The following is a 56,732-nucleotide window of genomic DNA, read 5'->3' as shown; positions in this document are numbered from 1 at the left end:
GAGAAGCAATAGCGAGGGGTCCGGACGGGCTTCCCCGAGGGAAGTCGAGCGAAAGCTCGTGCTGCACTACCTCCATGCGGACGGCAGTGGGGGCGCTGGGCCACTGGCGTACCTCGATGCGTCCCGCGAGGAACTCGGCGAGGCTCTCGAAACAAGTGCGGATGCGGCCATCCCCACCTTGCTTGAGGGCTGCGTCGGCGAAAGTCGGGTGGCTAGTGTGCTCGCTGACGGTTGGCACGAGCCCTGGCCCTACCCTGAGTCTCCCGGCTTCTTCCGTTTTCTGGTGCTGACTTGTGCGGTAGTCGCGTGCGCGGACGAGAACGAACAAACACAGGAGTTCGGGGCCAATTTACAACGCCTGTACGGAACGACCCGGACCTTCGGCCGACGCGGTGGTTTGCCCACCCTTTGGGAGAAGTTGGTCGATTGGTCGCGGAAGCAGCGGGAGGCCGGGCTGCCGGTGCGCGCCGTCATTCTTCCGGCGAAGGGGCCCGGGGAGCACATCGGCATGACCAACGCCGTCAGCTTTCCGAGTTGGCGGGACATCCGGCAATTGCGCATCGAGTTCGAGGGGAATCGCACTCTGCGCGGGCGGATCCGGACACCTGACGACGCGGCGCGCGCCCTGCAGGGGAGGATCTCCGAGACTGCGGGATACCGCGCGCAAATGGTGGTGGCTTGGGACGAATACAGCCAGCTGTATTACCGAGAGGCTTCTCTGCTGCAGTTCCACAGGTTCTGGGCGGTGGTGTGCGGCGCCTTGGGCAAAGCCGTGAAACCCAAGCCGGTCGCAGTGTTGTCCCGGGCAGAGCTGGTCCTCGGGACATCTCTCTCGGAGAGCTCGATACGCGCGAGTCTTTACGAACGGGACGGCACCGAGCGCAGCGGGCCGGATGACAGCCTACAGTGCCGGCTGGACGAAGCCACATCGCGGATCACGGCATGGGCCGGATCGCGTGGGGTTCTGCAGCGGCTGGTGAGCTGTCTGGCTTCCGGTGCGGCGCCCTTCGTCGAAGAGCGCTACGGAATCTGGAGCTTCGAAACTAGAAAACCAGCCGACCAACGGCGGGTGCTCTTCCTCGCGACGACGGTTCGGCTGACCAGACTCGCCCGGCTGGGGACCCTCGCGACCAAGAAGGCGACGGAACACTGGTGGATCATCGGTCCCTTGAGCGGTGTCCAGGCTGCCGACGCGATGCACGCCTTGGGCATCGGCACCGACGACAGTCTTCCCGACCCCCTCCGCGTCGAAGGCGGCATCCACACTCGAGCGGGATGGCTTGGACGTCCTCCCGCCTTGCCTTGGCTGATCCGACAGGGGAAGGGAAGTGTCGGGCTCAGCTCGACGCCGCTCGCATCGGAAATCCCGGCTCTTCACGACTCGCGGGATGGTCGCGTCCGCCTGGAGTCGAAGCAACCCCTGGAGGGTACCTATCGCTTCAGGCTGGAGGAGAGTGTCGGTCGTGCTCCAGCCCTCGCCTACGAGAAGTCTCTCAAGTTCACCGCGGACGCGCCCGAGCAGCTTGATACGACGCGCCCCGGTCCGGACTGGCTAGAGATACCGGAATGTCGCGAAGAGGCTTGGGGACCGCTGACTGCCCGTTGCGGGACGATCGAGTCGGAAATTGATGTGCGCCCGGATAGCCAAGCATTCGACGACTTCCTTGAAATCGTCTACGCACGCGGCCGCTCCGGGTGGGCCGAGTCCGATCTGGTCGAACTCGTGCGCGAGCTCCTGCCAGGTCCCTCGCCATGGGACATCCTGCGTGCGCTGGAAGAGGCGGAATGGCTGCTGTGCACCGGCTCGGTCCGCTGGAAAGCCAGAAGATGGTGGCTCAGGCCGCCGCGCCTCCTCTCGATGGGCAGCGGCTGGAACCACGCCATGGCACTCACCGGTAGCGCGAGCGCTACCATCCGGCGTCGATTTCGGGAAACCGCGCTTTCGCTCGGCGGGAAATTCCAAAGCATCGCAGGCATGGGCCCGTTCTCTCCGACGACCTCCCTCGCGCTGGATGTCGAGCCCACCCGATTCTGCTCGGAGCTCGGTTGGTCCTGCGAGCTGCCGCGGCAGGCCATCGCTGTCGCGGCTCCACGCTGCTGGCCGGTGACCGACGACGATCCAGCGCGACACGAACTTGCTGCCCGATGGGACTGGCGCCTGGGCACCTTCACCCACGCGACACGCGATGCCGGCCGCGTAACGCTGGACCGGTACCGACGCCCGCAATCCGATCGCGCCGACATCTATGTCGTGGGATACAGGGGTCGCGCGCTCGTCAGGACCCGCTCTCGGACGGTCGCACTCGCGGAGGCGTATCGGCTGAGTGGGGAAGCCATGTTCACGAGCGGCGATCGGCAGCTGCTTCGGTGCATCTCCGAGGGTCATCTGCCGATTCACCTGGCCCGCACGTCGTACCTGACCACCTTGGAGGCTCCCGGGCCGGTAATGAGCGAGAACGGCTGGACATATGCCTACCGGTCCACAAACGAGTCCCTGCTGGCGATCGCGAATTGCCTTGGCCCTCGGTATATCGGCGACATGCACGCACCCATGGCCCAATCACGGTCATCCGATCGAATAGGGATCGCCCGACACCGGGGGAACACGGGAAGACACCTCGCAACGGGTACTGGAAGATGAACGACGAAACGCAAGGGATGGCCGGAGAGGGCCTCTGGCTGGGGCGCCTGGAGAAGGTTAACCACCTCTATGGCCTCATGGAGCCACTCGCCGAGTGGGTCGACGGTGGCTGGGTCAAGGTCGATCGTAGCAACGCAGTGAACACGCGAATCCGAGTCAAGCCGTCGGACCTGGGCAACACCAGGATGATCGAGAGCTTCTGGGTGTTCGGCATCCACGTGCAGGGCAACTCGTCGGAGAAGCACGCGACGAAGCCGGCCCGAGCCATCCCGATCGTGGATGTTTCGCACCTGCCGCTGCCGGAGGCGAGGCACCGCCTCATGAACGAAGGCATCCACTTGCCACCGCACCAGGCCCGTCAGGTGCTGGCACTCTTCACCGGTGGCCGCTGCAGCGTGCTTCGGTTCGAAGCGCATCACCGAGGGCTCTGGATTGCCAAGCCCGGGGATGGCATTGTGGCCCTGCAGGTCTCCGACCCGGCTTGGGCCGATGTCGGGCTGGTGAGGGGTTTCCAGTACCTGCCATCTGGCGAATACCCGCAGGGACCGATCGTGGCGACCCTCGACTGGTCCTCCGACGCGGAGGTCCTATCCAGGGTGATTAACCGGTATCGTCAAGCGCTGACGAGTCATTCGATGCTGCGGGCCCCCAGCGACGAATCGCTGTTTCGCCGCATCGAACGCGCGCTGACCGAACTGCGCACGTCCGCGGGGGAGGGTCACGAATTCACCGCGCTCGTCGATCGGCTACGCGAGGACTGGCCACGCCTTGCCCGAGAGCTCGGAGCGATCGAAGAGTTCCGCAAACTACTTCTTGAGACGGAGGAAGGCAAAGCCCTGCTTGCCGAGGCGGTGAGTCAACGCGAGGAGGAGCTCCGGCCCGAGCTGGAAACCCGCGCGCGCGAACGGCTCGACGCGGACCTCGCATCTTTGCGCGAGCAACTCGCGTCGCATCGATCCGATGCGGAACGGGAACGTGCCACGATCACCGAGCTGAGGACGCAGATCGAGAGCGCAAGAGCGGACCTTGCGCGACAGACACAAGATGCCGAGGCGGCGCGCATTCGCTGCGCAAATCAGCAGGCGCTCTTGGCGGAAGCCGAACAGGCACTTGCCCACGCACAGACGGAAAGGGCCCAGGAAACCGAGCGGATTCGGCAGGCCGCCGAAGAGGAGAAGAGCCTTCGCGACGCCCGAGACACCCTCAGGGCGGAAGTCCGCTCCTTCGCGGAAGGTCTGCGCGACCGGATCGAAACGACCGGTTCAGACGAAATCGAGGGAGTTGCCGCTTTCGCAAACCGACTGGAGTCTTTGCTGCATGGGGCGGGAGAATCCAGTGCAGCCCTGCTGCCATCCCCGATTCCGCCGTGGTGGGGCGGCGCTTGCGCCCCTCAGGTCTCGGAAATCACAGTCCCCCAGCTTCACGAGAGCCTCGCTACCGCAGCGCGCCTCCATGGTCTTCTCGTGGCTGATCTGACCCTCCTGGACGCGTTCGCGCGCGCCGGTGAACCAGTCTTGCTTCTGGGGCCCAGCGCGGACGTTTCCCTGGACGCCTATGCGCGAGCCATTTCCGGCGGCCGCGTGCGGCGGCAGGTGCTGGACCCGAGTGTGATCGGGTTGGACGACATCTGGCGCATTCCGGCCACAGGAAGGTGCACCGCCTTCGCTCTGGCGTGGCAACGTGCCGTCGCCCATCCGCAGGAAACCGTGCTCGTGTGCCTGTCGATGCTGGACGCATCGCCTTTCCATCTGTGGGCGAGCTCGCTGGGCGACGTGTTACGCGGCCCGGACCGCCCCCCGAATCTGCTAATGGTCGCGACCGCCTGCGGCGGATCGGCTGTCGACGAGCAGTATCCGGGTGCCGCCGGTCTGAGCCGGATCTTTGTGCCGTTGCGGCCCCGTGCGGATCCGAAAGCTAGTGTTCCGGCAGCGGCCCTGGTTACACCTGTCGACGCCCGGAGACTACGCTGGACGACCCTGGAACGTCCCGCCGTGGACCCGGCGCAGATGATGACGCTCGCCGAAACGGGCAAGACGTTCTCCACGATCGGCCGGGCCGTGCGACTGCGCTTGCGCCTAGAAGAAGTCGGTAGTGCAGATGCCCAAGCCATCTCGCTTGCGTGGACCCGCTATCTCGCCGAGAACGTCGACAAGGAATTGCCCCACGCCATTGTGCTCGGCCTCGAAGCGACGGAGTCGCTGCATTTCCGGGCTTGACGATCCACCCATAAGGAAGCACACATGCTCGACCCTATCGGAGGCTTCGAACGCATCCGCGAGTTCTGGCTCAGTTACCTCGATACCGCTTTTCGGATCCGGAATCAAGAACTGTCCGATGCCCGTCGGGCACTGCTTCGCCGTCCGGGCGTGCTCGCCACGGACCTCATGCTCGAACCGGTGCCCCGCTACCGCGAGAACGACCAGCCGCTTGAAGCACTGGTCACCGTGCCGCGGGACGGCGATCCGCTCGGCGATATGTCCGTGGATGCCCGCCGCGCTTTCGTCGAGTTGACGTTGTCTGGGTTGTTTCCCGGACAGGACGCCGAAGAAGGCCCTTGCAGGCGTCGCAGTCTCTTCAAGCCCTACACGCACCAATGGGAGATGCTCCGGCGTGGTGCAAAGCCGGGACACCCCGGCATCGTGACGTCCGGCACGGGCTCGGGCAAGACCGAGTCCTTCATGCTCCCGATCCTGGCCACGCTCGCCGCCGAGGCAGTCACGTGGCCGGCGCCCAAACGCAAACCCGATCTGGAAACGTGGTTCGAACGCGGAGGGGAGTTCCGCGCGAGGCGCAGCTTCGAACACGAGGGAAGACCCAAGGGGGTGCGAGCGCTCCTTCTATATCCCATGAATGCGCTGGTCGAAGACCAGATGGCGCGCCTGCGCCGCACCTTCGATTCGCCGGGCGCGCACGCAGTCATGGACGAGCGATTCGCCGGCAACCGGATCTTCTTCGGCCGATATACGAGTGACGCCCCGGTCACCGGGCATTTGTCGCATCCTCGGCTTGCCGACGATCCCGGCGAGCGCAAGAGGCTGGCGAACGCGATGGAGACCCTCGCCGAGCGCATGCGCGCAATACAGGCCGACCAGGACACTGCGCGAGCGCATGACGAGCGGGAGCGCAGGAAGGCGGAGCAGGCGCGCCGCGAAGGCGCCGCCGTTCCGGATCCCGAGGAAACCCGGTACATGTTCCCGTCAGTAGACGGTGGTGAACTGGTGTCCCGATGGGACATGCAATTGTCGCCGCCCGACGTCCTAGTCACGAATACGTCGATGCTTGCCACGATGCTCGTTCGGGAGGTCGAAGCTCCCATCTGGGAAGCGACGGCGAAGTGGCTCAGGGACGATCCGCGCGCCTCCTTCTTCCTTGTGCTCGACGAACTGCATCTAATCCGCGGCTCTGCGGGCAGCGAGGTCGTGGGGCTCCTACGCACACTGCTCGCGCGCCTGGGCCTGTCAGAACCCGGCATGCGACACAAGCTCCGCATCCTGGGATCAAGTGCATCCCTGCCCACCGATGGGGACCAAGCAGACGAGACCGCAACTTACCTCAGGCAGTTTTTTGGGACCTTCGGCACCTCCGCGTCGGAAGACGACCCCGGCGACGACTCCGCGACCACTTGGCTCAGTAGCGTCGTGCGTGGCCAACCCGTTAGGCAATCGGGCGAGGCCAAGCGACCCTTCGATCCGCGACAGTTCGCGGCAGTGGTCGACACGCTCTCCGAAGGTGCGGATCGCTTCGTTCCCCGGATCGAGCAGCGCAATGACCGGCTGGACCGGCTCGTCACCGACGCGGCCTCTGCCATGGGCCTTCCGGTGGACGGCGACATGGACCGTATCGCCGCTCGGCTGGTCACCGAAATATCGGCCGCTTTGGTCGATGCCTGTTGCACCTCGGGCGACGAAGCCCCCAAGGCAACCGGCGCATGCGAGCTGGCGCAATCCCTCTTCGGTGGACGGAGCGAACTCCACATGCGGGCCCTCCAGGGATTCTGCATCCTGCGCGGGCTAGGCGACCGCACGGGGCCGGGCGGCGTGTACGGCGAGAAGGTGCCCGGGACACTTCCCAGCGTGCGGGTGCATGCGTTTTTCAGGAGCCTTGAGGGACTGTTCGCCACGCTCCGACAGGACGGCGCCGCCGTTCACTTCGACGCACCGACTGTCGAGCGCGGCCTGACGCATTCCGAGGGCAGCGACAACCGAGTTCGACGGCTGTTCGAGCTCGTGTACTGCGAAGCCTGCGGGGAGATCTATGCCGGCGGACACCGCAGCCGCGAGAATCTCGGCGGCGCCTCGGAGATGCTCACGACGGCCCCCGACCTAGAGGATATGCCGGAACGCTCGTCCGAGTCGCTCTATGAGAACATGGCGCACGAGGAGTTCGCGCTGTTCTGGCCGAGCACGCGCGACCCGAAGAAAGGCGACACCGAGGAGAGCTGGCCGGAGCGCTTCCTGGACACTCGCAACAGCGTGCTCCTGCAGCGAGGCACCGCCGGCAGCCACGCGGTCGCAGGACGGCTGTTTGTGTCGCATGCGAATCGGCGGGTGGCCGGATCGGCCCTCCCCAGGGTCTGCCCCTGCTGCGGCACCGACTACACGCACCGCAGGCGAGGCGCAGGCTCCCTCTCGCCGCTGCGCAGCTTCCGCACTGGCTTTTCGAAAGCCTCGCAGCTGCTGGCAACCGAGGTCTTCTCGCTGCTGCATGCGAGCGGCACCGCGTCCAAGTCCATCGTGTTTTCGGACAGCCGCCAGGATGCGGCCCGGGCCGCCCTCGACATCGAGCGTCGGCATCACCAGGACATGCGTCGCCAGCTACTGGTGTCCGAGATCGCGCGGATTCAGGCGGAGCGTGAGAGCGTAGACATCGACATGCTTGAACGGGACTTCCAGGCCGCCTACGCGGCCATGGATTTCCAGAAGGCGATCGAACTGCACAAGCGCCTGGAGATGGCCAAGCATACCGGGAAGGACTCCCGGGTGCCTCTGGCCGCGATCCTGGAACCCGATGCTTTCCAGGACACTACGGTTCGTTCGCTGATGCGCCGCCACGTCGAACTGGGTGTCCATCCGACAGACCCCGCAGGCATCCAGATGCTCCGTGGGAGACCGTGGTACCAGTGGCTCGAACAATCGCCGGACGGTGAAATCCGCTGGCTTTCGAACGACGCGTTCGGCGACGCCGGCAAGGCGCGTGCCGAGATGGTGAACGAACAGCGTCCACTCACGTACGAGGTGCTGTTCTCGAAGACGTACTTCGCACTGGAGGAGACGGGTCTCGGGTATCCGTCCGTCACGCCGACGCAATTACCGGAGTCGGACCGTCTGGACGCCTTCTTGCGCGTGCTCGGGGACAGCTACGCCGTCGAAGGCAACCGGTGGAAGGACCCTGCCTACATCGAGAACTGGCGGCAATGGCCGGCCCGTGTGAGAAATCTGGCGGATGCCTATGCAGGCGACCGCAAACAGGAGCTGCTCGAAGGGCTCCTGAACGAGCTTGATCGATACGGTCATTCGAAAGGCGTCGTGCGCCTGACCGGTCTCTACGTGAAACTCGTCGACGACGATGCTCGTTACTATCGCTGCGAGAACTGCGGCCGCGTCCACCTGCACCACGGCGTAGGCTTCTGCACGCGATGTTTCGTGCCGCTCCCGACGGAAGCGCGGCCAGTCTCCGAACTGCGTCTGGCCAATTTCCTGTCCCGCCGCATGGTGCGTGGGGAACGCGCGGAGGCCGCGGTGTTTCGCCTGAACTGTGCCGAGCTCACCGGCCAGACGGATGCACCGGCCGAACGCCTGCGGGCCTTCAAGGGCATCTTCGTCGCGAGGGACGGAGCTCCGGTCAAACCGCTTGAGCGACGAGCCCGCGAGCTTGACCTACTGTCCGTCACGACCACGATGGAGGTGGGCATCGACATCGGTCCGTTGCAGGCGGTGTACCAGGCGAACATGCCGCCACAGCGTTTCAACTACCAGCAGCGAGTCGGGCGAGCCGGGCGCCGTGGCCAGGCGTTCTCGTTCATCGCGACACTCTGCCGCAGCCGAAGCCACGATCTGCACTACTTCCGCTCCCCCGCCGCCATCACGGGCGATCCACCGCCCCCACCCTTTCTCAGCTCCGACCACCGGGATATCGCGCTCAGAATTTTGCGCAAGGCATGGCTGGTGGCTGCCTTCGACCTGCTCAGGCGGGAGGATGGGGATCGGTACCCTGGTGATGCGCTGCGCGACACGCACGGCGAATTCCCGCCCGCGGCCGAACTGTTCCGCGTCAACTCCAATTGGCAAGAGCGCCTGCGCGACGCTCTCGGGAAGAGTGTTGCGACACGCGACCGGAACATCGCCGCGCTCGCGGATCGTGACCGCGAGCTCGCGGCCGAACTGCGAGACCTTCTGGCCGTGGACGCCACGATCCATGCCCTCTGGGAGGTGTCCGAAGAAGGTAAGGGATCCGACAAACCGCTGGGCGAGTACCTGGCGGAACACGGCATCCTGCCCATGTACGGCATGCCCACGCGCGTGCGCCCGCTGTACCTCGGCCTGCGCAATCCCGGCTCCAGACAGCCCGAGTTCTCCGTGGTCGACCGGGAACTAGACCTTGCCGTTTTCGAGTTCGCTCCGGGCAAGTCGCTAGTCAAGGACAAGCAGCGCTTCGAATCCATCGGGCTATCCGGCACGCTGATCGCGCCGCGCGGCGACGGCTCGACCGTGAGATCCCACGACCATTGGTGCGACGAGAGCCGCTGGATCGCCCGGTGCGAAGTGTGCGGAGCCGTGGCGAGTTACCCGCAAACACCATCGGAGGATGGCGCGTGCGTGGACTGCGGCTCCGTAGTACCAGCCGCAAGCTACCAGAAGCACGTGAGCCCGACCGCGTTCACGACGGCATTCGAGCCGCGGCCGGGTGACGAGAGCGAGACCCTGACCAGCTTCAGGCGCGTCGTCACCATCGAGTCCAATCGGATCGAAGTCTCAGGAAAAGGAGCCAACCTGGAGGTCGGAACCTCCAACAAGGCGCGCATCCTGCGGCTCAACGAGGGCCTGTCGGACGGAGCTTCCGACCCCGTGCGCTTCGCGCTCGTGCCCGTAAAACGCCACAAGGTGTGGGCGGAACGCCGACCCGTGGCGTTGCCGAACCAGGCGCTATTGGAAAGCAAGATCGGGGAACTGGAGCAGCGGCGACTCGTAGAAGGCCGCGAGCCGGTGGAGTCGGTGATGCTGATGTCCCGCAAGTCGACAGATGCCCTGTTCCTCACGCCCACTACGATCCCGGCCGGCCTCGACCTGTCGCGGGTGGGACGACGAACGTCTGATACGGGCGTCCGTGCCGCGCTCGCGAGCGCCACGCAATTGCTGGTGCAGCGAGCGGCACTTGAGATGGATATCGACCCCGAGGAGTTCGACCCGCTCGAACCCCGCGTGCGCGCCGGCCGCCCCGTGATCCAGATCGCCGACTATCTGGCCAATGGCGCAGGTTTTTGCCGAAGGCTGTCCGAGGGCGCTCGGCCGCTCGTGTTACGACTCATGGAAAGCATGGTTCACGATGCCGGAAATGACAGGCTCGTCTCGCGCTACCTCGACGAAGAGCATCGCAGCAAATGCAAAGGCTCGTGCTACGTGTGCCTGCAACGATACGGGAACCGTGCTTATCACGGCTTGCTGGACTGGAGATTGAGCCTGTCCGCGCTACGCCTCTTCGTCGACGCGACCTGGCGCGCCGGTCTCGACGGGAACTGGCAATCCGCGCCCGAGCTCGAAGACTGGCATGTCGACGCGGCCGATCTCGCGCGCGACATTGCCGGCCTCAGTCCCGACCTGTTCGAGACGACGACGGCCGGCAGGCTCGATTTGCCCACGGTCCTGTGCAACCAGCGCCGACAGGAACGCTTCGTGTTGATCCACCCCTTCTGGTCGAGGGAGGCGGTACAGGAAACCCTGCACGACGGCTTCCAAGGCCAGACCTGGTTGGTCGACAGTTTCAATGCGTCCCGGAGGCCGCAACGGGTGATCGACATGGCCCGTAGTGGAGAATTCAATTGAGCTCACACCGCTGCAGTTACATCAAACGGGTCGCTGGCTGCGCGACTTAGGGCCCGTCTATCCCGGGCGAGAGACGGGCATGCACGACTACCTGCTTGATTCCGGGTCCTTTCGCCCGCTTTCTACGCGCTCGTGCCTGCCTTGCAGAACACCTTCATGCGCGCCCCCTTGCGGCTCTGGGGCGCCCGACTACCGATGTCGCGCGCCTATCGATTCTGATGCCGATGCCCTCGCCCTGCGACACGCGGGCGCTGCCAGTCAAGAGAAATGCGGCGGGGGCTGCACCCGGCAAGAAGTCAGTGCCTGGTGACGAGACTACGTGCCGTCTTTGCAACCTCTTGGACGGCCTTTGCGTTTTCATCGCTCATTGGAGCTCCCTTGCATGCGATCGGAGCGGGGCGATTCTCATCCTTTGACTGGCAGATTCTCAGCTTGCGTCCGCACCTACAACGTTGCTCAAACGTCGATATTCGCCGCCCGCAAAGCATTCGTCTCAATGAAGTCCCTACGCGGCTCGACTTCATCCCCCATCAGCATCGTGAACACCCGATCTGCCTCGATCGCGTCGTCGATCTGCACGCGCAGCAGGCGGCGCACGTTCGGGTCCATGGTCGTTTCCCACAGCTGCTCGGGGTTCATCTCGCCCAGGCCCTTGTAGCGCTGGCGGGCGGTGGAACGCTCGGCCTCTGCGATCAGCCAGCGCATGGCTTCGCGGAAGTCGTTCACCTTTTCTTCCTTCTGGCGGTCGCCCTCGCCGCGCATCACCTTCGCGCCTTCGTGCAACAGGCCGCGGAAGGTGTTGGCGGCTTCGGCCAGGGCGGCGTAGTCGGCGCCGTGCACGAAGTCTTGCGTGATCACGCTCGACTTGATGTTGCCGTGGTGACGGCGGCTGATGCGCAGCACCGGCTTGTCGGTGCGCGCGTCGAACTCGCCCGCCACTTCGGCCGGCACCTGGTTGTGCAGGCGATCGAGCTCCTGCAGCTTGACCTGCAGCGCGACGGCCGACGCTTCCGCGTCCTGCACCGTATCCAGGTTCAGGCGCACGCCGTCGGCGATGGCGCGCAGCGCCTCCTGGTCCATGAAGTTCGACAGGCGCTCGATCACGCTCTCGGCCACCTGGTGCTTGCGCGCCAGTTCGGCCAGCGTGTCGCCGGCGATCACCGTGGCATTGGCGCCGCCGGTGTGCACCTGCGCGCCATTGAGCGCGATGCGCAGCAGGAACTTGTCCAGCTCGCCGCCGTCCTTCAGGTACAGCTCCTCCTTGCCGGCCTTCACCTTGTACAGCGGCGGCTGCGCGATGTAGATGTGGCCGCGCTCCACCAGCTCGGGCATCTGGCGGTAGAAGAACGTGAGCAGCAGCGTGCGGATGTGCGCGCCGTCCACGTCGGCGTCGGTCATGATGATGATGCGGTGGTAGCGCAGCTTGGCGACGTCGAAGTCGTCGGCGTCCGACTTGCCGTTGCCGTTGCCGTTCGTGCCGTTGCCCGCCTTGCCGATGCCGGTGCCCAGCGCCGTGATCAGCGTGAGGATTTCATTGGAGGTGAGCAGCTTCTCGTAGCGCGCCTTCTCCACGTTCAGGATCTTGCCGCGCAGCGGCAGGATGGCCTGGAACTTCCGGTCGCGCCCCTGCTTGGCGGAGCCGCCGGCCGAATCGCCCTCGACGATGTAGATCTCGCACAGCGCCGGGTCCTTCTCCTGGCAGTCCGCCAGCTTGCCGGGCAGGCCCATGCCGTCCAGCACGCCCTTGCGGCGCGTCATCTCGCGCGCCTTGCGCGCCGCCTCGCGGGCACGCGCCGCCTCGATGATCTTGCCGACGATGATCTTCGCGTCGTTCGGCCGCTCCTGCAGGTAGTCGGTGAGCGTGCGGGCGATCACGTCTTCCACCGGGCCGCGCACCTCGCTGGAGACCAGCTTGTCCTTGGTCTGCGACGAGAACTTCGGCTCGGGCACCTTCACGCTCAGCACGCAGGTCAGGCCTTCACGCATGTCGTCGCCGGTGACTTCGACCTTGGCCTTCTTGGCCATCTCGGTCTCTTCGATGTACTTGTTGATCACCCGCGTCATCGCCGCGCGCAGGCCTGTGAGGTGCGTGCCGCCGTCGCGCTGCGGGATGTTGTTGGTGAAGCACAGCACCTGCTCGTTGTAGCCGCTGTTCCACTGCATCGCGACCTCGACGCCGATGTTGGTGCCCTGGTCGCTCTGGCGGTCGCCCACCGCGTGGAAGATGTTCGGGTGCAGGACGCTCTTGCCCTTGTTGATGAATTCGACGAAGCCCTTCACGCCGCCAGCGCCCGAGAAGTCGTCGCTCTTGCCCGAACGCTCGTCGACCAGCTTGATGTTGACGCCGTTGTTCAGGAAGCTCAGTTCACGCAGGCGCTTGGACAGGATCTCGTAGTGGAAGTCGCTGTTCTCCCGGAAGATCTCCGTGTCCGGCAGGAAGTGCACCTCCGTGCCGCGCTTGTCGGTGTCGCCCAGGATCTGCATGGGTCGCACTTCGACGCCGTTGCGCATCTCGCTGATCGGGTTCTGCACGAAGCCCTTGCTGAACTCCATCACGTGCACCTTGCCCTCGCGGCGCACCGTCAGGCGCAGCATCTTCGACAAGGCGTTCACGCAGCTCACGCCCACGCCGTGCAGGCCGCCCGACACCTTGTAGCTGTTCTGGTTGAACTTGCCGCCGGCGTGCAGTTCCGTCAGCGCGATCTCCGCCGCCGAGCGCTTGGGCTCGTGCTTGTCGTCCATCTTGATGCCGGTCGGGATGCCGCGGCCGTTGTCGACGACGGAGATCGAGTTGTCGGTGTGGATGGTCACCACGATGTCGTCGCAGTGGCCGGCCAGCGCCTCGTCGATGGAGTTGTCCACCACCTCGAACACCAGGTGGTGCAGGCCCGTGCCGTCCGAGGTGTCCCCGATGTACATGCCGGGGCGCTTGCGCACCGCCTCCAGGCCTTCCAGGATCTGGATCGCGCCTTCGCCATAGCCTTCGCTCGCGCCCGCCTGGTGGGGGTCGATCTTGGGCTGGTAGTTGGAGCTTTCCTCGCCTGGGGTCGGGGGGGTCAGGTTGTTTTCTTCGGACATCAAACGGGCTTTCAGCAAACTCTTTAAGTGCCGAACCCGCCAACGAAGGCGGGTCCGGTGGGCTCTTCGCGCAAGGGCGAGAGCGTCAGATCCTCATCGGCATCACCACGTACTTGAACTGGCTGTTCTCCGGAATCGTGATCAGCGCCGAGCTGTTCGAATCCGCCAGTTCCATCTTCACCATGTCCTGGTCCATGTTGGCCAGCGCGTCGATCAGGTAGGTGACGTTGAAGCCGATCTCGATCGCGTCGCCGCCGTAATCGATGTCGAGTTCGTCCACGGCCTCTTCCTGCTCGGCGTTGTTGCTCGCCACGCGCAGGGTGCCCGGCTCGATGTTCAGGCGCACGCCCTTGAACTTCTCGCTCGTGAGGATCGCCGTGCGCTGCAGGCTGGCGAGAAGCGGCGCGCGGCCCAGCGTGACGGCGTTCTTGTGGTTCTTGGGGATCACGCGGTTGTAGTCGGGGAACTTGCCTTCGACCAGCTTGGTGACGAACTCCATGCCGCCGAACGAGAACTTGGCCTGGTTGCTGGCGAACTGCATCTCGATCGCGCCCTCGGCGTCCGACAGCAGGCGCTGCATCTCCAGCACCGTCTTGCGCGGCAGGATCACTTCCTGGCGGGGCACTTCCACATCTAGGGTCGCATTGGCAAAAGCCAAGCGGTGGCCGTCGGTGGCCACCAGCGACAGCTGCTTGCCTTCGGCGACGAACAGGATGCCATTGAGGTAGTAGCGGATGTCGTGCACCGCCATCGCGAAGGAGACCTGATTGAGCAGGTCCTTCAGCGTCTTCTGCGGCACGCTGAATTTCGGGCCGAAGGTGGGCGCCTCCTGCACCAGCGGGAAGTCCTCGGCCGGCAGCGTCTGCAGCGTGAAGCGGCTCTTGCCGCCCTTCAGCAGCAGCTTGTTCTGGCTCGATTCCAGGCTCACCGTCTGGTCGCTGGGCATGGTGCGCAGGATGTCGATCAGCTTGCGCGCGCCCACCGTGGTGGTGAGGTTGCCACTGTCGCCATCCAGCTCCGCCGTCGTGCGGATCTGGATCTCGAGGTCGCTCGTCGTGAACTGCACCGAGCCGCCGGTCTTGCGGATCAACACGTTCGCCAGGATCGGCAGCGTGTGCCGGCGTTCGACGATGCCCGCCACGGACTGCAGCACGCCGAGCACTTTCTCTTGGGTTGCCTTCAAGACGATCATGTCTTCCTCTTCTGCTTTGTTTCTTTAATTCAAACTAGTAGTAGCTAGGTAAGGGAGCGGCCCCTCTGTGGACAACCGCTATTTTCGCCTTTTTCATCAGGCACTTACCGACCGGCCCAGGCTGTTGGCGCCCATGCTTTCCGGTTGCTTCCGGAAACAGGACAACTCGGCCGTTTCGCTCGCCCCTGTGGACAACGGCTCAGTTGTGCGGGAACGCTCCACAGCTTTGTACCTTGACACCGGTCAGCCCTTCAGCGTCTGTTCCAGCACGTGCAGCTGCTGGTTCAGCTCGGTCACGTTCTGGCGCTCGGCGCCGATCTTGCGCACGGCGTGCAGCACCGTCGTGTGGTCGCGGCCGCCGAACAGCTCGCCGATCTCGGGCAGGCTTTTCTGCGTCAGCTCCTTGGCCAGGTACATCGCGATCTGGCGCGGGCGGGCGATCGAGGCCGGCCGCTTCTTGGAGTACATGTCGGCGACCTTGATCTTGTAGTAGTCGGCCACCGTCTTCTGGATGTTCTCCACGCTGATCTGGCGGTTCTGGATCGACAGCAGGTCGCGCAGGGCCTCGCGCGCCAGCTGGATCGAGACCTCCTTCTGGTTGAAGCGGCTGTACGCCAGGATCTTGCGCAGCGCCCCTTCGAGCTCGCGCACGTTGGAGCGCACGTTCTTGGCCACGAAGAAGGCCACTTCCTCGGGCATCTCCGCGTTCTCGGCCCGGGCCTTGTTGATCAGGATGGCCACGCGCATCTCGAGCTCGGGCGGCTCGATGGCCACCGTCAGGCCCGAATCGAAGCGCGAGATCAGCCGCTCGTGGATGTCCGCCAGGCCCTTCGGGTAGGTGTCCGAGGTCATCACGATGTGGCTTTTCTTGGCCAGGAGCGCCTCGAAGGCGTTGAAGAACTCCTCCTGGGTGCGGTCCTTGTTGGCGAAGAACTGGACGTCGTCGATCAGCAGCAGGTCGAGCGAGTGGTACTTGTCCTTGAACTCGTCGAAGGTCTTGCGCTGGTAGGCCTTGACCACATCGGAGACGAACTGTTCCGCATGGATGTAGAGAACTTTGGCGCCGGGCCGGTCGGCCAGCAATTTGTTGCCCACCGCGTGGACCAGGTGGGTCTTGCCCAGGCCGACCCCGCCGTAGATGAACAGCGGGTTGTACAACTGTCCCGGCGTGCCCGAGACGTGCATCGCCGCCGCCCGCGCCATGCGGTTGGCCGTGCCCTCGACCAGGGTGTCGAAAGTCAGCGCGGTGTTCAGCCGGTTCTTGAACCCGCTGGGCTGCGATTCGTCCGGGATGTCGGCGGTTTCCACCGCCGGGCCGATCTCGGAATTGGCGGCCGCGAGATAAGGCCTGCTCGTTGTCTCACGCGGAGCAAGCGCTAACTCGAGTTGCACCGGCTGGCCGTAGATCTTCTCCAGCATGGCCGCGATGCGGCCGGAGTACTGCGCCCTGATCCAGTCGAGCTTGAAGCGGTTGGCCACGAACACCGTGACCCTGGAAAAATCGTCGGAGACCTGGGCCGCCAGCGGCTTGATCCAGGTGTTGAATTGCTGCTCCGGCAGCTCCTGCGCCAGCTGGTCGATGCAGGCCTGCCACAGGCTGTCGCCCGCGGAAAGACTCGCGCCAGCCGCCAGGCTGCTCTTGTGCCCCTCGCTCATTGTCGGCAGTTGCCTTCTGTGGATATTGTGATTGTCGGAAAGCGGCGGATTCTAGATTGCCCGCATGTTGTCCACAAAGACATTTTTGGCGATGAAGCCCAGCGGCAACGTGCTTAAGCTGCCTTTGACAAAGCCCGGCGGCTATGTCAGGGCCGCCCATCTTCTTGGCGGCGCGGCGGTTTTTCAAGGATAATCATGGGTTTCCCTGAGAACGAATCATGAAACGCACCTACCAACCCTCGAAAGTGCGCCGCGCCCGCACCCACGGCTTCCTGGTCCGCATGAAGACCCGCGGTGGCCGCGCCGTCATCAACGCCCGCCGCGCCAAGGGCCGCAAGCGCCTGGCTGTCTGACGACCGCGCGCCCGCCGGCGGCACTTTCCGTGCAGCGGCTGAAGACGCGGGCGCAATTCCAGGCCGTCCTGGCCGCCGGCATCGTCGCCCGCACCGCGCACTTCGCGCTGCACCGCATGCCGTCCGAACAAGCCTGCATCGGCGTGGTCCTGCCCAAGCGCTGGGCCAAGCGGGCCGTCACGCGCAACGCGATCAAACGCCAGATCTATTCCGTGAGCGAAGCCGCGTCCCTCACCCCCGCCGCGTACGTCGTGCGCCTGCGCACCGGCTTCGACCGGGCGCAGTTCGCCAGCGCCACGTCCGAGCCGCTCAAGCGCGCCGTGCGCGGCGAGCTCGTCCAGCTCTTCCAGCGGGCGGAGGCGTGATGCGCCGGGTGCTTCTTGGGCTGGTGCGCGGCTGGCAGCTGACGTTCGGCGCCTGGATGGGGCCGGTGTGCCGCTACGAGCCGAGCTGCTCGGTGTACGCGGCCCAAGCCCTTCAGCGCCATGGCGCGCTGGCGGGCGCCTGCCTCGCCGCGCATCGCATCGTGCGCTGCGGCCCCTGGTGCGCCGGCGGCCACGATCCGGTGCCGCTCGAAAAGCCGCGCCTCTTCTCTCATCTCACGACTTCCCTACACAAGAAGAACTCATGACCGACATCCGACGCACCATCCTGTGGGTGATCTTCGGCTTCACGCTGGTGCTGCTGTGGGACAAGTGGCAGGTCTACAACGGCCGCAGCGCCACCTTCTTCCCCGAAGCGCCCAAGAAAGTCGCCACCGCTCAGGCGCCCACCGGCCCGTCGAGCGTGCCGAGCGCCAGCAGTTCCGCGCCCCAGGCCAGCGCCGCGCCCGGCGCCGTGCCGGGCACGCCGACCGCGGCGCCTTCGGCGGCCAGCGAGAAGATCACGGTCACCACGGACCTGATGCGCCTGACCTTCGATACCGAAGGCGGCTCGCTCATCCGCAGCGAGTTCCTGAAGGAGCCCAGCGACGATCGCCAAGGGCCCTACGTCCTGCTCAACGAGACGCCGCCGCACACTTACGTGGCAGAGTCGGGCCTGATCGGCGGCGATTTCCCGAACCACAAGACGGTGATGGCGTTCAGCGGCGACAAGCAGCTGAAGGACGGCCAGGACCAGATGACGGTGCGCTTCGAGGGCGAGAAGAACGGCGTCAAGCTGGTCAAGACCTACACGCTCAAGCGCGGCTCGTACGAGATCCCGGTCAGGCACGAGGTGGTCAACGCCGGCGCGGCGCCGGTGTCGCCGCAGCTGTACCTGCAGATCGTGCGTGACGGCAGCAAGCTGTCGTCGGGCTCGTCCTTCTATTCGACCTTCACCGGCCCCGCGGTGTACACGGCGGAGCAGAAATTCCAGAAGGTCGACTTCAGCGACATCGACAAGAACAAGGCCGATTTCCAGAAGGAATCGACCACCGGCTATGTCGCGATGGTGCAGCACTATTTCGCGAGCGCGTGGATCCTGCCGGAAGGCGTCAAGCGCGAGCTGTTCGTGCGCAAGCTCGATGGCACCAGCAACTACGCCGTCGGCATGATCGCGCCGGTGGCGGCCGTCGCGCCGGGCCAGGCCAAGGCGGTGGACGCGCGCTTCTTCGCCGGGCCGGAGGACGAGCGCCAGCTCGAGAAGATCGAGCCGGGGCTGGAACTGGTGAAGGACTACGGGCGCCTCACCATCATCGCCAAGCCGCTGTACTGGCTGCTCGCCAAGCTGCACACGTTCATCGGCAACTGGGGCTGGTCGATCATGGCGCTGGTGCTGCTGATCAAGATCGCCTTCTACTGGCTGCAGGCCAAGGGCTACGAGAGCATGGCCAAGATGAAGGCCATCAACCCCAAGGTCATGGCCATGCGCGAGCGGTTCAAGGACGACCCGCAGAAGATGCAGCAGGAGATGATGCGCATCTACAAGGAGGAGAAGGTCAACCCGATGGGCGGCTGCTTCCCCATCATGATCCAGATCCCGGTGTTCATCGCGCTGTACTGGGTGCTGCTGGCGTCGGTGGAGATGCGCGGCGCGCCGTGGATCGGCTGGATCCACGACCTCTCCGCACCGGACCCCTTCTACATCCTGCCGGTGGTGATGACGCTGACGACGCTGCTGCAGACCGCGCTGAACCCCGCGCCGCCCGACCCGGTGCAGGCGAAGATGATGTGGATCATGCCGCTCGCCTTCTCGGTCATGTTCTTCTTCTTCCCGGCCGGCCTGGTGCTGTACTGGATCACCAACAACGTGCTGTCGATCGCGCAGCAGTGGCTGATCAACAAGCGCATGGGTGTGCCGCCGCAGTTCAATCTGCCGAAGTTCAGTTAAAACAAGGGGGCCGCCGGCCCCCTTCTTCATGGCACCCGTGCTCTCGCAACTCGCCGACCCCATCGCCGCCATCGCCACGGCCCCTGGCCGCGGCGCGGTGGGGATCGTGCGCGTGTCGGCGAAGTCGGTGGCGCCCATCGTCGAGGCGGTGTGCGGCCGCGCGCTCAAGCCGCGCGAGGCGACCTACCTGCCCTTCCTCGACGCCCAGGGCCAGCCGATCGACCAGGGCCTGGCGATCCACTTCCCCGCGCCGCATTCGTACACCGGTGAGGACGTGCTCGAGCTGCAGGCGCACGGCGGGCCGGTGGTGCTGCAGCTGCTGCTGGCGCGCTGCCTCGAGGCGGGCGCCGCGATGGGCCTGCGCGTGGCGCAGCCGGGCGAGTTCACGCAGCGCGCGTTCCTCAACGACAAGATCGACCTGGCGCAAGCCGAGGCGATCGCCGACCTGATCGACGCCAGCACCGAAGCGGCGGCGCGCAGTGCGAGCCGCTCGATGGCCGGGGCTTTCTCGCGGGAGATCCACGAGCTGCGCGACGCGCTGATCCATCTGCGCATGCTGGTGGAGGCGACGCTCGATTTCCCGGAAGAGGAGATCGATTTCCTGCAGAAGGCCGACGCGCAAGGCCAGCTCGACCGCCTGCGGGCCTCGCTCGAAGGCGTGCTGGGCCACGCCCGGCAGGGCGCGCTGCTGCGCGAGGGCATCAAGGTCGTGATCGCGGGGCAGCCGAACGCGGGAAAGAGCTCGCTGCTCAACGCACTGGCCGGCGCGGAGCTCGCGATCGTCACTCCCGTGCCGGGCACCACGCGCGACGTGGTCCGCGAAACCATCCAGATCGAGGGCGTGCCGCTGCACGTGATCGACACGGCGGGCCTGCGCGAGAGCAGCGACCACGTCGAGCGCATCGGCATCGAGCGCGCCTGGGGGCAGATCGAGAACGCCGACGCCGTGCTGTTCCTGCACGACCTCACGCGCGCGGAGTCGCACGACTACCGGCAAGGCGATCGCGCGATCGCCGCATCGCTGCAGGAGAAGCTGAGTGCCGGCGTGCCGGTGATCGACGTCTGGAACAAGGTCGATGCGGTCGCGGCGGGGCCGCACGAGGGCGTGATGCTGTCGGCCAGGACGCACGCCGGCCTCGATGTGCTGCGTCGCCAGTTGCTCGAAGTCGCCGGTTGGCAATCCGCGCCCGAAGGCGTCTACATCGCGCGCGAGCGGCACGTGCACGCGCTGCGGCGCGTCGCGGCGCACCTGGCCGAAGCCGACGCGCTGCTCGCGCGCCAGGCGCAGGCGCTCGACCTCCTCGCCGAGGAACTGCGCCTCGCGCAGAACGCGCTGAACGAGATCACCGGCGAGTTCGGCGCCGACGACCTGCTGGGCGTGATCTTCTCGAAGTTCTGCATCGGCAAGTAGAGCTGCATCGACGTGTTTGCACGCCGCGCGTAACAGATGTCGCGCTGCGCGCGGCGCGGTTTGACTTATCGGGTTCGCTCCCTACTATGGATTTCCATTGCCGCGCTCAAGCGGTGTCATGGAGGGTCCTATGAGCTATCACCTGGAAGGCCGTCTGCTCGAGGTCTGCAACTGCAATGTCCTGTGTCCGTGCTGGATCGGCGAGGATCCGGACAACGGCACCTGCGACACCATCGTGGCCTGGCGCATCGACAAGGGCACGGTCGACGGCGTGGACGTCGGCGGCAACACGATCGCCGCCGTGGCGCACGTGCCCGGCAACATCCTGCAGGGCAACTGGAGCGCCGCGATCTACGTCGACGAGAACGCGAGCGACGATCAGGAGAAGGCCCTGCTCAAGGTCTACACCGGCCAGGCCGGCGGACCGGTGGCGGAACTCGCCAAGCTGATCGGCACGGTGGTATCGGTCAAGCGCGCGCCGATCCGGTTCACGGTCCAGGAAGGCAGCGGCGAACTCGAGATCGGCGCCAACTACTTCGCCAGCCTGGAGCCGTACAAGGGCACCACCGGCGGGCTGACCACGCTGTCGGACACGATCTTTTCCACGGTGCCGGGCGCACCGGTGTGGGTCGGCAAGGCCCCGCGCTACCGCTCGCGCAACGCCGACCTGGGCATCGACCTCGACATCTCCAACCATAACGCGCTGCAGAGCACCTTCGTCTTCGACGCATGAACGTGGCCGTGGGCGTGCCGCGCGGGCGCGCCTCGCATCACCGACGCGTGTTCGTCCCGGTGCTGGCCGCGCTGGTGGCGCTGGCCTGGTTCGCGCTTTGGGCCTGGTCGCGCAGCCCCTTCGGCCGCTACCTGGAACACGACGACTGGACCGTCTCCGGACCGGCGGCGTTCCTGTGCCGTGCCCTGCCCGCGGGTGAGGTGCTGGTGCCGGCGGCGCTCTATGCGGCCGCATGGATCCTGATGACCGCGGCGATGATGCTGCCCACCACGCTGCCGCTGTTCGACCACTTCGCGCGGCTGACGTCGGCGCGCGCCGACCACGGACGGCTGCTGCTGATGCTGGGCGTCGGCTACGTCGCGGTCTGGGGCGCCTTCGGCCTGCTGGCGCACGCGCTGCATGCGGGACTGCTCGCCCTGCTCGCGCGCGTGCCGGCGCTGGCCTGGCACGGCTGGGTCATCGGCGCGGGCACGATCGCGCTGGCGGGTGCGTTCCAGTTCAGCCGGCTCAAGTACCAGTGCCTGGAAAAGTGCCGCACGCCGATGTCCTTCGTCATGCAGCACTGGCGCGGCCGGGCGCCGGCGCGCGACGCCTTCCGGCTCGGCGTCCACCATGGCCTGTTCTGCGTCGGCTGCTGCTGGGCGCTCATGCTGCTGATGTTCGCGTTCGGCGCGGGAAGCCTGGGCTGGATGCTGGCGCTGGCGGCCGCGATGGCCATCGAGAAGAACATGCCTTGGGGCCGCCGCCTCAGCGCGCCGCTCGGGATCGCGCTGCTCGCCTGGTCGGCGGCGATGGTGCTGGAGCACGCCTAGCCCGTCCCTACAATGCCTCGACCTTTACACGTTGAGGCATTCATGACGACTTCGATCAAGTCCCTGATGCGCATCGCGGCGGCCCTCGCGGCCGCGGGGGCGGCGTCCACGGCGCTATCCGCGCCGCCGGTGGCGCCGGTGCGCGACACGCCCGAGACGATGCACGGCGTCACCGTGCACGACCCGTACCGCTACATGGAGAACGTCAAGGACCCGGAGGTCCAGGCGTGGATGAAGGCGCAGGGCGACCATGCGCGCCAGACGCTGGACGCGATTCCCGGTCGCGAGGTGATGCTCAAGCGCATCACCGAGCTGTCGCAGCAGACCGGCGACGCGATCGGCGAGATGGTGCGGGTGGCCGGCGACAAGACCTTCTACCTGCGGCGCGTCAAGGGCGAGCGCCAGTACAAGCTGATGCTGCGCGAAGCGGGCCATGACCGCGTGATCGTCGATCCGCAGGTGCAGGCCGACCAGACCGGCGTGCCGCATGCGATCAACTTCTTCGCGCCCTCCTGGGACGGCAAGCATGTGGCCTACGGCATGTCGGCGGGCGGCTCCGAGGACGCGTCGCTCTACATCGTGAACGTCGAAAGCGGCAAGCAGGTGGGTGCGCCCATCCCGCGCGTGCACGAGGCCCACGTCGGCTGGTTGCCCGACAGCCAGTCGCTCACGTACAACCAGCTGCGCAGGCTCGGTCCCGAGGATGCCGAGAGCGAGTTCTACCTGGACAGCAAGGTGATGTGGCTCAAGCTCGGCGCACCGGAATCGGAAGCGAAGGCCGTGTTCGGCCCCACCGTGAACAAGCAGCTCGGGCTCGCGCGCCTCGATGTCGGCAGCATCCGCTTCGTGCCGGGCAGTCCCTGGATGGTGGCACGCACGACCGACACCACGCTGCCCGAAGGCAAGCTGTTCGTGGCGCGCGCGAGCGACCTCGGGCAGGGCGAGGTGCCGTGGAAGCAGATCTCGAAGTTCGACGACCAGATCGTCGAGGTGGAACTCAAGGGCGACGAGCTCTATTTCCGCACGCACAAGGACGCGCCGCGCTACAAGATCATGAAGCTGGACCTGCGCTCGCCGCAGCTGGCGAAGGCGCGGCTGGTCGCGTCGCCGCCCGAGGGCATGGTGCTCGAAGGCTTCGAGCTCGGCCAGCGGGAACTGATGGCGCAGGTGCGCGACGGCGCCGAGATCGACCTGCGCCGCTACGCGCCCGGCGACACGAAAGGCCGCGCGGTGAAGCTGCCGTTCAAGGGCGCCGCGCAACTCGCGGGCGACCCGGCCCACGCCCACAACGACTGGCTCTATCGCCTCGCAGGCTGGGCCAGCCCGCCGCAGACGCTGCTGCTCGCCGGCGAACAATCGCGCCATGCAGGCTTCGTCCTGGCGAAGAAGCCGACCGGCGTGCCGGAGCTCGACGTGGTGGACACCCGGTGCCCCACGCCCGACGGGCAGCAGGTGCCGGTCACGATCCTGCACCGCAAGGGCCTGAAGCGCGACGGCACGAACCCCACGCTGCTGGTCGGTTACGGCTCCTACGGCCTGTCAATGACGGCGAATTTCAACCCGGCTTACTACGCCTGGTTCGAGCGCGGCGGCGTGGTGGCCATTGCCAACGTGCGCGGCAGCGGCGTCTACGGCGAGCCCTGGCGCCTTGCCGGCCAGAAGGCGAACAAGCCCAACACCTGGAAGGACGGGATCGCGTGCACGCAGTTCCTGTTCGCGCAGGGCTACGCATCGCCCAAGACCATGGGCATCCTGGGCGGCAGCGCCGGCGGCATCTTCGTCGGCCGCGCCGTCACGACGGCGCCGCAGCTGTACGCGGCCGCGATCTTCGCCGTGGGCGTGATGGACGCGGTGCGTGCCGAGGAGAGCGCCAACGGCATCACCAACATCTCCGAGTTCGGCAGCTACAAGAACGCCAGCGAATTCCCGGCGCTGCTGGAGATGAGCACCTACCACCAGATCAAGGACGGCACGCCTTATCCCGCGGTGATGCTGGTGCATGGCCTGAACGATCCACGCGTGGACGTGTGGCAGAGCGCGAAGGCGACGGCGCGGCTGCAAGCGGCGAGCACCAGCGGCAAGCCCATCCTGCTGCGGCTCGACGCGCAAGCGGGCCACGGCGTCGGCAGCACGGCGACGCAGCGCGACGCCATGAACGCCGACATCTATAGCTTCCTGCTGTGGCAGATGGGCAAGACGTCAACGCCTTGATGGGCAAGTTACAGCGCTGGTTTCAGGTGTAAGCGCCCGTCAGGGCGCTTGCCTCAAGCTCAGCGGGCAAGGTAAGTTCCGGTCATGAATGCACCGCTGCGCAACCCGATCAAGTTCGAGGTGCAAGGCCTCGTGCGGGCCATCGAACAGAACGCCTCGAACGACTCCTTCGCCCCGTCGCTCAACGCGACGCAATGGGACGTGCTCGGCAGCTACCTGCAGCCCTACGAGCTGAAGACCGGCCAGGTGCTGATCGAGCAGAACGCCACCGACCGCACGCTGTACATCATCGAGAGCGGCAGCCTCACCGTGCACTACGAGGACAGCAAGGGCCGCGTTCGGATCGCAGTCGTCGGCCCGGGTTCGGCCGTCGGCGAGGGCTCGTTCTTCACCCGCCAGCCGCGCAGCGCCACGGTGCAGGCGGCGGCCCCCACCAAGCTGTGGTGCCTCACGGCATTGCGCTTCAGCGAGCTGTCCAATCGCCAGCCCAACCTCGCTCTCGAGATCGCCTTGGCCCTGGGCTCGCTGGTGTCGCGCCGCCTGACCAACAAGCCCAAGCGGGCGGCCGTCACCTGAGCTGCCCGGTGAGCTGCTGTCGCGCAGCAACTATTTCACGGCTTCTTGCACTCGCCGTGGCGCGAGCGCCCGATCCGCGGGAAATAATGCCGGCGGCAAGGCGGCCCGCGCCTAAACTGGATTTCCGTTCGACACAGGCTCCCCCATGTCCCTGTTCTCCTGGATGTTCCCGGCCAAGAAGCCGTCCAAGACCGATCCCGAAAGCTCGGGCCTGTCGCGCATGGAGCCGACCCGGCCCGCGCGGCGCAGCGGCGCTGCTGACGCGCCGCAGGGCAACGCGCAGCCGGCCAACCGCAAGCACGAGCGGATGGCGCGGCGGGAACTGCTTTATGCGGTCGTGCGCGAATCGATGGTGCGCGCGGGCGTGCTCACGTCCGGCTACAAGTTCAAGGTGCTGTCGCTCGACGGGCGCGGCCGGCAGTTCCTGGTGATGGTGGACCTGTCGAGCCAGGGCGCGCTCGAGACCGTGCAGCTCGGCGAGATCGAGGCCCTTATCGCGCAGGCCGCGAAGGCGCGGCACGACATCCTCGTGTCGGCCGTGTACTGGCGCATGAGCGAGCATGTGGCGGTCGGCGACCCCAAGCGCCAGGCCGCAGCCGCGTCAAGCGATTCGCAGCCGGTCCCGCTCGATTCCGCCCCCACGCCGCTGGAGGCCAGGCCGGCGCCGCGCTCGCGCTTCGACCCGATCCAGCCCGACGAGGTCGCCGCCTTCAAGCGCGCGATCGCGGCCGGCGTGCAGAAGCCGGCGGCGGCGGCGGCCGCGGCGGTGGGCGTCGTCCAGGGCGCGGGCGCCCAGGCCCAGGCTTTCGACGGCAGCGTGAAGCACGGGCCGCAAAGCTACACGCTGCTCACCGGCTTCGAGGACACGGAGATGGCCGATACCGACGCGCACGGCGTGCCCATCCTGAGCGGGACGCAGTACGGCGACCTGAACTAGCCGCGCAGCAATCGCTCTTCCGCCATCGCCAGCGTCTCGGGGCGCCCGGAGAGCACCAGCGTGTCGCCGTCCTGCAGCGGCGGGTCGGACGCGGGATCGGCGCTCTTGCCGTCGCCGCGGCGCAGGCTCACCACGCGGATATCGAGCGCCTGCAAGGCGAGCTGGCTCACGGTGCGGCCCAGCGAGCCGGCGCCGGGCGGCAGCGTCACCGTGGACAGGCGCTCGTGCTCGAGCTCGTTCACCGTGTCGTCATCGGCGCCGTGGAAATAGCCGCGCAGCAGGCTGTAGCGCGCATCGCGCTGGTCCTGCACGATGCGGATCACGCGGCGCATCGGCACACCGACCAGCGCCAGCGCATGGCTGGCCAGCATGAGCGAGCCTTCCAGCAACTCGGGCACCACTTCGGTCGCGCCGGCGGCCTGGAGCTTCTCCAGGTCGCGATCGTCCTGCGTGCGCACGATGACCGGCACGTGGGCGGCGTGCGTGCGCGCGTTGGCGATCACGCGCATCGCGCCCGGCACGTCGAGGTAGGTGACGACCACCGCGCTGGCTCGCGCGAGGCCCGCCGCGACCAGCGCCTGCAGCCGCGCCGCGTCGCCGAACACGACCTGCTCGCCCGCGGCGGCGGCCTGGCGCACGCGGTCGGGATCGAGGTCGAGCGCGATGTACGGGATCTTCTCGCGCTCCAGCATGCGCGCGAGGTTCTGCCCGCAGCGCCCGTAGCCGCAGATCACCACGTGCTTGTTGGCATTGATCGAGCGGCGCGCGATGTTCGTCATCTGCAGCGACTGCAGCAGCCATTCGCTGGCCACCAGCTTCATCACGATGCGGTTGGCATACATGACGATGAAGGGTGTCGCCAGCATCGACAGCACCATGCTCGCGAGGATCGGGTTGAGCAGCTGCCCGGGCACGACGCCGCTTTGCTGGGCGAGCGTGAGCAGCACGAAGCCGAATTCGCCGGCCTGCGCGAGGTACAGGCCCGTGCGCAGCGCCACACCCATCGACGCGCCGAAGGCGCGCGCCAGCAACGTGACCAGCGCGAGCTTGAACAGCACGGGCACCGTCGTCATCAGCAGCACCAGGCCCCAGCGCGCCACCACCAGCCGCCAGTCCAGCAGCATCCCCACCGAGATGAAGAACAGCCCGAGCAGCACGTCGTGGAACGGCCGGATGTCGGTTTCGACCTGGTGCTTGTACTCGGTCTCCGAGATCAGCATGCCCGCGATGAAGGCGCCCAGCGCCAGCGACAGGCCCGCCAGCTCCGTGAGCCACGCGAGGCCGAGCGTGACGAGCAGCAGGTTCAGGACGAACAGCTCCTCGCTCTTGCGCCGCGCCACCAGCGTGAGCCACCAGCGCATCACGCCCTGCCCGCCGGCGAGCAGCACGGCGATCAGGGCCGTGGCCTTGGCGCCGGCGATGGCCAGTTCGGTGAACAGGCGCTCGGGCGGGCTGCTCAGGGCCGGGATCAGCACCAGCAGCGGCACGACCGCCAGGTCCTGGAACAGCAGCACGCCCATGACGCGCTTGCCGTGTTCGGTCTCCAGCTCGAGCCGCTCGGACAGGAGCTTCACCACGATGGCGGTGCTGCTCATGGCCAGTGCGCCCGACAAGGCCACGGCCGTGCGCCATTCCATCTTCCAGAGTTTCGGCGCCAGCGCCGTGAGGAACAGCGAGCCCAGCGTGCCCAGCACGATGGTGAGCGTGACCTGCGACAGCCCCAGGCCGAACACGTGGGTGCGCATCGCGCGCAGCTTGGGCAGGTTGAACTCGAGCCCGATGACGAACATCAGGAAGACGACGCCGAATTCGCCGAGATGGCGCAGCGCCTCGGGTGCGGCACCGACACCCAGCGCGTGCGGGCCGATCAGGACGCCGACGACCAGGTAGCCCAGCATCGGCGGCAGCTTGAGCGTGCGGAACGCCACCACGCCGAGCACCGCGGCCAGCAGGTACACCAGCGTGAGCTCCAGCGTGGTCATAGGCGCGTCGCCGGGCCGCCCCAAGACGCGCCGGCCCCCTCGGGGGGCAGCGCCGAAACGGAGTGACAAGCGTGGGGGCTCACGGGACTCATGCTACCTCGCCCGATAGAATCGCCCCATGACACTGGACCGCGAGCGGGCGCTGCGCCTGGCGCACGAGACCTTCGAGATCGAGGCGCAGGCCGTGCAGGGCTTGAAGAGCCGCACGGGCGAGGCCTTCACGCGCGCCGTCGAGAAAATGCTGGGGGTGCGCGGCCGCGTGGTCGTGATGGGCATCGGCAAGAGCGGCCACATCGCGCGCAAGATCGCCGCGACGCTGGCTTCGACCGGCACGCCCGCGATGTTCGTTCATCCGGCCGAGGCCAGCCACGGCGACCTGGGCATGATCAAGCCCGTCGATCTCGTGCTGGCCGTCTCCAACAGCGGCGAGGTCGACGAGGTCACCTCGCTGCTGCCCGTGATCAAGCGGCTGGGCTCGAGCCTGATCGCGATGACGGGCAACCCGGCATCGACGCTGGCGCGGCTGGCGGACATCGTGCTGGACAGCGGCGTGGCGAAGGAAGCCTGTCCGCTGCAGCTCGCCCCCACCGCCAGCACGACGGCGCAACTCGCGCTGGGCGATGCGCTCGCGGTGGCGCTGCTCGATGCGCGCGGCTTCAAGAGCGAGGATTTCGCGCGTTCGCACCCCGGCGGCGCGCTCGGCCGCAAGCTGCTCACGCACGTGGCAGACGTGATGCGAACCGGCGATGCCCTGCCGCGGGTCGGGCCGGACACGGGCTTCTCGGACATGATGCGGGTCATGAGCGCCAAGGGACTGGGCGTCGCCGCGGTCACGGCCAGCGACGGCAGGCTGCTGGGCATCTTCACCGACGGCGACTTGCGACGCCTGATCGAGAAGGGCGCCGACATGCGGGCCCTGACCGCGCGCGAGGTGATGCACGCGAATCCCCGCACCATCCATCCGGAGTCGCTCGCGGCCGAGGCGGCGCAAATGATGGAACAGCACCGCATCACCCTGGTGCTGGTGGTCGACCCGGCGGGACACCTGGTGGGCGCCGTGAACAGCAACGACCTGCTGCGCGCGAAGGTGATCTGATGCCCTCCCCCGCGCTGCAATTCGCGCCGCAGCTGCTGCTGGCCGCACAAGGCGTGCGCGTGGCGTTCTTCGATGTCGACGGCGTGCTCACGGATGGCGGCTTGTACGTCGACGAAGAGGGCGAACCGATCAAGCGCTTCCACATCCTCGACGGGCTGGGCCTGAAGCTGCTGGCCCGGGGCGGCATCACGCCGGTCGTGATCACCGGCCGCGACTCGCCGGCGTTGCGCGCGCGCCTGGCGGCCCTCGGCGTGACGAACGCGTACTACGGCACCGAGCAGAAGCTCGCCGCCGCCGAGCAGTCGCTCGGGACGCTCGGCGCGACGTGGAAGGAAGCCGCCGGCATGGGCGACGACTGGCCCGACCTGCCGGTGCTCAGGCGCTGCGCCTTCGCCTGCGCGCCCGCCAACGCGCACGCCGAAGTGAAGGCGATCGCGCACCACGTGACGGCGGCTGCCGGCGGCCACGGCGCGGCGCGCGAGTTCTGCGACCTGCTGCTGGTGGCGAGCGGCCGCTACGCGGACCTGCTGGAGCACTACGCATGAGCCGCCCGGCCGTTCCGAAGGCTCATGGCACCGCAGCCCGCAGGGCGCAGGTAATCCGATGAACGCGTGGTGAGCACGATGGCCGGGCCGCAGGCGATCCGCGCCGGCTGGGAGCGCATCTCGGTCTACCTGCCCGTGATCCTCATGGGCTTGATCGCGCTGGGCACGTACTGGCTGGCGCGCAACACGCCCACGCTCGGCACGCCCCAGACGCAGGAGCGCCCGACGCACGATCCCGATTCGATCATGCGCCGCTTCTCGGTCAAGACCTTCGATCCGAACGGGCGCCTCAAGAGCGAGCTGCGCGGCAGGGAAGCGCGCCATTACCCGGACACCGACACCACCGAGGTCGACCAGCCGCGCCTGCGCATGATCGGCGATCACGGCGAGATCACGCTCGCCTCGGCCCGCACCGCGCTGAGCAACGGCGACGGCTCGGAGGTCGAGCTGATCGGCGACGCGGTGGTGACGCGCGAGCCGGTGGCCGGCAGCGCGGACAGCCGCGCGGTCCCGCGCATGGAGTTCCGCGGCCAGTTCCTGCATGTGTACGTCAACACCGAGCGCGTGACGTCGAACAAGCCGGTGGAACTGCTTCGCGGCAACGACCGCCTGAGCGGCGACGGCATGGTGTTCGACAACATCGGCCAGGTGCTGGAGATGAACGGGCGCGTGAAGGGCCTGCTCATGCCCCGCCCGACGCCCCAGCCCTGAGGAAGCTTCGCCTGGACCCGCTCGTCTTCATCACCGGCGCGTCCAGCGGCATCGGCCAGGCGCTGGCCTGGCGCTACCACCGGGCGGGCTGGCGGCTTGCGCTCGCGGCCCGGCGCACGGGCGAGATCGAGCAATGGGCGCGGCAACAGGGGGTCCCTTCCGATCGCTTCGCCATCTATGCCGCCGACGTGGCGGACACCGACAGCATCGTCGCGGCGGGCGCATCCTGCATCGCCAGCCAGGGCGTGCCCGACGTGGTGATCGCCAACGCCGGCATCAGCATCGGCGTGGACACGGCGATCCGCGAGGATCTCGACGTGATCGCGCGGACTTTCGCGACGAACAACGTCGGGCTCGCGGCCACCTTCCATCCGTTCATCCGGCCGATGACGCAGCGCGGCTCGGGCCGCCTCGTGGGCATCGCGAGCGTCGCCGGCATCCGCGGACTGCCCGGGCATGGCGCGTACTGCGCGAGCAAGGCGGCGGTGATCAGTTATTGCGAGAGCCTGCGCGGGGAACTGCGCGGCAGCGGCGTGAAGGTCGTGACGATCCTCCCCGGCTACATCGACACGCCGCTCACGCGCCAGAACCGCTATTCGATGCCGTTCCTCATGCCGGCCGAGGATTTCGCCGACCGCGCCTTCCGCATGATCGAGGCGGGCAGCAGCTACCGCGTGATTCCGCGGCAGATGGGTGTGGTGGCGAAGCTGCTGCGGCTGCTGCCGAACGCGCTGTTCGACCGCGCGCTGGCCGGGCGGCCGCGCAAGCACCGGCAGACGGCGAGCCAATGACAAAGGGGCCCGAGGGCCCCTTCATTTCTACAGCGAGACGGGCGTCTCAGTAGCCGCCGCGATTGCCGCCGCCGCCACCGCCGCGCGGGCCGGAGCCGTACGGGCTGCGGAAGCTGCCGTCGTTGCCGCCACCGCCGCCGCCCCGGCCACCGTAGCCGCCGCCACCGCCACCGCCTTCGCGACGGCCACCGCCGCCGCCACCGCCGTAGCCGCCGCCACCGCCGCCGTAACCACCACCGCCGCCGCCGCCGTAGCCGCCGGTGCGCGGGCGATTTTCCATCGGACGCGCTTCGTTGACGACGACGCTGCGGCCGCCCAGGGGCTGGCCGTTCATGCCGGAAATGGCGGCCTGCGCTTCCGCATCGCTGCCCATCTCGACGAAACCGAAGCCCTTGGAGCGGCCGGTGTCGCGCTCCATCATCACCTTGGCGCTGGTGACGGAGCCGAATTGGCCGAAGGCCTGTTCGAGATCGCTGTCGCGAACGGAATACGGCAGGTTGCCGACGTAAAGTTTATTGCCCATCGAGGGACTCCTGAAAAGACGAACACTTGCGAGATGGAGTCCCGAGACCGCAATCCACTGGAATCACTGGAATGTCGCGCGACGCGAAAACTGACCTGATCACCGCAATCGAAAAGCGTGAATTAATGCTGGCACGCCGCGCCATTATGAACAGATATTTGTGCGGCGTGTAAAGGCTGCGCGCGCCCGGACAGCGGCGAAAACCCTTAAAGGCAGAGCATCAAAAAAGGGCCGTGAGGCCCTTTTATTGCATTTCAGTAGCCGCGGCCACCGCCGTAGCCGCCGGAACGGGGAGCGCGCGACTCCATCGGGCGCGCTTCGTTGACCACCAGGTTACGGCCACCGTTGGGCTGGCCGTTCAGGCCGCTGATGGCCGCCTGGGCTTCGGCATCGCTGCTCATTTCGACGAAGCCGAAACCCTTGGAGCGGCCGGTGTCGCGCTCCATCATCACCTTGGCGCTGACGACCGAGCCGAACTGGCTGAAGGCCTGCTCCATGTCCTGGTCGCGGAAAGAATAGGGCAGGTTGCCCACGTAAAGTCTGTTGCCCATTGCGGGACTCCTAAGTAGAAAAAACGCCTTTGAGAAGCGATGGAGTCCGAACTAAACGCAATCAACAACCACGCGAACTGACCAGTCACCGCAATCCATGTGGCGACGCCTTGCGGCATGCCACACCCGCATTATGGGGCCGCGGCGGCAGGCGCGCTTTGGCGGGGCTGCTTTTATTCGGTGTAATGGCGCCAGCGGGCGAAGGCGTTGCGCATGGTCAACAGCTGGCGCTCGAACTTCGGGCAGGCGTGGCAGGCGGCCAGGTGCAGGCGCAGGGCGACCCGTTCGAGCGCGGGCAGCGCGCGGTCTTCGCGGGCCACCAGCAGGGCGGCCACTTCCTTGCAGGTGCGGCGCAGGATCATGGGGCGGCTCGGTGGCCGAACCAGTTGAGCTCGAGGCACTCGCGCAGGCGCAGGCGCGCTCGATGCAGCTGGACGTAAAGGTTGGTCGAAGTGAGCTGGAGTTCCTTACAGATCTCGTCGCTCGGCAGCTCCAGCCATTCGCGCATCAGGAACACGCGCGCCATCGCCGGCGGCAGCTTCTCGGTGCAGGCCTCCAGCACGGCGAAGAACTGGCGCGAGCTGAGCTCCTGTTCCGGGTCGCCCCAGTCGGCCGGTTCGTGCATGAAATGCCCGTCGGCCTTGAAGGCCAACGCCTCGAGTTCGTCACCGCCGTCGTCGTCGGTCACCCATGCCACCTCGCGCTGGCGCTGGCGCAGGATGTCGATCACCTTGTGCTTGAGGATGCCCACCAGCCAGGTCTTGAGCTGGCTGCGGTTGCCGAACGACTGCGGCTTGGACAGGGCCGCGAGCAGCGTCTCCGAAACGGCGTCCTCGGCCCACGCGTCGTTGCGCAATTGCAGGCGTGCGAACCGCAGCAGGTAGCCGCGGTGTTCCGCCAGCAGGTTCTCGATAGGCCCCGTGCTCATCCGGATCGGATGATCGCACAGGGCCGGCGCGCATCACCAGGTGGCTTCACGCTCGGGGGTCGAGCCGATCTTGTGGATCGCGAGGTCCGCGCCCTCGTACTCCTCCTCGGCCGACAGGCGCAGGCCGGCGAGCGCCTTGATCGCGCCATAGACGACGAAGCCGGCCGCGAGCGCCCACAGGATGCCCAGCAGCGTGCCGATCGCCTGCGCGGCGAGGCTCACGCCGCCGAGGCCGCCCAGCGCCTTCGCGCCGAAGATGCCCGCGGCGATGCCGCCCCAGGCGCCGCACAAGCCGTGCAAGGGCCACACGCCCAGCACGTCGTCGATCTTCCACTTGTTCTGCGTGAGCGTGAACATCGCCACGAAGATCGCGCCGGCGGTCGCGCCGACCACCAGCGCACCCAGCGGATGCATCAGGTCCGAGCCGGCGCACACGGCCACCAGTCCCGCGAGCGGGCCGTTGTGCACGAAGCCGGGGTCGTTGCGGCCCAGGGCCAGCGCGGCCAGCGTGCCGCCGACCATGGCCATCAGCGAATTCACGGCGACGAGGCCCGACATCTTGTCCAGCGTCTGCGCGCTCATCACGTTGAAGCCGAACCAGCCGACGGTGAGGATCCACGCGCCGAGCGCAAGGAACGGGATGTTGGACGGCGGGTGCGCCGAGATCGCGCCGTCCTTGCGGTAGCGGTTGCTGCGCGCGCCCAGCAGGATCACCGCCGGCAGCGCGATCCAGCCGCCCATCGCGTGGACGACGACCGAGCCGGCGAAGTCGTGGAACTCCTGGCCGGTCAGCGTTTTCAGCCAGTCCTGCAGGCCGAAGGCGTGGTTCCAGGCGACGCTTTCGAACAGCGGGTAGACCACGCCGACCAGCACCGCCGTCGCCATCAGCTGCGGGCCGAAGCGCGCGCGCTCGGCGATGCCGCCGGAAATGATCGCGGGAATCGCGGCGGCGAACGTGAGCAGGAAAAAGAACTTCACGAGCTCGTAGCCGTTCTTCGCGGCGAGCTGCTCGGCGCCCACGAAGAACGAGGTGCCGTAGGCGATGCCGTAGCCGAGGACGAAATAGACGACGGTGGAGACCGAGAAATCCGCGAGGATCTTCACCAGCGCGTTGACCTGGTTCTTCTTGCGCACGGTACCGAGTTCGAGAAACGCGAATCCGGCGTGCATGGCCAGGACCATGATGCCGCCGAGCAGGATGAACAAGGCGTCGGCGCCCTGTTTGAGTGCTTCCATGACTTGATTTGGGGAATGAAGTGTCTGTTATTGGTGCGCCGATGCTCATTGGGGCATCGGCGCACCATCTCGAAGCAACAACTGCGCCAGAAGCGTGCGGACGTGGGCCCGGCTAGAATGCGGGCCTGTCATCGGGGAGTAGCCTCCCTTCGAGCTTCGAGAGGGGCTTGCGTCAACAGACTTGGGCTTTGCAGCCCATGGCGCAGGCGGCCAGCAGCTTGGCGAGACCGTTGAGTGCGTGGCCCGATGCCGGCGGGCTCGCGCAGTCAATGCGTGCTCGAACCGCCGGCTGGACCTTGTTCTCCATGGAAGCTTTCCTCGTCTCCACCGGCATCGTCGCCCTCGCCGAAATGGGCGACAAGACGCAACTGCTCTCGCTCGTGCTCGCTGCGCGCTTTCGCAGGCCGTGGCCGATCATCGCCGGCATCTTCGTCGCCACCATCGTCAATCACGCGCTCGCCGGCGCCGCCGGCGCGTGGCTCACCACCTTGCTCGGGCCGCAGGTGCTGCGCTGGGTACTGGCGGTGTCCTTCTTCGCGATGGCGGCCTGGATCCTCGTGCCGGACAAGCTCGATGACGAGGACGCGAAGGCGCCGCGTTTCGGCGTGTTCGGCACCACCGTGCTCGCCTTCTTCCTGGCCGAGATGGGCGACAAGACGCAGGTCGCCACGGTGATGCTGGCCGCGCGCTTTCCGCAGTGGTGGGCGGTGGTGGCCGGCACCACGCTGGGCATGATGATCGCCAACGTGCCCGCCGTGTGGTTCGGCGAACGCGTGACGCGCATCGTGCCGATCCGGACCGTGCACGTGGTCGCCGCGGTGATCTTCGCGGGGCTGGGCGTCGCGGCGCTGCTGGTGTGAGGCTCGCGCTATACTTCCTCCAGCGCCGATTTGCTTCCGCTTGCGGGCGCTTTAACAAATACAGCTAAAGACGAAGCGCTGTGACCCGGCCTCGTTTTAGCGATGCCGGGTTTTTCATTTCATGCCGCTGATTGCCCATCCGCAGTCGATGACCTTCGAGACGCCGCTGGCCCTGCAAAGCGGCGCGGCCATCCGCAGCTATTCGCTCGCGTACGAGACCTACGGCAGCCTGAATGCCGACAAGAGCAACGCGGTGCTGATCTGCCACGCGCTCAACGCCTCGCACCACGTCGCGGGCGTCTACGCCGACCAGTCGGACAACGTCGGCTGGTGGGACTCGATGATCGGCCCCGGCAAAGCTGTGGACACCGACCGCTTCTTCGTCATCGGCGTGAACAACCTGGGCTCCTGCTTCGGCTCGACCGGGCCGATGCACACGAGCCCGGACAGCGGCAAGGTGTACGGCGCCGACTTCCCGGTCGTCACCGTGGAAGACTGGGTGAACGCGCAGGCGCGCCTGCTCGAGGCCCTAGGCATCCGCCAGCTCGCGGCCGTCATGGGCGGCAGCCTCGGCGGCATGCAGGCCCTGTCGTGGACGCTGCAATATCCCGAGCGCGTGCGCCACGCCATCGTCGTCGCGAGCGCGCCCAACCTCAACGCCGAAAACATCGCGTTCAACGAGGTCGCGCGCCGCGCGATCGTGACCGACCCCGATTTCCACGGCGGCCACTTCTACGAGCACAACGTGATCCCCAAGCGCGGCCTGCGCATCGCGCGGATGATCGGCCACATCACGTACCTGAGCGACGACGTGATGAACGAGAAGTTCGGGCGGCAGCTGCGCGACGGGATCGACCTGAAGTACAGCACGCAGGACATCGAGTTCCAGATCGAGAGCTACCTGCGCTACCAGGGCGACAAGTTCAGCGAGTACTTCGACGCCAACACCTACCTCCTCATCACCCGCGCGCTCGACTACTTCGACCCGGCGCGCGCGCACAGCGGCAACCTCGCGAAGGCCCTGGCGGTGGCACGCGCGAAGTTCCTGCTGGTGAGCTTCAAGACCGACTGGCGCTTTTCACCTGCGCGCAGCCGCGAGATGGTGAAGGCGCTGCTGGAGAACCGGCGCGACGTGAGCTACGCCGAGATCGACGCGCCGCACGGCCATGACGCCTTCCTGCTGGAGGATCCCCGCTACCTGGGCGTCGTGCGCGCGTACTTCGACGGCATCGGCAAGGAGTTCGCGCGATGAGCGACCGCACGACCATGGAGGTGATCGCGCGCCTGGTGCCGCCCGGCTCGCGCGTGCTGGACCTGGGCTGCGGCGACGGCGCCCTCCTCGACCTGTTGCAGCGCGAGCGCGGCTGCAGCGGCTACGGCGTCGAGATCGCCGACGACAACCTGCTGGCCTGCGCCAGGCGCGGCGTCAACGTCATCCAGTTGAACCTCGACGAGGGCCTGTCGATGTTCGGCGACGGCTCGTTCGACGTGGTGCTGCAGGTCGACACGCTGCAGCACCTGCGCAACGCGGAGACCATGCTGGTGGAGACGGCGCGCGTCGGCCGCATCGGCATCGTCGCCTTCCCGAATTTCGCGCACTGGCCCAACCGCCTGGCGATCGCGCGCGGCCGCATGCCGGTGACCAAGCGCCTGCCCTACCAGTGGTACGACACGCCCAACATCCGCGTCGGCACGTACAAGGATTTCGAGGTGCTGGCCACCAAGAACAGGCTGTCCATCCTCGACGCCTTCGGCCTGCAGGACGGGCGCGAGGTGCGCGTGCTGCCGAATGCCCGCGCCTCGACGGCCGTGTTCAAGTTCGAGCGCGGCTGAGCCGGCTCCGGCATCCTGTCGATTTCCCGGGGCCCCGTTCGTCATGATCGGACAAGCTCCTCGAAAGGAAACCCGATGAACCAAGAACGCCGCCGCTGGTGGGCCCTGGTCGTGCTCTGCCTGGGCGAACTGATGATCGTGCTGGACACGACGATCGTGAACGTCGCCCTGCCGTCGATCCAGGCCGACCTCGGCTTTTCCGAGACCAACCTGGTCTGGGTAGTCAATGCCTACATGCTGACCTACGGCGGCTTCCTGCTGCTGGGCGGACGGCTCGGCGACCTGTACGGCCAGCGCCGCCTGTTCCTCGCCGGCATCGTGCTGTTCACGCTCGCCTCGGTGGTGTGCGGCGTGGCGGGCGCCCAGTGGCTGCTGGTTTCGGCGCGCGCCGTGCAGGGCCTGGGCGGCGCGGTGGTGTCGGCCGTGGCTCTCTCGCTGATCATGAACCTCTTTCCCGAACCCGAAGCGCGCGCCAAGGCCATGGGCGTCTACGGCTTCGTCTGCGCGGCCGGCGGCAGCATCGGCGTGCTGCTGGGTGGCCTGCTCACCAGCCGGCTGGACTGGCACTGGGTGTTCCTCGTGAACCTGCCGGTGGGCGCTGTCGTGGTCGGCCTGACGCTGCGGCTGGTGCAGGCGGGCCGCGGCATCGCCGCGCAGCGGCTCGATCTCGCCGGGGCCATCACGGTCACGCTATCGGCGCTGCTGGCGGTGTACGGCGTGGTCGATGGCAACCGCGCGGGCTGGACGTCGGTGCAGACGCTCGGCCTGCTCGGCGCCGCGGCCGCCCTGTTCGCGCTGTTCCTCGCGATCGAGTCGCGCGTGCGCTCGCCGCTGGTGCCGCTGGCGATGCTCGCGGTGCGCAACGTGGCCAGCGCGAACGTCGCGGGCGTGCTGTGGGCCGCGGCGATGTTCGCCTGGTTCTTCATCTCCGCGCTGTACCTGCAGCTGGTGCTGGGCTACGACGCGATGCGGGTCGGCCTCGCCTTCCTGCCCGCCAACCTGATCATGGCAGCGTTCTCGCTGGGAGGCTCGGCCCGGCTCGTGATGCGTTACGGCCTGCGCCTGCCCTTGGCGGGCGGGCTGCTGCTTGCGGCGGCGGGCCTGGCGCTGTTCGCCCGCGCACCGGTGGACGGCGGCTTCTGGGTCGACGTGCTGCCGGGCATGCTGCTGCTGGGGCTGGGCGCGGGCATCGCGCTCAACCCGGTGCTGCTGGCCGCGATGAGCGGGGTCCAGGAGAAGGACGCGGGCCTCGCCTCTGGCATCGTCAACACCTCGTTCATGATGGGCGGCGCGCTCGGCCTGGCCGTGCTGGCCAGCGGCGCGGCAGCGCGAACGCAGATGCTGCAGGCCGCCGGCGCCTCCGCCACGCACGCGCTGAACGGCGGCTACCAGCTGGCGTTCGCGGCGGGCGCGGTGTTCGCGCTGCTCGCGTCGGGCGTGGCGTGGTGGATCCGCGAACCCCGGCCGGCGCCGGCCGCCAGCCCCGCATGACCTTGGCCCGATCGCGCGCCATGGTCTAAGATTCGCGCATCGGGAAGACAGCCTCCCGGTCCCGCAAGGGAAAGACGGTGTCCCGTCCAAGCGCTGGCAACTCGCACATGGAGTTTCACCGTGGACACCGTGACGCCTTCTCCATCCCCGTTCCAGCTCGCCACGCCGCCGCGCCTGCGGCCGGACCTTGGCGTCGGCGGCGAGCGGCCCTCGCGCTGGATCACGCGCGCGCGGCCGAAGATCGACCGTATCGCCTGCCCCTGGCTGATCCGGCGTTTCATCGACCCACGTGCGGAATTCTTCTACGTGCCGACCGAGCAGGTCCTTGCCGAGGCGAAGCGCCTGCAGGCGGTGCCCTACGACATTCCCGGCGCGCCGATCGGGCACGACGGGGAGCGCTGCAGCTTCGACGCGCTGATGGCCGCGTTCGACTTGCGCGACGGCGCGCTCGATGCGCTCGCACGCATCGTCCGCGGCGCCGACACCGACCGGCTCGATCTCGCCCCGCCATGCGCCGGACTGCTCGCGGTGTCGCTCGGCATGTCGGCGCTGCACGGCGACGACCACGCGATGCTCGAAGCGACGCTGCCGGTCTACGACGCGCTCTACGCGTGGTGCCGCCGCGACCGGAAGCCATGAGCGCGCCGAAGGTCTCGTTCGCGGAAGCCTTCCGTTTCTGGCTCAAGCTGGGCTTCATCAGCTTCGGCGGCCCGGCCGGGCAGATCGCCGTGATGCATCGCGAGCTCGTGGAGGAAAAGCGCTGGATTTCCGAGCGGCGCTTCCTGCACGCGCTCAACTACTGCATGGTGCTGCCCGGCCCCGAGGCGCAGCAGCTGGCCACCTACATCGGCTGGCTGATGCACCGCACGGGGGGCGGCATCGTCGCCGGCGGGCTGTTCGTGCTGCCTTCGCTGTTCATCCTGATCCTGCTCTCCTGGATCTACGTCGCGTTCGGCCATATCCCGTGGATCGCCGCGATCTTCTACGGCATCAAGCCGGCGGTGTCGGCGATCGTGCTGCAGGCCGTGTGGCGCATCGGCTCGCGCACGCTGAAGGATCCGCGCAAGGTGCCGCTGCTGTGGGCGATCGCGCTGCTCTCGTTCGTCTCGCTCGCCTTCCTGCACCTGCCCTTTCCGGCGCTCGTGCTGACGGCCGGCGTGATCGGGGCCGTTGCCGGCAAGTACTGGCCGGCGCAGGTCGCCGCTGGTGCGGGCCATGCGGCGCAGGTGCAGGCCCACGATGCCGCGACCTACGTGATCGACGATGACACGCCCACGCCGGCGCACGCGACCTTCACGCGCCGGCGCCTGGCCCAGGTCGTCATCGCCGGCTTCTTGCTGTGGGCGATTCCCATGGCGGCGCTGGTCGCCGGGCCGGGCTGGGATTCGACGCTCGCGCAGATGGGCAGCTTCTTCACCAAGGCCGCGCTGCTCACGTTCGGCGGCGCCTACGCCGTGCTGCCTTATGTGTACCAGGGCGCCGTGGAGCACTACCAGTGGCTCACGCCGCTGCAGATGATCGACGGTCTCGCGCTCGGCGAGACGACGCCCGGGCCGCTGATCATGGTGGTGTGCTTCGTCGGCTTCGTCGGCGGCTGGACGAAGCAGGTGCTCGGGCCCGACCTGCTCTTCACGGGCGCGGCGCTGGCGGCCACGCTGGCCACCTGGTTCACTTTCCTGCCGTCGTTCCTGTTCATCCTCGCGGGCGGCCCGATGGTCGAGGCGACCCACGGCAACCTGAAATTCACGGCGCCGCTGACGGCGATCACCGCGGCGGTGGTCGGCGTCATCGCGAGCCTGGCCCTCTTCTTCCTCGTGCACATCGCGCGGCCGGCGGCGGGCGGGCCGATCGATTGGGCGGCCCTCGTGATCGCGGCGCTGGCCGCAGTAGCACTGTTGCGCTACAAGGCCGGCGTGATCTCCGTGATTGCCGCATGTGCGGCCGCCGGGCTCGCCCTATCATGGATGGCATGAACATCCTCATCACCGGCGGCAGCGGCTTCATCGGCGCGCGGCTTGCCCGCACCCTGCTCGCCCAAGGTTCCCTGTCGCTCGCCGGCGCGCCCGCGAAGACCATAGCAACGATCACGCTCGCCGACCGGGCGCCGCCGCCGGCGGACCTCGCCAGCGACGCACGCGTGAAATTCCTCGGCGGCGACCTGAACGAGCAGCTCGCGGCCGGGCAGCTGCCGGCGAAGGACACGGACCTCGTGTTCCACCTTGCCGCGGCGGTGAGCGGCGAGTGCGAAGCCGATTTCGACCTCGGCATGCGCAGCAACTTCGCGGCGACGCATGCGCTGCTGGAAGCCTGCCGCCGCCTCGGCACGCGGCCCACGGTGGTGTTCTCCAGCTCGGTCGCGGTGTTCGGCAAACTGCCCGGCTCGCCGATGCCGGACCCGATCGAGGACTTCACGCTGCCGACGCCGCAGTCGAGCTACGGCACGCAGAAGGCCATCGGCGAGCTGATGATGGCCGACTACGGACGCAAGGGCTTCATCCGCGCGCGCACCGTCCGCCTGATGACGGTGAGCGTGCGCCCGGGGCGGCCGAACGGCGCCGCCTCGAGCTTCTTCTCCGGCATGATCCGCGAGCCGCTGGCGGGCGTGCGCGCGCAGGTGCCGGTCGGCCGCGAGGTCGAACACCCGATCCTGTCGCCCTCGCGCACCATCGCCGGCCTGATCCGCTGCGCCGAGGCGAGCGACGCCGACTGGGGGCCGCTCACCGGGTTGAACCTGCCCGCGTTGCGGGTGAGCGTTGGCGAGATGGCCGCCGCGCTGGAGCGCATTGCCGGGCGCGAAGCGACGGCGCTGCTCGACTGGACGCCGGATCCGGCCATCCTCAAGCTGGTGAGCACCTGGCCCGGCCACGTGAAGTCCGCGCGGGCGAACGCGCTGGGGCTGGCGGCGAATCCCGACTTCGACGACGTGATCCGCGAATACATCCGCGAGAACACACAGGCCGTCAAATTGCCCACGCGCTGACATGCCGAAATTCGCCGCGAACCTGTCGATGCTCTACCCGGAGCTCGATTTCCTCGACCGCTTCGAAGCCGCCGCGAAGGACGGCTTCAAAGCGGTGGAATACCTGTTCCCGTACGCGTACGACGCGAAGGAGCTGAAGGCGCGTCTGAAGGCGAACGGACTGCAGCAGGTGCTGTTCAATGCACCGCCGGGCGACTGGGACCAGGGCGAGCGAGGCATGGCCTGCCTGCCGGGCCGCGAGGCGGAGTTCCGCGCATCGATCGTCAAGGCGATCGACTACGCCCGCGTGCTCGAATGTCCCCGCGTGCACGCCATGGCGGGGCTGGCTCCTGAAGGAAGTGATCGCGCGACCCTGCGCCGAACCTATGTGGCCAATCTCGCCTGGGCTGCGAGCGAAATGGCGAAAGCGGGGATCGATTGCCTGATCGAGCCGATCAACACGCGCGACATCCCGCGCTTCTTCCTCAACCGCCAGGACGAGGCGCATGCGATCGTGCAGGAAGCCGGCGCGCCCAACCTCAAGGTGCAGTTCGACCTGTACCACTGCCAGGTCGTCGAAGGCGATGTCGCGATGAAGATCCGGCACTACCTGCCGACCGGCCGCGTCGGCCATTTCCAGATCGCGGGCGTGCCGCAGCGGCACGAGCCCGATGTCGGCGAAGTGAACTACACGTACCTGTTCGACGTGATCGACGAAGTCTCGGCCGCATGCGGCTGGGACGGCTGGGTGGGTTGCGAGTACCGGCCGGCACGCGGGGCGGCGGCCGGCGGCACCAGCGCGGGTCTGGGCTGGTTCGCGCGCTGGCGCTGATGGCGCTCAGGCGATGGCGCTGACGATCGCCCATCCCGTCCACAGCGACCTCGTCATCAAGAAGAGCCGCTTCATCGGCTGCGTGCAGGCGGTTGCCGGCCGCAGCGAAGCGCAGGCCATCGTCGCGCGATTGCGCGAAGAACATCCGGGCGCCGCGCACGTGTGCTGGGCGCTGCTCGCGGGCGGCCAGTCGGCGGCCAACGACGACGGCGAGCCGGGCGGCACGGCGGGCCGGCCGATGCTCGAAGTGCTGCGCCGGCAGGACCTCGACGGCGCGCTCGCGACCGTGGTGCGCTACTTCGGCGGCGTGAAGCTGGGCGCGGGCGGCCTCGTGCGCGCCTACACCGACGCCGTCGCGCAGGCGCTGCTCAAGGCCGAGAAGATCCCGCGCCGCCACTGGATCGCACTGCGATGCAGCGTGCCGTACGCCATGGAAGGCATGGTGCGGCGCGAGCTGCAGCAGGCCGGTGCGCAGCTGCAGGATGTCGCGCACGGCGACGTGGTCACCTTCGACTTCTGCGTCGTCGATGCCGATGGGCCCGCGCTCATCGCACGCCTGAACGAAGCGGGTCAAGGGGCGCTGGCGTGGCGGGACGAAGCAGGCGCGCCATGATCGCCAGCGCCGCGACGACATAGGCGGTGGCGCCCGGAATCCACATGACGAGGCCGCCCAGCTGCTGGTCCTCCAACGAATAGCGCGGGTACCACGGACCCGCGGCCAGCGTGAGCAGCGCGCCGAGCGCACTGGTGTGCAGCATGGTGGTGAACAGGGACGCGAGCGCCGGCCCGCTGGCTGCGCGCGCGCGCGGGCCCAGCACCGTCCACCAGAACAGCAGTGCCGTGGCGAGGAAGCTCGCATGCTGGGCGGCATGCACCGGCTCCTGGGCGAGCGCGGCATCGAACCAGCGCGGCACGTGCCACAGCCACAAGGCCAGCGCATGCAGCATCCAGGCGACGAGCGGGTCCGTGAGGCGCGTCCACATCGCCGCCCACCCGCGCGCCCGCACCGCCTGACCGATGCGCCGGCGCGCGGGCGGCGCGAAGGCCCAGGTCCAGGCCGCCAGCGGCCGCGCGAGCACCATCAGCGGCGCGGTGACCAGCATCAGGATCTCGTGCTGCACCATGTGCGCGGCGAAAGACTCCTGGCCAAGGGCATCGAGCGGCGACATCAGCGCGACCACGAGGGACAGCGTACCCGCGGCGAAGCACCCGGCCTGCCTCCCCGAGATGCCGCGCCGCCGCCCGGCGTGGCGCCAGAGCCGGGTCACGCCGCGCGCGTACAGGGCAGCCGCCAGCACCGTGGGTGCCACGACCCAGGGCTCGATGCTCGCGTGCCACCCGCTCATGAGAAGCAGGGCGAGAGCACCCAGGCGCCTATCCACATCGCGAACACGACCAGCGCCGAGATCGCGCCGACCGCCGTGGCGACGACCGCGAGGAAATGCCGCGTGGCCGGCGGCTCGGCGCTGTCCTCGTCGGCACCGAAGCGCACCGGCGCGCCGGCCGAGCGTGCCATCAGCGCGAACGCGATGCACAGCAGCAGCGACACCGCCGCGACGGCGTGGATCGCGACGCGCGTCTGCACCGAGCACGAGGGCGTCACCAGCGCGTACATCGCACTCTGGCAGGCCAGCGCGAGGCTGGGGGCGGCGAGCAGGGCGAGCCAGATCCTCATCGCTTCACACCACGCGGGCGCCCCAGTAGATGACGAGATAGATCGGGATCCACGCCAGCACCACGAAGTACCAGTACAGCGAGTTCTCGCTGACGTCGACGAAGCGCTTGCCTTCCAGCGGCCCCGTGTAGAACAGGACCTCGAGCACGATCGAGTCGGCCCAGTCGGTCGCCAGGTGCACGGTGTGGAAGCCCAGCAGGGTCCACACGACCGAGCCATAGGCGTTGCTGTCCCAGCGCACGTTCAAGGCGGTGAACTCCATCACCCGGATCGCGAGCAGCGCCACGCCGAACGCGATCGTCACGCCCAGCCACAGCCGCACGCCGTGCACGTCGTAGCGCTCGCCCGCTTTCTTGGCGAGCTGGTTGGGCACGGCGCTCGCGAGCAGGATCACCAGGTTCAGCGTGCCCCACAGCAGGTCCGGCGGCTGCGCGGTCATCGGCCAGGTCGCCGCGTGGCTGCGCAGGTAGAAGTAGCACATGACGACCAGGGCGAACACCGTGCCTTCGATCGCCATCATGCCCAGCGTGCCCCACCACATCGGGCTGCGGTGCGAGAAGCCGTGGCTGGGCAGGCCCGAGACGTCGAGCAGGTCGCCGCGCAAAATGGGCTCCTTCATGGGCGCTTCTCCAGCGCGAGGTCGACCGCGGTCTCGCTGCGTTTCGGCCAGAACCAGAACACCAGCGGGATCGCGACGATGACCGAGCCCCACACGATCGCCCACGGCGTGAAGATGGACCCGATGAACACGACCGTCGTCGCCACCGCCGCGACGAACGGCCACGGCGTCGGGTTGGGCGACATCATGCGATGGTCGGGCAGCGCATCGATCGCCGTGGTCACCAGCTGCTCGCGCGCGTCGGCCACCAGCCCGGCGACGGCGGTGGGCGCCCCGGCGGGCGCGGGCTGCCAGACCGGGTCACGCCCGTACACCACCGGGATCACGTAGAAGTTGCACATCGGCGGGGGCGACGACGTGGCCCATTCGAGCGTGCCGCCGCCCCACGGATTCGCGCCGGCGGGCGCGCCGGCCTTCGCGCTGCGCGCCGCGTTCAGCAGCGTGAGGAGGATGCCGAATGCGAGCGCGTACGCACCGATGGTCGAGGTCAGGTTCAGGGCGTCCCAGCCCAGTCCCGCCTGGTAGGTCCACACGCGCCGGGGCATGCCGTGCAGGCCCAGCAGGTGCATCGGGAAGAAGGCGACGTTGAAGCCGATGAACATCAGCCAGAACGAGGCCCGGCCCCCGGCCTCGTCCATCAGGCGGCCGGTGACCTTCGGGAACCAGTAGTAGAAGGCGCCGAACAGCGGGAACACCGCGCCGCCCACCAGCACGTAATGCAGGTGCGCGACGACGAAGTAGGTGTCGTGGACCTGCACGTCGAGCGGCACCGATGCGAGCATCAGGCCCGTCATGCCGCCCAGCACGAGGATGAAGAAGAACGCCATGCAGAACAGCATCGGCGTCTTCAGGTTCAGCTTGCCGGTCCACATCGTCGCGATCCAGCAGTAGATCTGTATGGCCGAGGGGATCGCGATCAGCATGCTCGCCGCCGTGAAGAAGCTCTTGCCCAGCTCCGGCAGGTTGGTGGCGAACATGTGGTGCACCCACAGGCCGAACGAGAGGAACGCCGTCGTGATCAGGGCGAGCACCATGGCCGCGTAGCCGAAGATCGGCCGGCGCGAGAAGGTCGGGATGATCGCCGACAGGAAGCCCAGGCCCGGGATGAAGATCAGGTACACCTCCGGGTGGCCGAAGAACCAGAACAGGTGCTGCCACAGGATGACGTCGCCGCCTTCGGCCGGGTTGAAGAAATGGGTGCCGACCAGGCGGTCCATGATGAGCGCCGAGCTGGCCAGCATCACGGCCGGCATCGCGAACAGCACCATGAAGGAGGTCACCAGCGTCGCCCACACGAACAGCGGGATGCGGTTCATCGACAGGCCGGGCGCGCGGAACTTGAAGACGGTGGTGATCAGCGTGATCGCCTCGAGCAGCGCCGACAACTCAGTGAACGTGATCATCTGCGCCCAGATGTCGGCCCGCTTGCCCGGCGCGTAGTCGGGCCCCGCGAGCGGCACGTAGGAGAACCAGCCATTGTCCGGCCCGGTGTTCAGCGCGAACGCGATGAAGAGCGTCAGGCCGCCGAACAGGAAGATCCAGTAGGCGAACGCGTTCATGCGCGGGAACGCGACGTTGCGCGTGCCCAGCATCAGCGGCAGCAGGTACGAGCCCACCGCCTGCATGATGGGCACGGCGAACAGGAACATCATCGTCGTGCCGTGCATGGTGAACAGCTGGTTGTACATGTCGGGCCCGACCAGGTCGTTCTCGGGCCGCGACAGTTGCGTGCGCATCACGGCCGCCAGTGCGCCCGCCAGCGCGAAAAACACCAGGCAGGTGACGATGAAGCGCCGGGCGATGTTCTTGTGGTTGACGGCGCAGAACCAGCCGAAGAAGCCCGGCGGGTCGTCCCAGGTGCGGTCGAGCGCGGCGGCTTCGGGCGAGCCGGGCGGCGGGCCGTCCTTCAGGCGCGGGGCGCCCTCGCCCGCAGCGGCTTCTTCGCCCAGCGGCCCCCGCGTCATTTCAATCCCCCGAGGTAGGCAACCACCGCGTCGAGGTCCTCCTGCGACAGCGGCGTCGCCGGCATGGCCGTGCCCGGTTTGTGCAGCTGCGGGTCGCGGATCCAGCTGCCCAGGTTCTGCGCCGTGTTCTTGAGCGTGCCCGCGGCGATCGTCTGGCGGCTGGCGACGTGCGTGAGGTCGGGTGCGTGCTGGGCGCCGGCGAACTGCACGCCCTGGATCGAGTGGCACATGGCGCAGCTGGACGACTGCAGCACCTGCTTGCCGCGCTGCGCCCTGGCGTCGGTGGGCTCCGCCGCCGGCTGGCGCTGCGCGGCCGCCCACGCGTCGAACTGCGCCGGCGGATCGGCGATCACCAGCAGTCCCATCAAGGCATGCTCGAGCCCGCAGAACTCGGCGCACTGGCCGCGGTAGATGCCGGGCCGGTCCGCGCGGAACTCGATCAGCGCGCTGCGGCCCGGGATCAGGTCCTTCTTGCCCGCGAGGTTCGGCACCCACAGGCTGTGGATCACGTCGTCGGCATGCAGCTTGACGACCACCGGCCGGCCCACCGGGATGTGCAGCTCGTTGGCGACGGTGAAGATGTCGTGCGGGTCCGCGCCGTCGAGGTAACGCGCGCTCCACCACCACTGGTGCCCGGTGAGCTCGATGTGGACCGCGTTGGCCAGCGGCAGGTGCGCCAGCGCGCGGTCGGTGAACACGCTCGCGACGATCAGGGTCACCAGCGCGAGGCCCGAGAGCACGGTCGCACGCATCACGTGCGCGCGCGGCCGCGGCTCGGCGCGGTTGACCGTGGACAGGTCGGGCGGCGTGGTCTCGTCCCCGCGCGGCGCGCGCCGCAGCGCGAGGCCCAGCGCGAGCAGGATGGCGACGAACACCACGGTGCAGGCCCACAGGAAGACGCGCCACAGCTCGACGAAGTGCTGCGCCTGCGGCCCCATGGCGTTCAGGGCGCTGTGCACCGTCTCGACCGGCGTGGCGGCCATCGCGAAATCGGTGAGCGAGAGCAGCACGATCATCAGCACAAGCGCCAGCAGGCAGCGCAGGAACAAGCTCATCATCGGGGTCATCGCGCGGTCTCCTTCTCGCGCGCGTTCTCCGGCGGGCCGGGATAGAGCGTGTCGCCGCGGCTGGGCGCGACGTCCTTGCGCAACTGCCCGCTCATCGAGCGCACGTAGGCAACGATCTGCCAGACCTGGTCTTCGGGAATGTGGCCGCCGAACGAAGGCATGCCTTCGGGGCGGCCCTGCATGATCGAGGTGAAGATGCTCGCCGGGTCGCCGCCGTACTTCCAGGGGCGGTCCATCAGCGCCGGGCCGATGCCGCCGCCGCCCATCGAGTGGCAGCCGTTGCAGTTGTACCAGCGGTACAGGCGCTTGCCCTGCGCCACCGCGTAGGCGTTCTCGTCGTACGGGCTGTCCGCGCGCAGCGCCGAGCGCACCTTGCCCTGCAGCGGCAGCGCGGGCTGGTTGCCGCCCATGCGTGCCGCGTCTTCACTCGCGCTCTGGTTGCGCGCGGGCGCATCGAAGCGGCGCGCCTCGCGCTCGCACCCGGCCAGCAACGGCGCGAGCACGAACAAGACGGCGGCGAGGGCCATGCGCATCATGGCCCGGCCTCCACGCGCGGCACGTCGTACTCGTCGAGAACGCGGTCGATGTCGGCCTGCCGGCGGCGGATGAAGTCGTCGAGCCGGTCGCGCAGCGCGCCGTCGCCGCGCCGCACGCCTATCGCGATCGCGAAGTCGAAGTGCGCGTCGGCCGGCGCGGGCAGGTGCGCCACGCGCAGCGGCACGGCGGCGCGCCGCGCGAAGTATCCGGCCTGCGGTCCCCACAGCACGGCCGCGTCGATCTCGCCGCTCACGAGCGCGGCGATCGCGCGCTGGGCCGAGGGCTGCTCGCCGGCGAGCGGGAAGCCGCGCACGTTGCGCGTGTGGCCGCGCCGCGCCAGCAGCGTGCCCGGCGGCGACGCGGCGAGGTCGTTGCCGATCAATTGCACCCCGAGGCGCATCTGCGCGAGCCTCGGGTCGTCGAACGAGCGCACCGGCGGTGCCGCGCTCGCGCGTTCGACGAACACATAGCCCGAGCGGTAATACGGGTGCGTGTTGGCGGTGCGCTCGAAATCCGCCGGCACGCCAACGAGCAGGTCGCACTTGCCCGCGCCCAGCGTCTTGCGCACGAAGCCGCGCACGTCGGGCAGCCATTCGTAGGCGAGCGGCCGCGCGAAATCGTCGGCGATCAACTGCGCGATGCGGTTCTCGAAGCCGCTGCCGTCGGCGCGCGAGTACGGCAGGTTGTCGGGATCGGCGCACACGCGCAGCGGCTCGGCCGCGACGGCGCACGTCGCGAAGGCCAGCGCGACCATGAACGCCAGTGCGGCCCTCACTTCGCACCTCCTCCGTCGAGCGAGAACACGTACAGCATCCCGCCCTTCTGGGTGGCTTCCTTCAGGTCGCGCATGGCGTTGACGAAGCCGAGCGCGCCCGTGCCGTCGCGCGGGTCCATGTCGCCCGCCACGATGGCGCCGGCCCAGCCGCCCACCCCCGCGAGCACGGCGATGTACTGCCTGCCGTCGGGACCCTGGTAGCTCACCGGCTGGCCGATGATTCCCGACACGCACTTGTACTGCCACAACGCCTGGCCGGTCTTCGCGTCCACGGCCCTGAACCAGCCGTCCATGGTCCCGTAGAAGACGACGTCGCCCGCGGTCGCGAGCGTGCCGCTCCACACCGGGAAGTGCTCGCGGATCTGCCAGGCCGGCTTGCCCTGCACGGGATCCCACGCGGTGACATAGCCGCGGAATCCGCCGGGCCCCGCGTACATCTTCACGTCCATGCCGACATAGGGCGTTCCCGCGATGTAGCTCGCGGTGCCCGGCGCGGCGTCCTGGCACAGGTTCTGGTGCGGGATGTACAGCAACTGCGTGCGGGGCGACCACGACGAGGGCTGCCAGTCCTTGGCGCCGGGCGAGGCGGGGCAGATGCTGCGCGTCACCTCGCCGGGGCGCTCGTCCTTCTCCGGGTTGTACTTGAGCGCACCGGTCTCGAGGTCCACGCCGGTCGACGTCGTGACGTGCACGAACGGATGGGCCGACAGCACCTGGCCCGTGGCGCGGTCGACCACGTACAGGTAGCCGTTGCGGTCCGGGTGCAGCAGCACCTTGCGCTTGCCGCCCTGCCAATCGAGGTCGACCAGCACGTTCTCGTTGACGCCGTCGTAGTCGTGCCGGTCGTGCGGGCTCCACTGATAGAACCACACCGCCTCGCCCGTATCGGGCTTGCGGGCGAACACGCCGGCGGTCCACTTGTTCGCGCCCGGGCGCTGCTCGGGGTTCCACGGACCGGGGTTGGCCGTGCCGTAGTAGATGAGGTCGAGTTCGGGGTCATAGCTGATCCAGCCCCACACCGTGCCGCCGCCGATCTGCCAGGCGTCGGCCGGCCAGCTCTTCACGCCCAGGTCGGTGCCCTTGTCGCTGGCGTAATACGGCTTGAAGTTCGGGCCGATCAGCACCTCCTTGTCGGGGCCGGTGCTGTAGGCGGTCCACAGGACTCGCCCGCTCGCGGCATCGAGCGCCTTCAGCCAGCCGCGCACGCCGAACTCGCCGCCGCTGTTGCCCACCAGCACCTTGTTCTTCACCACCAGCGGCGCCATGGTCATGCTCTCGCCCAGCTTGATGTTGGCAAGCCTGGCGCGCCACAGCTGCCGGCCCGTTCTGGCGTCCAGCGCGATGGTCTGGCCGTCGAGCGTGTTGAAGAACAGCCGCCCGTCGGCGTAGGCCGCGCCGCGATTGACGACGTCGCAGCAGGCCACGCCCTGCGAGTTCGGGTCGGGCTGCGCGTCGAAGCGCCACTTCACGCTGGCGCCGGGACGCGTGAGGTCGAGCGCGAACACCGTGTTCGGGTACGGCGTCACGAAGTACATCGTGCCGTCCACCACCAGGGTCGCGGACTCGTGGCCGCGCACCACCCCCGTGGGCATGCTGAACGCGAGCTTCAGCTGCGCGACATTGGCGGGCGTGACCTGGGCGAGCGGCGAGTAGCGTGTGCCCTGGGCCGTGCGGGCCGGCATCGGCCATTGGCCATCCAAGGGCGCCTGCGCGAAGACCGTGCAGGACGCAAGTACAGCAACGGCGAACAGGGCGAGCCTCAATCCGACCTCCTGCGAGTCGACACGGCCCCTGCTCGCCGGATGCATCGCGACACGATGCATCCGCTCCCGTTGCGCTTTCGGCCCGCGACGGCGGGCGACGCGCCTTGTGCATTCAGTGTACCGAGCGCGCCGCGTTTCGGGGTGTCATGCGCCGCGCGTTTTCGGCACCCGTGGATGGCTCCTTCGGACGCGGTCAGTGCGTGCTGAACTGGCGGCGCCCGTCGAGCACCTGCTCGACCATCGCGGCGCTGTCCCCTACCTGGGCCACGGCCTCGCGCAGCTGGTCCTCGCTGCAGTCGAAGCGTTTTCGCCACCAGCTCACTTCGCGCGGATCGTCCAGGTCGATACGGCCGCGGTCCCGTGGGATGGTTTCGAAGACATAAGCCATGGTTTCGGCTCCCAACTTGTTTGAATTCCCGTTGGACATTGGGCGCGTGTTGCGATGTCGCCGGTGCGAGTCAGCGGCGAAACAGGCTGTAATCCCGCTCCTACCGTTTGCTAGGGATTTTGTAGCAGCCGGATGAGCTCCATGGCAGCGGCCGGCGCGCGCTCCTTGGCGCCGTTGATGAAGAACACGAAGGCCTCGCGCCGGGATCCCTTCGCGGTCCAGGCGCGGCAGCCTTCGGCCCACTGCTGCAGCTGGTCGGACGGGTAGCCCGTGGGGCAGGTGGCTTCGCTTCGCATCAGGCGCAGGTAGGCCAGGTCGCCGCCCGCATCGGCGATGGCGGGAAATTTGTCGGAGTCGGTATGCACGGTCGCGCAGCCGTGGCGGCGCGCCAGCTCGAGGTATTCGTCGGTGGCGAAGCTCTCGTGTCGCACGTCCATCACGTGCCGCAGTTCGCGCCCGCCCGCCTCGCGCGGCAGCAGCTTCAGAAAGGCCTCGAAATCCTCGGGCTCGAAGCGCTTGGTCGGCATGAACTGCCACACGAGCGGGCCGAGCTTGTCCTTCAACTCGGCGAGGCCACTGGCGACGAAGCGTTCGATCGATTCGCCCGCCGTGGCCAGCACCTTGCGGTTGGTCGCGAAGCGATTGGCCTTCAGGCTGAACACGAAGCCCTCGGGCGTCTCGTCGCGCCACTTGGCGAAGGTCGCCGGCTTCATCGTGCTGTAGTAGGTGCCGTTGACCTCGATCGCCGTGAGCTGCCGGCTCGCGTATTCGAGCTCGCGACTGGCCGGAAGGCCCTTCGGATAGAAGTTGTCGCGCCAGGGCTCGTAGGTCCAGCCGCCGACGCCGATGCGGATACGGTCGTTCATGGCTGCATCGTAGGCCACGCCACAGGGGGAATTGTCAGTGGCGTAGAGTACGGTTTCATGAACGCTCCGCTCCACCGCGAAATGCCCGCCGGCCTGCTCGACAGCGCGGCCGCCCTGTCCCAGGTCAGCGAACAATGGGACCGCGACATCGTCAGGCAGCTCACCGACTACATCGCCATCCCCGCGAAGTCGCCCGGCTTCGACAAGGACTGGGTGCAGCATGGTTTCATCGAGACCGTGCTGCGCAATGCCGCCGCGTGGATCGAGGCGCAGAAGGTCGAGGGGCTGAAGCTCGAGATCGTGCGCCTGCCCGGCCGCACGCCGGTGCTGTTCTTCGACATCGCGGCGACCAAGCCGGATGCGAAGCAGACCGTGCTGATGTACGGCCACCTGGACAAGCAGCCCGAATTCACCGGCTGGCGCGCCGACCTCGGGCCGTGGACGCCGAAGTACGAGGACGGCAAGCTCTATGGACGCGGCGGCGCCGACGACGGCTACGCGGCCTACGCGAGCATCTCGGCGATCCAGGCGCTGAAGGCGCAGAAGGTGCCGCATCCGCGCATCGTCGGCATCGTCGAGACCTGCGAGGAGTCCGGCTCGTACGACCTGCTGCCGTATGTCGATGCGTTGCGCCCGCGGCTCGGTGATGTCGGTTTGGTGATCTGCCTCGATTCGGGGGCCGGCAACTATGACCAGCTGTGGCTCACGACCTCGCTGCGCGGCATGGCCAGCGGCACGCTCAAGGTCCAGGTCCTGACCGAAGGCGTGCACTCGGGCGACTCGTCGGGCCTGGTGCCTTCAAGCTTTCGCATCATGCGGCAGGTGCTCGACCGGCTGGAAGACAGCCGAAGCGGGCGCCTGCTGCCGGCCAGCTTCCACTGCGAAGTGCCGGCCGAGCGGCTGGCCCAGGCGAAGGAGACGGCGCGCATCCTCGGCGACGAGGTCTACAAGCGCTTTCCGTGGGCGCACTACGACTGCGGCGGCTCCACGCAGTTCACGCTGCCCACGACGACCGATCCGCTGCAGGCGCTGATCAACCGCACCTGGATTCCGACGCTGTCGGTGACGGGCGCCGAAGGCTTCCCGGCGCTGCAGGACGCGGGCAACGTGCTGCGTCCCTACACGGCGTTCAAGCTGTCGCTGCGCCTGCCGCCGCTGGTCGATGCGCCGCGCGCGGTCGAGGAGCTCAAGACCCTGCTCGAGGACAACGCTCCGTACCAGGCCAAGGTCACCTTCGAGCCCGACCATGCGGCGACGGGCTGGAACGCGCCCACCACCGCCAACTGGTTTGCCCAGGCTCTCGACGAAGCCTCGCAGGCGCACTTCGGCGCGCCCTGCGGCTTCATCGGCCAGGGCGGCACGATCCCGCTGATGAACATGCTGTCCGCCGGTTTCCCGACCTCGCAGATGATGGTGTGCGGCGTGCTCGGCCCGAAGAGCAACGCGCACGGCCCCAACGAGTTCCTGCACGTGCCGTACGCGAAGAAGCTCACGGCGGCCGTGGCCCAGGTGATCGCGCGCATGCCCTGAGCGCCGCGGCGAACCGGCCCGGTTCTTGTGAAATGCGGCACAAGAAAGCCGGGTTGCGCGGCTGAGCTGGCGACGCCATCATCGTCGGCATGGTGCAGGAGCCGAGCGAGAGCACTCTGTCGACTTTCACGTCCAGCGACGGCGAGAACCTCGCGTTGCAGGAGTGGCCCTTGCCCGACGGTGCCCCCTCGCGCGGCACCGTGCTCATCGTGCACGGGCTGGGCGAGCACGCGGGCCGCTACGACCACCTGGCCCGCCGCCTGAACCAGTGGGGCTTCGCGGTGCGCGGCTACGACCATTTCGGCCATGGCGACTCGGGCGGGGCGCGTGGGGCACTGACTTGCGACACGCGCCTGGTCGACGACCTGGGCGACGTGATCGACAGCACGCGCCAGCGCATGGCGGCGGACATGCCGCTCGTCGTGCTCGGCCACAGCATGGGCGGGCTGGTGGCCGCGTCGCTGGTGGCGCTCGCGCATGTGCGCGTGGACGGGCTGGTGCTGTCGTCGCCCGCGCTCGATGCCGGCTTCTCGGGCACGCAGAAGATGCTGCTGGCCACGCTGCCGCGCCTGGTGCCACGCCTCACCGTCAGCAACGGGCTGGATCCGCATTACCTGTCGCACGACCCGGCCGTGGTGGCGGCGTACCAGGCCGACCCGCGCGTGCACGACCGCATCTCGACGCGGCTGGCGCGCTTCATCGCCGACGCGGGCCCGGGCGTGATCGCGCACGCGCCGCTGTGGAGCGTGCCGACGCTGCTGATGTATGCCGGAGGCGACCGCCTGGTCAACCCGGCCGGCAGCCGTGCATTCGCGCAGGCCGCGCCGCCAATGGTGGTGAAGGCGGTCTGCTTCGACAGCTACTACCACGAGATCTTCAACGAGCCCGGCAACGACGCCGTGTTCGACGAGCTGAAGAGCTGGCTGGACGCCCGGTTCGCGCCGGTGCGGACGCCGTCCTGTTAGCCGGAAAGGGACAGGGCGCCCAACACCGCGATCGGCGCGGTCTCAGCCCGCAGGACCCGTGCGCCGAGCGACACCGGCACGAAGCCCGCCTCCAGCGCCAACTGCTCCTCGCGCGGCTCGAGTCCGCCCTCCGGGCCCGACAGGCAAAGCCATTCTTTCGCGCCGGCAGGCCGGTTTGCAAGGAGCGGCACCGCGCGTTCGGAGAGCGCCAGGACGATCCTGTGCGCATCGCCGGGCGCGGGGCGAGCGATCCATTGCTCGAACGTCATCGCCTCATGCACCGGCGGCACGCGGTTGCGCCCGCACTGCTCGCATGCCGCCACGGCGATCGCCTGCCAGTGCTCGCGCTTCTTCCGCGCCCGCTCGCCCTCAATGCGCAGCACGCTGCGCGCGGTCACCAGCGGCTGGAAGGAGGCGGCGCCGAGCTCGGTCGCCTTTTCCACCAGCCAGTCCACGCGATCGTTCGCCGCCAGGCCCACCGCCAGGTGGACGGCGAGGGGCGCCTCGCGCTCGATGTCCTCGAAGGCCAGAACGCGCACGTCCACGCTGCTGCGGCCCATCCGCTCGATCACGGCCTGCCATTGCCCGCCGTCGCCGTTGAACAGCGTCAGCGCGTCACCCGGCTGCATGCGCAGCACCTGCACGTGGCGCGCCGCGCCTTCCGGCAGCGCGAGCGACTGCCCGGGCGCGAGCGGCGTGGGGCAATGGATGCGCGGCACGGGGCGCCTAGACGCGACCGAAGGCGTACAGGGCCTCGCCTTGCGTGCCCTCGATCCGGTCGACCACGTCCAGCAGCGGGGCCAGCTCGCGGTAACGCGACGCGGTGGCGCGGATGTAGGCGATGAAGCGCGGGGCGTCGGCCAGATAGCGCGGCTTGCCGTCGCGCAATGTGAGGCGCGCGAAAATCCCGGCGACCTTCAGGTGCCGCTGCAGGCCCATCCACTCCACGGCGCGGTAGAACTCGCCGAAGTCCGGATCGACCGGCAGGCCGGCCTTCACCGCCTTCTGCCAGTAGCGCACGGTGATGTCGAGCACGAACTCCTCGTCCCACGAGAGGAAGGCGTCGCGCATCAGGCAGGCGATGTCGTAAGTGACCGGGCCGTACACCGCGTCCTGGAAGTCGAGCACGCCCAGCCGCTGTTCCGCCGCGTCGCCGGGAATCATCAGGTTGCGCGGCATGAAGTCGCGATGCACGTACACCGAGGGCGACGCGAGGTTGCGCTCGATGATGAGGTCGAACACGCGGTCCAGCGTCTCTTTCAGCGGACCCTCCACCGCGATGCCGCGGTGCCTGGCGATGTACCAGTCGGGAAAAAGCTGCAGTTCCCGCGCCAGCAGCGCGCGGTCGTAGGGCGGCAGCACGCCCGGGCGCGACGCCAGCTGCCAGGCGATCAGGGCGTCCACGGCGCGCAGATAGAGCTCGCGGTTGGCGTCGGCGTGGTCGCGGTCGACCACCTCGATCATGGTGCGCGAGCCCAGGTCCGTGAGCAGCATGAAGCCGTGCGCCTCGTCCCAGTCGAGCACGCGCGGCGCGTTCAGGCCGGCGTCCAGCATCAGGTGCGCCACCTTGACGAAGGGGTGCGAGTCCTCCTTGTCGGGCGGCGCGTCCATGATGATGCGGCTTCCCGCGGGGGCGTCGATGCGCAGGTAGCGGCGAAAGCTCGCGTCGGACGAGGCAAGGCGCAAGGTCGCGGGCGAAAGGCCGTGGGCGGGCGCGATGCGCTGCAGCCATTCATCGAACCGCGCAGCGCGCTGCGGATCGGCCCAGGGGATCGTCGGGTCACTCATGGATAATCAATTCTACAAATCGATCGATGCCGCACTTGAAACAGAAGGCGATGCGCGCCCGCTTCACGCTGACCCCGGTGGCCCTCGTCGCCTGCGCCCTGCTTCACGGCGGCGTGGCGCGCGCGCAGGCTGCGGGCCCGCCCTTGCAGCTCAAGGCGAGCCCGATGCTGCGCGAGGACATCCCGCCGGCCGTGCGCACCGAGTTGCCCACCTTCGTGACGGGCGACAGCGTGCACGGCACGCCCGACCTCGAAACCGTGGTCGAAGGCCATGCGGTGCTGCGCCGCGGCTCCACCGTGATCCGGGCCGACCGGCTCGAGTACTACGCGCCCGACGACCTGGCCAAGGCCCGCGGCAACGTGCACATCAACCGCGACGGCAACGTGTTCGAAGGGCCGTCGCTGCAGCTGAAAGTGGAGTCCTTCGAGGGCTTCTTCAACCAGCCGCACTACCGCCTGCTGCGCAATGGAGCGTACGGCGAAGCCGACCGGGTCGACTTCATCGACGA

Annotated in this window: 50 protein-coding genes and 1 riboswitch (1 of these 51 running past the window's edge); of the genes, 29 read left to right on the top strand and 21 right to left on the bottom strand. The window is 67.9% G+C overall.

Translation table 11 applies throughout. The annotated features are described in order from the left end of the window. The first annotated feature begins 58 nt into the window (after window positions 1-58). Genes AC3EF3_RS19770 through AC3EF3_RS19760 form a run of 3 tightly spaced genes read left to right on the top strand, consistent with a single transcriptional unit; the run spans window position 59 to window position 10,680 of the window. Window positions 59-2,641 carry a hypothetical protein gene (locus AC3EF3_RS19770; RefSeq protein WP_488533973.1) on the top strand — a complete coding sequence of 861 codons (2,583 nt, stop codon included), beginning with the start codon at window positions 59-61 and terminating at the stop codon, window positions 2,639-2,641. Continuing rightward, window positions 2,638-4,857 (top strand): coiled-coil domain-containing protein, encoded by a 2,220-nt coding sequence (locus AC3EF3_RS19765; protein ID WP_488533972.1) that lies wholly within the window; start codon window positions 2,638-2,640, stop codon window positions 4,855-4,857. Before AC3EF3_RS19770 ends, AC3EF3_RS19765 begins: the two co-directional genes overlap by 4 nt. A gap of 24 nt (window positions 4,858-4,881) precedes the next feature. Continuing rightward, window positions 4,882-10,680, top strand: a complete 5,799-nt coding sequence (locus AC3EF3_RS19760; protein WP_488533971.1) for a DEAD/DEAH box helicase — start codon at window positions 4,882-4,884, stop codon at window positions 10,678-10,680. A gap of 456 nt (window positions 10,681-11,136) precedes the next feature. Here the strand turns inward: AC3EF3_RS19760 and gyrB are convergent, their stop codons facing one another. The 3 genes from gyrB to dnaA form a co-directional block, all read right to left on the bottom strand. Then, the gene (gyrB, locus tag AC3EF3_RS19755) at window positions 11,137-13,758 is read right to left on the bottom strand and encodes a DNA topoisomerase (ATP-hydrolyzing) subunit B (protein WP_488533970.1); all 2,622 of its coding nucleotides are present in this window, start codon (window positions 13,756-13,758) and stop codon (window positions 11,137-11,139) included. Between the two features lie 85 nt (window positions 13,759-13,843). After that, entirely contained in the window at window positions 13,844-14,950 is a 1,107-nt protein-coding gene (gene dnaN / locus AC3EF3_RS19750; protein WP_488533969.1) for a DNA polymerase III subunit beta, read from the bottom strand. 243 nt (window positions 14,951-15,193) lie between these two features. Then, entirely contained in the window at window positions 15,194-16,606 is a 1,413-nt protein-coding gene (gene dnaA / locus AC3EF3_RS19745) for a chromosomal replication initiator protein DnaA (RefSeq protein WP_488533968.1), read from the bottom strand. 218 nt (window positions 16,607-16,824) lie between these two features. On the opposite strand from dnaA, the gene rpmH reads away from it, so the two are divergent. The 10 genes from rpmH to AC3EF3_RS19695 all read left to right on the top strand — a co-directional run bounded on the left by rpmH (window position 16,825) and on the right by AC3EF3_RS19695 (window position 25,949). After that, window positions 16,825-16,959, top strand: a complete 135-nt coding sequence (gene rpmH, locus AC3EF3_RS19740; protein WP_027101598.1) for a 50S ribosomal protein L34 — start codon at window positions 16,825-16,827, stop codon at window positions 16,957-16,959. A gap of 29 nt (window positions 16,960-16,988) precedes the next feature. Next, window positions 16,989-17,324, top strand: a complete 336-nt coding sequence (locus tag AC3EF3_RS19735) for a ribonuclease P protein component (protein WP_488533967.1) — start codon at window positions 16,989-16,991, stop codon at window positions 17,322-17,324. Continuing rightward, entirely contained in the window at window positions 17,321-17,590 is a 270-nt protein-coding gene (gene yidD / locus AC3EF3_RS19730) for a membrane protein insertion efficiency factor YidD (RefSeq protein ID WP_488533966.1), read from the top strand. The genes AC3EF3_RS19735 and yidD overlap by 4 nt, the downstream gene beginning before the upstream one ends. Continuing rightward, window positions 17,587-19,269, top strand: a complete 1,683-nt coding sequence (yidC, locus tag AC3EF3_RS19725) for a membrane protein insertase YidC (protein WP_488533965.1) — start codon at window positions 17,587-17,589, stop codon at window positions 19,267-19,269. Before yidD ends, yidC begins: the two co-directional genes overlap by 4 nt. 28 nt (window positions 19,270-19,297) lie before the next feature. Beyond that, window positions 19,298-20,680: a tRNA uridine-5-carboxymethylaminomethyl(34) synthesis GTPase MnmE gene (mnmE, locus tag AC3EF3_RS19720; RefSeq protein ID WP_488533964.1), complete on the top strand. Its 1,383-nt coding sequence runs from the start codon at window positions 19,298-19,300 to the stop codon at window positions 20,678-20,680. 130 nt (window positions 20,681-20,810) lie between these two features. Then, the gene (locus AC3EF3_RS19715; RefSeq protein WP_488533963.1) at window positions 20,811-21,413 is read left to right on the top strand and encodes a DUF1326 domain-containing protein; all 603 of its coding nucleotides are present in this window, start codon (window positions 20,811-20,813) and stop codon (window positions 21,411-21,413) included. Then, window positions 21,410-22,225, top strand: coding sequence for a DUF2182 domain-containing protein (locus tag AC3EF3_RS19710; RefSeq protein WP_488533962.1), 816 nt, complete (start codon window positions 21,410-21,412; stop codon window positions 22,223-22,225). Before AC3EF3_RS19715 ends, AC3EF3_RS19710 begins: the two co-directional genes overlap by 4 nt. Window positions 22,226-22,267: 42 nt before the next feature. Further along, entirely contained in the window at window positions 22,268-24,436 is a 2,169-nt protein-coding gene (locus tag AC3EF3_RS19705) for a prolyl oligopeptidase family serine peptidase (RefSeq protein ID WP_488533961.1), read from the top strand. 84 nt (window positions 24,437-24,520) lie between these two features. Next, window positions 24,521-25,012 (top strand): Crp/Fnr family transcriptional regulator, encoded by a 492-nt coding sequence (locus AC3EF3_RS19700; RefSeq protein WP_488533960.1) that lies wholly within the window; start codon window positions 24,521-24,523, stop codon window positions 25,010-25,012. A 145-nt stretch (window positions 25,013-25,157) separates the two neighbouring features. After that, the gene (locus AC3EF3_RS19695; RefSeq protein ID WP_488533959.1) at window positions 25,158-25,949 is read left to right on the top strand and encodes a hypothetical protein; all 792 of its coding nucleotides are present in this window, start codon (window positions 25,158-25,160) and stop codon (window positions 25,947-25,949) included. Here the strand turns inward: AC3EF3_RS19695 and AC3EF3_RS19690 are convergent. Next, window positions 25,946-27,931 (bottom strand): monovalent cation:proton antiporter family protein, encoded by a 1,986-nt coding sequence (locus AC3EF3_RS19690; protein ID WP_488533958.1) that lies wholly within the window; start codon window positions 27,929-27,931, stop codon window positions 25,946-25,948. The genes AC3EF3_RS19695 and AC3EF3_RS19690 overlap by 4 nt on opposite strands. Before the next feature lie 118 nt (window positions 27,932-28,049). On the opposite strand from AC3EF3_RS19690, the gene AC3EF3_RS19685 reads away from it, so the two are divergent. From AC3EF3_RS19685 to AC3EF3_RS19670, 4 genes are all read left to right on the top strand, one after another. Continuing rightward, entirely contained in the window at window positions 28,050-29,027 is a 978-nt protein-coding gene (locus tag AC3EF3_RS19685) for a KpsF/GutQ family sugar-phosphate isomerase (protein ID WP_488533957.1), read from the top strand. Continuing rightward, window positions 29,027-29,572, top strand: a complete 546-nt coding sequence (locus AC3EF3_RS19680; RefSeq protein ID WP_488533956.1) for a KdsC family phosphatase — start codon at window positions 29,027-29,029, stop codon at window positions 29,570-29,572. The genes AC3EF3_RS19685 and AC3EF3_RS19680 overlap by 1 nt, the downstream gene beginning before the upstream one ends. A 78-nt stretch (window positions 29,573-29,650) precedes the next feature. Continuing rightward, a complete protein-coding gene (lptC, locus tag AC3EF3_RS19675) occupies window positions 29,651-30,283 on the top strand; it encodes an LPS export ABC transporter periplasmic protein LptC (protein WP_488534115.1) in 633 nt (210 codons plus the stop codon). A gap of 11 nt (window positions 30,284-30,294) precedes the next feature. Next, on the top strand, window positions 30,295-31,074 hold the full coding sequence (locus AC3EF3_RS19670) for an SDR family oxidoreductase (RefSeq protein ID WP_488534114.1): 780 nt from the start codon (window positions 30,295-30,297) through the stop codon (window positions 31,072-31,074). Between the two features lie 46 nt (window positions 31,075-31,120). On the opposite strand, the gene rbp (AC3EF3_RS19665) is transcribed toward AC3EF3_RS19670, so the two are convergent. From rbp (AC3EF3_RS19665) to AC3EF3_RS19645, 5 genes are all read right to left on the bottom strand, one after another. Continuing rightward, window positions 31,121-31,597: an RNA-binding regulator gene (gene rbp, locus AC3EF3_RS19665; protein WP_488533955.1), complete on the bottom strand. Its 477-nt coding sequence runs from the start codon at window positions 31,595-31,597 to the stop codon at window positions 31,121-31,123. A gap of 254 nt (window positions 31,598-31,851) precedes the next feature. Then, window positions 31,852-32,148, bottom strand: a complete 297-nt coding sequence (gene rbp / locus AC3EF3_RS19660; protein ID WP_488533954.1) for an RNA-binding regulator — start codon at window positions 32,146-32,148, stop codon at window positions 31,852-31,854. Between the two features lie 173 nt (window positions 32,149-32,321). Continuing rightward, window positions 32,322-32,510, bottom strand: a complete 189-nt coding sequence (locus AC3EF3_RS19655) for a zf-HC2 domain-containing protein (protein ID WP_488533953.1) — start codon at window positions 32,508-32,510, stop codon at window positions 32,322-32,324. Next, window positions 32,507-33,076 (bottom strand): sigma-70 family RNA polymerase sigma factor, encoded by a 570-nt coding sequence (locus AC3EF3_RS19650; protein ID WP_488533952.1) that lies wholly within the window; start codon window positions 33,074-33,076, stop codon window positions 32,507-32,509. The genes AC3EF3_RS19655 and AC3EF3_RS19650 overlap by 4 nt, the downstream gene beginning before the upstream one ends. Window positions 33,077-33,109: 33 nt before the next feature. Continuing rightward, window positions 33,110-34,312, bottom strand: a complete 1,203-nt coding sequence (locus tag AC3EF3_RS19645; protein WP_488533951.1) for an ammonium transporter — start codon at window positions 34,310-34,312, stop codon at window positions 33,110-33,112. Between the two features lie 112 nt (window positions 34,313-34,424). Next, window positions 34,425-34,572, top strand: a riboswitch (yybP-ykoY riboswitch). 45 nt (window positions 34,573-34,617) lie between these two features. Between AC3EF3_RS19645 and AC3EF3_RS19640 the strand changes: the two genes are divergently transcribed. From AC3EF3_RS19640 to AC3EF3_RS19600, 9 genes are all read left to right on the top strand, one after another. Continuing rightward, entirely contained in the window at window positions 34,618-35,172 is a 555-nt protein-coding gene (locus AC3EF3_RS19640) for a TMEM165/GDT1 family protein (protein ID WP_488533950.1), read from the top strand. A 121-nt stretch (window positions 35,173-35,293) separates the two neighbouring features. Then, window positions 35,294-36,424, top strand: a complete 1,131-nt coding sequence (gene metX / locus AC3EF3_RS19635) for a homoserine O-succinyltransferase MetX (RefSeq protein WP_488533949.1) — start codon at window positions 35,294-35,296, stop codon at window positions 36,422-36,424. Continuing rightward, window positions 36,421-37,005, top strand: a complete 585-nt coding sequence (metW, locus tag AC3EF3_RS19630; protein ID WP_488533948.1) for a methionine biosynthesis protein MetW — start codon at window positions 36,421-36,423, stop codon at window positions 37,003-37,005. The genes metX and metW overlap by 4 nt, the downstream gene beginning before the upstream one ends. A 75-nt stretch (window positions 37,006-37,080) precedes the next feature. Continuing rightward, the gene (locus AC3EF3_RS19625; protein WP_488533947.1) at window positions 37,081-38,496 is read left to right on the top strand and encodes a DHA2 family efflux MFS transporter permease subunit; all 1,416 of its coding nucleotides are present in this window, start codon (window positions 37,081-37,083) and stop codon (window positions 38,494-38,496) included. A 120-nt stretch (window positions 38,497-38,616) separates the two neighbouring features. After that, window positions 38,617-39,135, top strand: coding sequence for a chromate resistance protein ChrB domain-containing protein (locus AC3EF3_RS19620; protein WP_488533946.1), 519 nt, complete (start codon window positions 38,617-38,619; stop codon window positions 39,133-39,135). Continuing rightward, window positions 39,132-40,469 (top strand): chromate efflux transporter, encoded by a 1,338-nt coding sequence (chrA, locus tag AC3EF3_RS19615; RefSeq protein ID WP_488533945.1) that lies wholly within the window; start codon window positions 39,132-39,134, stop codon window positions 40,467-40,469. Before AC3EF3_RS19620 ends, chrA begins: the two co-directional genes overlap by 4 nt. After that, the gene (gene denD / locus AC3EF3_RS19610; RefSeq protein WP_488533944.1) at window positions 40,466-41,476 is read left to right on the top strand and encodes a D-erythronate dehydrogenase; all 1,011 of its coding nucleotides are present in this window, start codon (window positions 40,466-40,468) and stop codon (window positions 41,474-41,476) included. The genes chrA and denD overlap by 4 nt, the downstream gene beginning before the upstream one ends. 1 nt (window position 41,477) lies before the next feature. Beyond that, entirely contained in the window at window positions 41,478-42,287 is an 810-nt protein-coding gene (gene otnI / locus AC3EF3_RS19605; protein WP_488533943.1) for a 2-oxo-tetronate isomerase, read from the top strand. Between the two features lie 13 nt (window positions 42,288-42,300). Then, window positions 42,301-42,900 carry an IMPACT family protein gene (locus tag AC3EF3_RS19600; RefSeq protein WP_488533942.1) on the top strand — a complete coding sequence of 200 codons (600 nt, stop codon included), beginning with the start codon at window positions 42,301-42,303 and terminating at the stop codon, window positions 42,898-42,900. Here the strand turns inward: AC3EF3_RS19600 and AC3EF3_RS19595 are convergent. The 10 genes from AC3EF3_RS19595 to AC3EF3_RS19550 form a co-directional block, all read right to left on the bottom strand. Further along, complete coding sequence (locus AC3EF3_RS19595; RefSeq protein ID WP_488533941.1) at window positions 42,833-43,633, bottom strand: cytochrome c oxidase assembly protein; 801 nt, start codon at window positions 43,631-43,633, stop codon at window positions 42,833-42,835. The two genes, AC3EF3_RS19600 and AC3EF3_RS19595, sit on opposite strands and share 68 nt — an antisense overlap. Next, entirely contained in the window at window positions 43,630-43,962 is a 333-nt protein-coding gene (locus AC3EF3_RS19590) for a hypothetical protein (RefSeq protein ID WP_488533940.1), read from the bottom strand. The genes AC3EF3_RS19595 and AC3EF3_RS19590 overlap by 4 nt, the downstream gene beginning before the upstream one ends. A 4-nt stretch (window positions 43,963-43,966) precedes the next feature. Next, window positions 43,967-44,581, bottom strand: a complete 615-nt coding sequence (locus AC3EF3_RS19585) for a cytochrome c oxidase subunit 3 (protein ID WP_488533939.1) — start codon at window positions 44,579-44,581, stop codon at window positions 43,967-43,969. Next, window positions 44,578-46,545, bottom strand: coding sequence for a cytochrome c oxidase subunit I (ctaD, locus tag AC3EF3_RS19580; RefSeq protein WP_488533938.1), 1,968 nt, complete (start codon window positions 46,543-46,545; stop codon window positions 44,578-44,580). Before ctaD ends, AC3EF3_RS19585 begins: the two co-directional genes overlap by 4 nt. Beyond that, on the bottom strand, window positions 46,542-47,612 hold the full coding sequence (locus tag AC3EF3_RS19575; protein ID WP_488533937.1) for a cytochrome c oxidase subunit II: 1,071 nt from the start codon (window positions 47,610-47,612) through the stop codon (window positions 46,542-46,544). Before AC3EF3_RS19575 ends, ctaD begins: the two co-directional genes overlap by 4 nt. After that, the gene (locus tag AC3EF3_RS19570) at window positions 47,609-48,148 is read right to left on the bottom strand and encodes a c-type cytochrome (protein WP_488533936.1); all 540 of its coding nucleotides are present in this window, start codon (window positions 48,146-48,148) and stop codon (window positions 47,609-47,611) included. Before AC3EF3_RS19570 ends, AC3EF3_RS19575 begins: the two co-directional genes overlap by 4 nt. Beyond that, complete coding sequence (locus AC3EF3_RS19565) at window positions 48,145-48,924, bottom strand: quinoprotein dehydrogenase-associated putative ABC transporter substrate-binding protein (RefSeq protein WP_488533935.1); 780 nt, start codon at window positions 48,922-48,924, stop codon at window positions 48,145-48,147. The genes AC3EF3_RS19570 and AC3EF3_RS19565 overlap by 4 nt, the downstream gene beginning before the upstream one ends. Then, the gene (locus AC3EF3_RS19560; RefSeq protein WP_488533934.1) at window positions 48,921-50,687 is read right to left on the bottom strand and encodes a methanol/ethanol family PQQ-dependent dehydrogenase; all 1,767 of its coding nucleotides are present in this window, start codon (window positions 50,685-50,687) and stop codon (window positions 48,921-48,923) included. The genes AC3EF3_RS19565 and AC3EF3_RS19560 overlap by 4 nt, the downstream gene beginning before the upstream one ends. Window positions 50,688-50,880: 193 nt before the next feature. Further along, window positions 50,881-51,075, bottom strand: coding sequence for a DUF3606 domain-containing protein (locus AC3EF3_RS19555; protein ID WP_488533933.1), 195 nt, complete (start codon window positions 51,073-51,075; stop codon window positions 50,881-50,883). A gap of 110 nt (window positions 51,076-51,185) precedes the next feature. Continuing rightward, window positions 51,186-51,941, bottom strand: coding sequence for a DUF72 domain-containing protein (locus AC3EF3_RS19550; protein WP_488533932.1), 756 nt, complete (start codon window positions 51,939-51,941; stop codon window positions 51,186-51,188). A 57-nt stretch (window positions 51,942-51,998) separates the two neighbouring features. Here AC3EF3_RS19550 and AC3EF3_RS19545 point away from each other — a divergent pair, with 57 nt between their 5' ends. After that, on the top strand, window positions 51,999-53,471 hold the full coding sequence (locus AC3EF3_RS19545; RefSeq protein ID WP_488533931.1) for a M20 family metallopeptidase: 1,473 nt from the start codon (window positions 51,999-52,001) through the stop codon (window positions 53,469-53,471). Window positions 53,472-53,560: 89 nt separating this feature from the next. Further along, window positions 53,561-54,436 carry an alpha/beta hydrolase gene (locus tag AC3EF3_RS19540; protein ID WP_488533930.1) on the top strand — a complete coding sequence of 292 codons (876 nt, stop codon included), beginning with the start codon at window positions 53,561-53,563 and terminating at the stop codon, window positions 54,434-54,436. On the opposite strand, the gene AC3EF3_RS19535 is transcribed toward AC3EF3_RS19540, so the two are convergent. Together AC3EF3_RS19535 and AC3EF3_RS19530 are read right to left on the bottom strand one after the other, a co-directional pair. Then, window positions 54,433-55,155 (bottom strand): 16S rRNA (uracil(1498)-N(3))-methyltransferase, encoded by a 723-nt coding sequence (locus AC3EF3_RS19535; protein ID WP_488533929.1) that lies wholly within the window; start codon window positions 55,153-55,155, stop codon window positions 54,433-54,435. The two genes, AC3EF3_RS19540 and AC3EF3_RS19535, sit on opposite strands and share 4 nt — an antisense overlap. A gap of 7 nt (window positions 55,156-55,162) precedes the next feature. After that, window positions 55,163-56,224: an aminoglycoside phosphotransferase family protein gene (locus tag AC3EF3_RS19530; RefSeq protein ID WP_488533928.1), complete on the bottom strand. Its 1,062-nt coding sequence runs from the start codon at window positions 56,222-56,224 to the stop codon at window positions 55,163-55,165. 26 nt (window positions 56,225-56,250) lie between these two features. Here AC3EF3_RS19530 and AC3EF3_RS19525 point away from each other — a divergent pair, with 26 nt between their 5' ends. Beyond that, window positions 56,251-56,732, top strand: partial view of an LPS-assembly protein LptD gene (locus AC3EF3_RS19525; RefSeq protein ID WP_488533927.1) — the 5' portion only. 1,891 nt of this gene lie beyond the right edge of the window; only the first 482 of its 2,373 coding nucleotides appear in the window; its start codon is at window positions 56,251-56,253; its stop codon lies off the right edge, out of view.

This window comes from Ramlibacter sp. GS1-15 (assembly GCF_057785015.1).
The sequence above is the reverse complement of the archived record's forward strand: the minus strand, read 5'-3'. Positions and strand labels throughout refer to the sequence as shown.

Bases quoted from the DNA above. Each gene is read 5' to 3' on its own strand.
- AC3EF3_RS19765 (WP_488533972.1), top strand. From the start codon at position 2,638: ATGAACGACGAAACGCAAGGGATGGCCGGAGAGGGCCTCTGGCTGGGG.
- AC3EF3_RS19760 (WP_488533971.1), top strand. From the start codon at position 4,882: ATGCTCGACCCTATCGGAGGCTTCGAACGCATCCGCGAGTTCTGGCTC.
- gyrB (WP_488533970.1), bottom strand. From the start codon at position 13,758: ATGTCCGAAGAAAACAACCTGACCCCCCCGACCCCAGGCGAGGAAAGC.
- dnaN (WP_488533969.1), bottom strand. From the start codon at position 14,950: ATGATCGTCTTGAAGGCAACCCAAGAGAAAGTGCTCGGCGTGCTGCAG.
- dnaA (WP_488533968.1), bottom strand. From the start codon at position 16,606: ATGAGCGAGGGGCACAAGAGCAGCCTGGCGGCTGGCGCGAGTCTTTCC.
- rpmH (WP_027101598.1), top strand. From the start codon at position 16,825: ATGAAACGCACCTACCAACCCTCGAAAGTGCGCCGCGCCCGCACCCAC.
- yidC (WP_488533965.1), top strand. From the start codon at position 17,587: ATGACCGACATCCGACGCACCATCCTGTGGGTGATCTTCGGCTTCACG.
- mnmE (WP_488533964.1), top strand. From the start codon at position 19,298: ATGGCACCCGTGCTCTCGCAACTCGCCGACCCCATCGCCGCCATCGCC.
- AC3EF3_RS19715 (WP_488533963.1), top strand. From the start codon at position 20,811: ATGAGCTATCACCTGGAAGGCCGTCTGCTCGAGGTCTGCAACTGCAAT.
- AC3EF3_RS19710 (WP_488533962.1), top strand. From the start codon at position 21,410: ATGAACGTGGCCGTGGGCGTGCCGCGCGGGCGCGCCTCGCATCACCGA.
- AC3EF3_RS19705 (WP_488533961.1), top strand. From the start codon at position 22,268: ATGACGACTTCGATCAAGTCCCTGATGCGCATCGCGGCGGCCCTCGCG.
- AC3EF3_RS19700 (WP_488533960.1), top strand. From the start codon at position 24,521: ATGAATGCACCGCTGCGCAACCCGATCAAGTTCGAGGTGCAAGGCCTC.
- AC3EF3_RS19695 (WP_488533959.1), top strand. From the start codon at position 25,158: ATGTCCCTGTTCTCCTGGATGTTCCCGGCCAAGAAGCCGTCCAAGACC.
- AC3EF3_RS19690 (WP_488533958.1), bottom strand. From the start codon at position 27,931: ATGACCACGCTGGAGCTCACGCTGGTGTACCTGCTGGCCGCGGTGCTC.
- AC3EF3_RS19685 (WP_488533957.1), top strand. From the start codon at position 28,050: ATGACACTGGACCGCGAGCGGGCGCTGCGCCTGGCGCACGAGACCTTC.
- AC3EF3_RS19680 (WP_488533956.1), top strand. From the start codon at position 29,027: ATGCCCTCCCCCGCGCTGCAATTCGCGCCGCAGCTGCTGCTGGCCGCA.
- lptC (WP_488534115.1), top strand. From the start codon at position 29,651: ATGGCCGGGCCGCAGGCGATCCGCGCCGGCTGGGAGCGCATCTCGGTC.
- rbp (WP_488533955.1), bottom strand. From the start codon at position 31,597: ATGGGCAATAAACTTTACGTCGGCAACCTGCCGTATTCCGTTCGCGAC.
- rbp (WP_488533954.1), bottom strand. From the start codon at position 32,148: ATGGGCAACAGACTTTACGTGGGCAACCTGCCCTATTCTTTCCGCGAC.
- AC3EF3_RS19655 (WP_488533953.1), bottom strand. From the start codon at position 32,510: ATGATCCTGCGCCGCACCTGCAAGGAAGTGGCCGCCCTGCTGGTGGCC.
- AC3EF3_RS19650 (WP_488533952.1), bottom strand. From the start codon at position 33,076: ATGAGCACGGGGCCTATCGAGAACCTGCTGGCGGAACACCGCGGCTAC.
- AC3EF3_RS19645 (WP_488533951.1), bottom strand. From the start codon at position 34,312: ATGGAAGCACTCAAACAGGGCGCCGACGCCTTGTTCATCCTGCTCGGC.
- AC3EF3_RS19640 (WP_488533950.1), top strand. From the start codon at position 34,618: ATGGAAGCTTTCCTCGTCTCCACCGGCATCGTCGCCCTCGCCGAAATG.
- metX (WP_488533949.1), top strand. From the start codon at position 35,294: ATGCCGCTGATTGCCCATCCGCAGTCGATGACCTTCGAGACGCCGCTG.
- metW (WP_488533948.1), top strand. From the start codon at position 36,421: ATGAGCGACCGCACGACCATGGAGGTGATCGCGCGCCTGGTGCCGCCC.
- AC3EF3_RS19625 (WP_488533947.1), top strand. From the start codon at position 37,081: ATGAACCAAGAACGCCGCCGCTGGTGGGCCCTGGTCGTGCTCTGCCTG.
- chrA (WP_488533945.1), top strand. From the start codon at position 39,132: ATGAGCGCGCCGAAGGTCTCGTTCGCGGAAGCCTTCCGTTTCTGGCTC.
- denD (WP_488533944.1), top strand. From the start codon at position 40,466: ATGAACATCCTCATCACCGGCGGCAGCGGCTTCATCGGCGCGCGGCTT.
- otnI (WP_488533943.1), top strand. From the start codon at position 41,478: ATGCCGAAATTCGCCGCGAACCTGTCGATGCTCTACCCGGAGCTCGAT.
- AC3EF3_RS19600 (WP_488533942.1), top strand. From the start codon at position 42,301: ATGGCGCTGACGATCGCCCATCCCGTCCACAGCGACCTCGTCATCAAG.
- AC3EF3_RS19595 (WP_488533941.1), bottom strand. From the start codon at position 43,633: ATGAGCGGGTGGCACGCGAGCATCGAGCCCTGGGTCGTGGCACCCACG.
- AC3EF3_RS19590 (WP_488533940.1), bottom strand. From the start codon at position 43,962: ATGAGGATCTGGCTCGCCCTGCTCGCCGCCCCCAGCCTCGCGCTGGCC.
- AC3EF3_RS19585 (WP_488533939.1), bottom strand. From the start codon at position 44,581: ATGAAGGAGCCCATTTTGCGCGGCGACCTGCTCGACGTCTCGGGCCTG.
- ctaD (WP_488533938.1), bottom strand. From the start codon at position 46,545: ATGACGCGGGGGCCGCTGGGCGAAGAAGCCGCTGCGGGCGAGGGCGCC.
- AC3EF3_RS19575 (WP_488533937.1), bottom strand. From the start codon at position 47,612: ATGACCCCGATGATGAGCTTGTTCCTGCGCTGCCTGCTGGCGCTTGTG.
- AC3EF3_RS19570 (WP_488533936.1), bottom strand. From the start codon at position 48,148: ATGATGCGCATGGCCCTCGCCGCCGTCTTGTTCGTGCTCGCGCCGTTG.
- AC3EF3_RS19555 (WP_488533933.1), bottom strand. From the start codon at position 51,075: ATGGCTTATGTCTTCGAAACCATCCCACGGGACCGCGGCCGTATCGAC.
- AC3EF3_RS19550 (WP_488533932.1), bottom strand. From the start codon at position 51,941: ATGAACGACCGTATCCGCATCGGCGTCGGCGGCTGGACCTACGAGCCC.
- AC3EF3_RS19545 (WP_488533931.1), top strand. From the start codon at position 51,999: ATGAACGCTCCGCTCCACCGCGAAATGCCCGCCGGCCTGCTCGACAGC.
- AC3EF3_RS19540 (WP_488533930.1), top strand. From the start codon at position 53,561: ATGGTGCAGGAGCCGAGCGAGAGCACTCTGTCGACTTTCACGTCCAGC.
- AC3EF3_RS19530 (WP_488533928.1), bottom strand. From the start codon at position 56,224: ATGAGTGACCCGACGATCCCCTGGGCCGATCCGCAGCGCGCTGCGCGG.